48 protein-coding genes, 1 tRNA gene and 1 pseudogene (1 of these 50 running past the window's edge) are annotated in these 57671 nt (G+C 33.3%); 17 read left to right on the forward strand and 33 right to left on the reverse strand.

All coding sequences use genetic code 11. The annotated features are described in order from the left end of the window. Together F0000_RS28195 and F0000_RS03640 are read left to right on the forward strand one after the other, a co-directional pair. Positions 1–172 (forward strand): annotated as a pseudogene (locus tag F0000_RS28195) (IS630 family transposase); the annotation flags it as partial. Positions 173–319: 147 nt separating this feature from the next. Further along, entirely contained in the window at positions 320–508 is a 189-nt protein-coding gene (locus F0000_RS03640) for a hypothetical protein (RefSeq protein WP_149623346.1), read from the forward strand. A 105-nt stretch (positions 509–613) separates the two neighbouring features. On the opposite strand, the gene F0000_RS03645 is transcribed toward F0000_RS03640, so the two are convergent. Next, positions 614–687: transfer RNA gene (locus F0000_RS03645), tRNA-Ala, on the reverse strand. Between the two features lie 9 nt (positions 688–696). Then, positions 697–1497, reverse strand: a complete 801-nt coding sequence (locus F0000_RS03650) for a universal stress protein (protein WP_149623347.1) — start codon at positions 1495–1497, stop codon at positions 697–699. A gap of 191 nt (positions 1498–1688) precedes the next feature. Here F0000_RS03650 and F0000_RS03655 point away from each other — a divergent pair, with 191 nt between their 5' ends. From F0000_RS03655 to F0000_RS03685, 7 genes are all read left to right on the forward strand, one after another. Next, on the forward strand, positions 1689–2189 hold the full coding sequence (locus F0000_RS03655) for a GNAT family N-acetyltransferase (RefSeq protein ID WP_149623348.1): 501 nt from the start codon (positions 1689–1691) through the stop codon (positions 2187–2189). Then, entirely contained in the window at positions 2183–3514 is a 1332-nt protein-coding gene (locus F0000_RS03660; RefSeq protein ID WP_149623349.1) for an MATE family efflux transporter, read from the forward strand. The genes F0000_RS03655 and F0000_RS03660 overlap by 7 nt, the downstream gene beginning before the upstream one ends. Before the next feature lie 203 nt (positions 3515–3717). Further along, entirely contained in the window at positions 3718–4485 is a 768-nt protein-coding gene (locus tag F0000_RS03665) for an enoyl-CoA hydratase/isomerase family protein (protein ID WP_149623350.1), read from the forward strand. Positions 4486–4627: 142 nt separating this feature from the next. Continuing rightward, complete coding sequence (locus F0000_RS03670) at positions 4628–5080, forward strand: 6-carboxytetrahydropterin synthase (protein ID WP_149623351.1); 453 nt, start codon at positions 4628–4630, stop codon at positions 5078–5080. Positions 5081–5397: 317 nt separating this feature from the next. Next, positions 5398–8307 (forward strand): two-component regulator propeller domain-containing protein, encoded by a 2910-nt coding sequence (locus F0000_RS03675; protein ID WP_149623352.1) that lies wholly within the window; start codon positions 5398–5400, stop codon positions 8305–8307. A 73-nt stretch (positions 8308–8380) separates the two neighbouring features. Continuing rightward, positions 8381–8989 (forward strand): response regulator transcription factor, encoded by a 609-nt coding sequence (locus tag F0000_RS03680; protein WP_223148867.1) that lies wholly within the window; start codon positions 8381–8383, stop codon positions 8987–8989. An 82-nt stretch (positions 8990–9071) separates the two neighbouring features. Beyond that, entirely contained in the window at positions 9072–9827 is a 756-nt protein-coding gene (locus F0000_RS03685) for a UDP-2,3-diacylglucosamine diphosphatase (protein ID WP_149623462.1), read from the forward strand. A 96-nt stretch (positions 9828–9923) separates the two neighbouring features. Here F0000_RS03685 and F0000_RS03690 read toward each other — a convergent pair whose 3' ends face one another. From F0000_RS03690 to F0000_RS03705, 4 genes are all read right to left on the reverse strand, one after another. Beyond that, a complete protein-coding gene (locus tag F0000_RS03690) occupies positions 9924–11054 on the reverse strand; it encodes a T9SS type A sorting domain-containing protein (protein ID WP_149623354.1) in 1131 nt (376 codons plus the stop codon). A 490-nt stretch (positions 11055–11544) separates the two neighbouring features. Further along, on the reverse strand, positions 11545–11766 hold the full coding sequence (locus tag F0000_RS03695; protein ID WP_149623355.1) for a T9SS type A sorting domain-containing protein: 222 nt from the start codon (positions 11764–11766) through the stop codon (positions 11545–11547). Positions 11767–11788: 22 nt separating this feature from the next. Then, positions 11789–12664, reverse strand: coding sequence for a hypothetical protein (locus F0000_RS03700; protein WP_149623356.1), 876 nt, complete (start codon positions 12662–12664; stop codon positions 11789–11791). Positions 12665–13191: 527 nt separating this feature from the next. Next, positions 13192–14163: an ABC transporter ATP-binding protein gene (locus F0000_RS03705; protein WP_149623357.1), complete on the reverse strand. Its 972-nt coding sequence runs from the start codon at positions 14161–14163 to the stop codon at positions 13192–13194. 170 nt (positions 14164–14333) lie between these two features. Between F0000_RS03705 and F0000_RS03710 the strand changes: the two genes are divergently transcribed. Next, entirely contained in the window at positions 14334–14912 is a 579-nt protein-coding gene (locus tag F0000_RS03710; protein WP_149623358.1) for a hypothetical protein, read from the forward strand. Between the two features lie 359 nt (positions 14913–15271). Here F0000_RS03710 and F0000_RS03715 read toward each other — a convergent pair whose 3' ends face one another. The 6 genes from F0000_RS03715 to F0000_RS03740 all read right to left on the reverse strand — a co-directional run bounded on the left by F0000_RS03715 (position 15272) and on the right by F0000_RS03740 (position 21684). Continuing rightward, entirely contained in the window at positions 15272–17440 is a 2169-nt protein-coding gene (locus F0000_RS03715) for a prolyl oligopeptidase family protein (RefSeq protein ID WP_149623359.1), read from the reverse strand. Positions 17441–17665: 225 nt separating this feature from the next. Continuing rightward, on the reverse strand, positions 17666–18037 hold the full coding sequence (locus F0000_RS03720) for a DoxX family membrane protein (RefSeq protein WP_149623360.1): 372 nt from the start codon (positions 18035–18037) through the stop codon (positions 17666–17668). A gap of 147 nt (positions 18038–18184) precedes the next feature. After that, on the reverse strand, positions 18185–19177 hold the full coding sequence (locus F0000_RS03725; protein WP_149623361.1) for an aspartate-semialdehyde dehydrogenase: 993 nt from the start codon (positions 19175–19177) through the stop codon (positions 18185–18187). 232 nt (positions 19178–19409) lie between these two features. Beyond that, entirely contained in the window at positions 19410–19829 is a 420-nt protein-coding gene (gene mscL / locus F0000_RS03730) for a large conductance mechanosensitive channel protein MscL (RefSeq protein WP_149623362.1), read from the reverse strand. Between the two features lie 102 nt (positions 19830–19931). After that, positions 19932–21044 (reverse strand): alanine racemase, encoded by a 1113-nt coding sequence (gene alr, locus F0000_RS03735; RefSeq protein ID WP_149623363.1) that lies wholly within the window; start codon positions 21042–21044, stop codon positions 19932–19934. Further along, positions 21037–21684: a thymidine kinase gene (locus F0000_RS03740; RefSeq protein ID WP_149623364.1), complete on the reverse strand. Its 648-nt coding sequence runs from the start codon at positions 21682–21684 to the stop codon at positions 21037–21039. Before F0000_RS03740 ends, alr begins: the two co-directional genes overlap by 8 nt. Before the next feature lie 157 nt (positions 21685–21841). Between F0000_RS03740 and F0000_RS03745 the strand changes: the two genes are divergently transcribed. From F0000_RS03745 to rsmI, 3 genes are all read left to right on the forward strand, one after another. Further along, positions 21842–22630, forward strand: coding sequence for a hypothetical protein (locus tag F0000_RS03745; protein WP_149623365.1), 789 nt, complete (start codon positions 21842–21844; stop codon positions 22628–22630). An 81-nt stretch (positions 22631–22711) separates the two neighbouring features. Beyond that, on the forward strand, positions 22712–23059 hold the full coding sequence (locus F0000_RS03750) for a DoxX family protein (RefSeq protein WP_255452606.1): 348 nt from the start codon (positions 22712–22714) through the stop codon (positions 23057–23059). Positions 23060–23067: 8 nt separating this feature from the next. Then, positions 23068–23745 (forward strand): 16S rRNA (cytidine(1402)-2'-O)-methyltransferase, encoded by a 678-nt coding sequence (rsmI, locus tag F0000_RS03755; RefSeq protein WP_149623367.1) that lies wholly within the window; start codon positions 23068–23070, stop codon positions 23743–23745. 671 nt (positions 23746–24416) lie between these two features. Here rsmI and sufD read toward each other — a convergent pair. From sufD to F0000_RS03790, 7 genes are read right to left on the reverse strand one after another with little or no spacing between them, the layout of a single operon-like run. Next, positions 24417–25730, reverse strand: a complete 1314-nt coding sequence (gene sufD, locus F0000_RS03760; RefSeq protein ID WP_149623368.1) for a Fe-S cluster assembly protein SufD — start codon at positions 25728–25730, stop codon at positions 24417–24419. A gap of 31 nt (positions 25731–25761) precedes the next feature. Beyond that, positions 25762–26163, reverse strand: a complete 402-nt coding sequence (locus F0000_RS03765; protein ID WP_149623369.1) for a four helix bundle protein — start codon at positions 26161–26163, stop codon at positions 25762–25764. Between the two features lie 50 nt (positions 26164–26213). Continuing rightward, the gene (gene sufC, locus F0000_RS03770; RefSeq protein WP_149623370.1) at positions 26214–26966 is read right to left on the reverse strand and encodes a Fe-S cluster assembly ATPase SufC; all 753 of its coding nucleotides are present in this window, start codon (positions 26964–26966) and stop codon (positions 26214–26216) included. Positions 26967–26972: 6 nt separating this feature from the next. Beyond that, positions 26973–27875, reverse strand: coding sequence for an N-acyl homoserine lactonase family protein (locus tag F0000_RS03775; RefSeq protein ID WP_149623371.1), 903 nt, complete (start codon positions 27873–27875; stop codon positions 26973–26975). 22 nt (positions 27876–27897) lie between these two features. Continuing rightward, the gene (locus tag F0000_RS03780; RefSeq protein WP_149623372.1) at positions 27898–28311 is read right to left on the reverse strand and encodes a hypothetical protein; all 414 of its coding nucleotides are present in this window, start codon (positions 28309–28311) and stop codon (positions 27898–27900) included. Between the two features lie 28 nt (positions 28312–28339). Continuing rightward, positions 28340–29785, reverse strand: coding sequence for a Fe-S cluster assembly protein SufB (sufB, locus tag F0000_RS03785; protein WP_149623373.1), 1446 nt, complete (start codon positions 29783–29785; stop codon positions 28340–28342). 39 nt (positions 29786–29824) lie between these two features. Continuing rightward, positions 29825–30154, reverse strand: coding sequence for an iron-sulfur cluster assembly accessory protein (locus tag F0000_RS03790; RefSeq protein ID WP_149623374.1), 330 nt, complete (start codon positions 30152–30154; stop codon positions 29825–29827). Between the two features lie 290 nt (positions 30155–30444). On the opposite strand from F0000_RS03790, the gene F0000_RS03795 reads away from it, so the two are divergent. The 3 genes from F0000_RS03795 to F0000_RS03805 all read left to right on the forward strand — a co-directional run bounded on the left by F0000_RS03795 (position 30445) and on the right by F0000_RS03805 (position 33268). After that, the gene (locus F0000_RS03795; protein WP_149623375.1) at positions 30445–31149 is read left to right on the forward strand and encodes a LytTR family DNA-binding domain-containing protein; all 705 of its coding nucleotides are present in this window, start codon (positions 30445–30447) and stop codon (positions 31147–31149) included. Between the two features lie 11 nt (positions 31150–31160). After that, the gene (locus F0000_RS03800) at positions 31161–32465 is read left to right on the forward strand and encodes a sensor histidine kinase (RefSeq protein ID WP_188112014.1); all 1305 of its coding nucleotides are present in this window, start codon (positions 31161–31163) and stop codon (positions 32463–32465) included. A gap of 188 nt (positions 32466–32653) precedes the next feature. Continuing rightward, the gene (locus F0000_RS03805; protein ID WP_149623377.1) at positions 32654–33268 is read left to right on the forward strand and encodes a hypothetical protein; all 615 of its coding nucleotides are present in this window, start codon (positions 32654–32656) and stop codon (positions 33266–33268) included. Positions 33269–33603: 335 nt separating this feature from the next. On the opposite strand, the gene F0000_RS03810 is transcribed toward F0000_RS03805, so the two are convergent. The 14 genes from F0000_RS03810 to F0000_RS03875 all read right to left on the reverse strand — a co-directional run bounded on the left by F0000_RS03810 (position 33604) and on the right by F0000_RS03875 (position 56169). After that, positions 33604–34659, reverse strand: coding sequence for a cytochrome-c peroxidase (locus tag F0000_RS03810; protein ID WP_149623378.1), 1056 nt, complete (start codon positions 34657–34659; stop codon positions 33604–33606). A 27-nt stretch (positions 34660–34686) separates the two neighbouring features. Continuing rightward, a complete protein-coding gene (locus F0000_RS03815; RefSeq protein ID WP_149623379.1) occupies positions 34687–35460 on the reverse strand; it encodes an MbnP family protein in 774 nt (257 codons plus the stop codon). Between the two features lie 2 nt (positions 35461–35462). Beyond that, positions 35463–36845: a hypothetical protein gene (locus F0000_RS03820; protein WP_149623380.1), complete on the reverse strand. Its 1383-nt coding sequence runs from the start codon at positions 36843–36845 to the stop codon at positions 35463–35465. Positions 36846–36865: 20 nt separating this feature from the next. After that, positions 36866–39403: a choice-of-anchor B family protein gene (locus F0000_RS28555; protein ID WP_149623381.1), complete on the reverse strand. Its 2538-nt coding sequence runs from the start codon at positions 39401–39403 to the stop codon at positions 36866–36868. A 290-nt stretch (positions 39404–39693) separates the two neighbouring features. Beyond that, positions 39694–41118, reverse strand: a complete 1425-nt coding sequence (locus F0000_RS03830) for a choice-of-anchor B family protein (RefSeq protein WP_149623382.1) — start codon at positions 41116–41118, stop codon at positions 39694–39696. A 281-nt stretch (positions 41119–41399) separates the two neighbouring features. Further along, positions 41400–42839: a choice-of-anchor B family protein gene (locus F0000_RS03835; protein ID WP_149623383.1), complete on the reverse strand. Its 1440-nt coding sequence runs from the start codon at positions 42837–42839 to the stop codon at positions 41400–41402. 312 nt (positions 42840–43151) lie between these two features. After that, a complete protein-coding gene (locus F0000_RS03840; RefSeq protein ID WP_255452607.1) occupies positions 43152–44777 on the reverse strand; it encodes a S41 family peptidase in 1626 nt (541 codons plus the stop codon). 36 nt (positions 44778–44813) lie between these two features. Next, positions 44814–45191: a ribonuclease P protein component gene (gene rnpA / locus F0000_RS03845; RefSeq protein ID WP_149623385.1), complete on the reverse strand. Its 378-nt coding sequence runs from the start codon at positions 45189–45191 to the stop codon at positions 44814–44816. 276 nt (positions 45192–45467) lie between these two features. Further along, a complete protein-coding gene (locus F0000_RS03850; RefSeq protein ID WP_149623386.1) occupies positions 45468–48209 on the reverse strand; it encodes a T9SS type A sorting domain-containing protein in 2742 nt (913 codons plus the stop codon). 305 nt (positions 48210–48514) lie between these two features. Next, complete coding sequence (locus F0000_RS03855) at positions 48515–50344, reverse strand: M1 family metallopeptidase (protein WP_149623387.1); 1830 nt, start codon at positions 50342–50344, stop codon at positions 48515–48517. An 11-nt stretch (positions 50345–50355) separates the two neighbouring features. After that, positions 50356–52062 carry a S8 family peptidase gene (locus F0000_RS03860; RefSeq protein ID WP_255452608.1) on the reverse strand — a complete coding sequence of 569 codons (1707 nt, stop codon included), beginning with the start codon at positions 52060–52062 and terminating at the stop codon, positions 50356–50358. Further along, entirely contained in the window at positions 52043–52912 is an 870-nt protein-coding gene (locus F0000_RS03865; protein WP_149623388.1) for an MBL fold metallo-hydrolase, read from the reverse strand. Before F0000_RS03865 ends, F0000_RS03860 begins: the two co-directional genes overlap by 20 nt. Positions 52913–53088: 176 nt before the next feature. After that, the gene (locus F0000_RS03870; protein WP_149623389.1) at positions 53089–55347 is read right to left on the reverse strand and encodes a SulP family inorganic anion transporter; all 2259 of its coding nucleotides are present in this window, start codon (positions 55345–55347) and stop codon (positions 53089–53091) included. Beyond that, positions 55348–56169 (reverse strand): universal stress protein, encoded by an 822-nt coding sequence (locus tag F0000_RS03875; protein ID WP_255452609.1) that lies wholly within the window; start codon positions 56167–56169, stop codon positions 55348–55350. A 165-nt stretch (positions 56170–56334) separates the two neighbouring features. Between F0000_RS03875 and F0000_RS03880 the strand changes: the two genes are divergently transcribed. Then, on the forward strand, positions 56335–57671 hold the 5' portion of the coding sequence (locus F0000_RS03880; protein WP_149623390.1) for a sodium:proton antiporter. Its footprint extends 499 nt past the window's final position; only the first 1337 of its 1836 coding nucleotides appear in the window; it begins with the start codon at positions 56335–56337; the stop codon falls past the right edge of the window.

Raw genomic sequence — 57671 nt, forward strand, 5'->3', positions numbered from 1 at the left:
GTTAAATGGACAATGTTTAAACAGAAGAATTGATAAGATCCAGACAGTAAAACAAGAAGTTGAAGCTTGGCAAGAATATAGAAATAATCTTAATGCCAAAATAAATTGGCAATTCACAACGGAAAATTGCAGAATCAAACTCAAAAAACTTTATCCGTCAATTAATAATTGACTTGACACTAGTTATAAAGAGATTTCGTGCGATTTAGAATTTCATCCAGATTCAGGTACAAAAACAGAGCCTTATGATCCAAAACGTTTCAAGAGTTTTAAAAAAGTTGAGGTCACGCAGAGTTATGACTTTTTTATAAATAACAACATGAAGAAACCTAGAGTTTGGTATTACAAGAACAAAAAAGATGAAATTGAATATTTTACTTCGTCTGGAATACATCCGGTAAACGGAGAAACCTTAAAGAAGATTACACCATATATTATAGAAACGTACGTTCCCAAACATACTTTCAAACCAAATTCTTTTATTGATAGGGATTCAGGAAATAAATAATAATCCTTGAAATACTATGTGAAAATAAAGTTTTCCATATGCAAATTGTATGCAAATAGAAAGGGCTCTAAAAGATAAAACCCTTCAAAGCCCTATTATTAATAGTGGAGAAGATGGGACTCGAACCCACGACCTCTTGACTGCCAGTCAAGCGCTCTAGCCAACTGAGCTACATCCCCATACTAATGTTATTTAATAGATCCTTTGAGGATCAATAAAGGTATTCTACTTTCAAAATCTTTTTTTAAGACCGTATTTTGCTCCCATAATTTAGCAAAAAAACCTCTCCTTCGTCTAAAAACACATAATAAATCCGGTTTATTCTCATTCAGGTGCTCTAATACTCCCTGGAACAAGGTACCATTTTCTGAGGATTTATAGGATGTAATAACCTCAGCCAACTCTTTTTGAAACTCTGCATCTTCGGGTAAAAATTCTTTTGTCTTTACCTGAAGTAATTTTATTTCAGAATCAAAAGTATTTACAATTTCTTTGATAGGATTTAGTGCATTTTTCTTTTTAATAATTCCTGATTTAATAGCCATTAATACCTTTTTTATTGATTTAAAGGTATAATTTTCAGGAACAATTAATATTGGTATTTCAGTTTTTTTCACCAAACTTCCAGAGGTCTCTCCAAGAAAATAAGGATTCTTAATATCTTCATCTTCTGGTCTCAAAATGATTAAATCAATCGAATGTTTTAGATTAAAATCAGGAATTGCTTCTAACAAGTCTCCTTCTAGAGGAAGTGCTATCAGATCAACTCCCTTTTTATCTACTGTAGCAAACACTTCTTCGATAGAAGATACAGTAATTTCTTTAAGAGTTTTATTTACAAAAGGAAGGCTTCCTGATCTGGGAAGCTCCTTAAAAACCTGAACAACATAAACGGTTCCTCCCAGTTCTTTTGCAAAGTCTATGGCATATTGTAACTGGGTACTAATCGAATTTTTAGATAACTCCAACGGAACCAATATATTCTTCATCTATACATATGATTTGTAATTCAGGTCGCAAAATTACAATTTTTAGATGTACAAAAATACTTTTTATGCCATTGAACTACTACCAAATATTAATTTTCTTTTCTTAAAGTTTCTATAAAAAAGTAACAGAATATATTTTACAATAAGATCTACTGAAGAAAGTTAGTATTTTTGGTTTTTGTAAAAAGAATATGATTCGCAAAGCAATACCTACAGACTTAGATGCTATTTATCAAATAACACAATCTTGCGCCAAGGCTATGATTGCAAAGGGGATTTATCAATGGAACGAGCACTATCCTACTAGAGCACGTTTTGAGAAAGACATAAAATTACAAGAGTTATATGTGTTGGATGAAGGACAACAGATCAAAGGGATTGTAGTCCTTACTGAAATTATGGATGATGAGTATATCCCTATCCATTGGTTCACAGAAAATAAGCACAATATATATGTCCATCGACTGGCTATTCATCCGGATTATTGGGGTCAAGGTTATGCGCAACAACTAATGAATTGGGCAGAATCCTATGCCAGAGAACAACAATATATATCCATACGATTGGATACCTTTAGCCAAAACAAGAGAAATCATACTTTTTATGAGACTCGAGGATATAAAAGACTAGGGGATATTTTTTTTCCGAAACAAAGTGAACATCCTTTTCATTGTTATGAACTAGTATTGTGAGTATTATAAGTTTTAGAAATATAAATAAGCTCGCAGTTCCTGCAATTATATCAGGTATTGCAGAACCAATTCTATCTGCTACAGATACAGCGATTGTAGGTAATATTTCTATACATGGCACAGAATCTCTTGCTGCCGTTGGTATCGTAGGAACATTTTTATCTATGTTAATCTGGATATTAGCACAAACAAGAAGTGCAATTTCTGCAATTATATCTCAATATCTCGGAGCAGGAAAGTTAGAAGAAGTAAAAACACTCCCTGCTCAGGCAATCGTTTTTAATGTAGGACTAAGCATCGTTATTCTTCTTACTACAGTTCCTTTTATTCGGGAAATTTTTATAGTATTAAAGGCAAAAGGAGTCGTATTAGACTATTGTATATCCTATTATAGCATCCGTGTTTGGGGGTTTCCGTTAACACTTTTTACATTTGCTATTTTCGGAATTTTCAGAGGATTGCAGAATACATTTTGGCCGATGGTAGTTGCCTTGATTGGTGTGGCTTCTAATATTATACTGGATATCCTATTGGTATATGGTATCGAGGGGCTCATACATCCAATGAACTTGGAGGGAGCTGCTTGGGCAAGTCTTATTTCGCAAGCATTCATGGCTGTTATTTCTTTTATTTTACTACTGAAAAAAACAACGGTATCACTACGCCTGAAAAGACCCTGGCATCCAGAGATGAATCGCTTTTTGATCATGAGTGGAAATCTCTTTATTAGATCATTAGCCTTGAATGCCACACTAATCCTAGCTGTCAGAGAAGCCACTTCTCTAGGTACTAATTATGTAGCTGCCCATACAATTGCTATGCAGTTATGGTTATTTTTTGCATTTTTTATCGATGGTTATGGTAGTGCAGGTAATATTTTGGGTGGAAAATTGTTGGGAGCAAAAGACTACAAAAATCTGGTAGTAATGGCAAAAAAAGTCAATCTCTATGGAATCATTGTTGCTTGTATCCTGGGAGGATTCTCTTTAATGTTTCCTGAACAACTAGGTCTTATTTTTACCAAAGACCCGGATGTGTTATTAATTTTTAAAAGCTTCTTTTTTCTGGTAGTTATTGTTTTACCCATAAACGCATTAGCATTTGTAGGAGACGGGATTTTCAAAGGACTTGGAGAAACTGGATTCTTAAGAAATGTACTCGTTGGATCTACACTTTTTGGTTTTATTCCTGCATTATTTCTTTCTGTAGAATATGATTTGAAAATTCATGGCATTTGGATCGCTATCACGGTATGGATGCTCATAAGAGGATTAGCTTTGGTCGCTAAGTTCAGGAATAAGTATTTTAGATTAGCAAAGACCTAAAATATAAGTTTAAGGAATATGAGTCCGATAAAAAAGTATAAACAAATTAATAAAAAGGTAAGTCTGAATTTTTCGACATATTTTTTGTACATATATTTTATAATAATAAGTGAGTTTGGTTAGTTTAGTATCAAACGACAATAAATAAATATACGTATTAAAAATACGAATTAATATTACCTATTTTTGTACAAAATATTATAATGATCACCACGCGACCAAACGGAAGTTTATATAGCAATATCGAGAATAATATTGCCACAATAGAATTTGGACATCCAGCCAGTAATTCATTCCCTTTGGCATTGTTAGATCGATTAGCCAAAACCATTGATAAAGTATCTAATGATGAATCTGTACACATCGTTATTTTAAAATCGGAAGGAGAAAAAGCATTTTGTGCCGGAGCTTCTTTTGATGAATTAAAAGCCATTACAAATCTTGAAGAAGGCAAGAAATTCTTTTCGGGATTTGCCAATGTTATCAACGCTATGCGAAGCTGCAAGCAACCAATTATCGGAAGAATACAAGGCAAAGCAGTAGGAGGTGGTGTAGGATTAGCTGCTGCCTGTGATTATTGTATGGCCACAGAAACTGCCGCTATCAAATTAAGTGAACTTACTATCGGTATAGGTCCTTTTGTTATTGAACCTGCTGTATCTAGAAAAATCGGGCTAGCCGCTTTTGAGTCTCTAGCCTGGGAAGCATCACAATGGAAAAATGCATATTGGGCAAAAGAAAAAGGCTTGTATTCCAGAGTTTTTGATACTATTACTGAATTGGATAAAGAAGTTCAGTTACTTGCAGAAAAAATTGCTAAATACAACCCTCAAGCAATAAGAAAAATGAAAGTAACAACCTGGAGAAATACAGAGCACTGGGAAGAACTTTTAGTAGAAAGAGCTACTATCTCCGGAGAATTAGTACTCTCAGAATTTACAAAAGAGGCATTAACAAAATTTGAAAAATAATTGATCGATGGATATACTTAACTTTTTGGGAGGTAATGGGCTATTTCTGATTTTAGGAATCGTGTTAGTTATCGTTTACTTTTATAATAAACGAAAGAGAAGATAATGTTTGCTAACTTTGCAGAAAATTTACGAGCACGTAATGAGTAAAATCAGAATCACCAAACAATTTTCTTTTGAGACAGGTCATGCATTATATGGGTATGATGGAAAGTGTAAAAATGTTCATGGACATAGCTATAAATTGAGTGTAACAGTTATTGGTACGCCAATTACAGATACTTCTCATGTCAAGTTGGGTATGGTCATTGATTTTGGTGATCTAAAAAAGATTGTCAAAGAAGATATTGAAGATATTTTTGACCACGCCACCGTTTTTAATAAAAATACACCACATTTAGAGTTAGCCAAAGAACTCGAGCAAAGAGGTCACAACATCATTTTAGTAGATTATCAACCTACCAGTGAAAACATGGTAATCGATTTTTCTAATAAAATAAAAGCAAGACTTCCAGAAAATATTGCATTACATTCTTTAAAACTTCAGGAAACAGAAACTTCTTTTGCAGAGTGGTATGCCAGTGATAATACATAACAAAAAAGGCTATCTTAAAAAAAATAGCCTTTTCCTAACAATAATAATAACTAGTAGTTTTACCGATCAAGTATAACCATTTGTTTTCGATTGATATCTTTTGTAACTAATTTTAAACAATCAAATATACTTTATTTATCTTACCGTCTTCCCACCCGAAACGGGTAGTTTTTTATAGATATTAATGTTTATTTTTGTAAATACACTATCTCTTATACCATTTATTGTTTGAACCTTACTGTAAAAATAAATTCAAACAATAAATAGTAGTAGTATTAATCTAATCAATATTGGTTGCTCCTATTTAATATATTGTAATGATTCGATATTGTCTAATCATATTTTTTTGTACTTCATTTTTAGTACGCGCGCAGGTAAAATTCACGCATTATACGACTGACAATGGGTTGCCCCATGATTTTACATTTCAGCTATTTCAGGATGATGATGGTTATTTATGGATTGGAACAGATGATGGTTTAGCCAAGTTTAATGGCACTAATTTTAAAGTATTTAACCGTTCTAATGGTTTCAGGTCTAATTTTATTATTGATTTAAAAAAATATAATAAAGATACTACCGCTCTCGCTGTATGGAAAGGTGGACTTCACTTTATGAAAGACGAAACTGTCTTTACTCCCAAAATAACTAAGGATAGTATTGAATCGGAAAGTACTGAAATTAAAGAGACTATAAATACACTTTACGTTTTAGATAAAGATATATATGCATCTAGTTTTAATCGTCATATCCTATATGAACGACAAAAAAACGGTTTTGAATTCAAAAAAATTGAACTAGGTGTCCATATTGATCAAAATGGTTTGGCACAATTAGAAAAACATCGCAGGGACAAAAAATCAACCTATAATGTGAGCACTACAGTAGATGATCAATTATACTTTTACAGAGGAATATATTTTAAAAAAAGTGAAAAATTACTAAAAGGAATATATAAGTATATATCAAAGCATAAAATAACATTGGTTTTCCCATTTCTGAAGAATCTCTATATTAATGATTTTGGGAAATATGATGCTATAAATTATTATGCTACTGTAAAAGATCAGTTATACATATTCAATAAAGACAGTATTATTGAAAAAAGAAAGTATCATTTTAAAGAAAACATAATTCAACGGTATACAAGAACCTCGTATTGTGATGTTTTTGTAGTTAATGATAATAAGACAGGAAAAGATCGTATTCATATATATGACAAGCATACCGATACCTGGCAAAATATTGAGGGAAGGCACAAATACGAGGTAAATATTAGTGATGTTTTTGTGGATAAAGATGAAAATATATGGATTACTTCTAAGTCTGATGGCTTGTATAAGATATCCAGAGAAAGTAGTATCATATCAGAAGTTTTGATAGATGACAATGATATCGTAGATATTGCTTTGAATAATAAGGAAAAAGAAATTTTCTTTTTAGGGCTTAGAAGTATCTATGGATATGATAAAAACAATCAAATACTAGCTTCTGAAAGATTAGGTACTATGACATTCGGTTTTGCAAAAGAAAAACTTAAAAAAAAAGAAATCCTGATTCATATAAGTACGGATGAACTTTTAGAAAATAATCTTTTAGGAAATAAAATCATAAATAAACACACAACTATAAAAGAAAAAAACAAAACGTTATTTGAATTTGATGGAAGAAATATTAGTTTCTCTAAAGCTGACGATCTTACGATAAAAATTGATATAACAAAGGAGAACAAAAATGCAAGGCTTAATAACTTAGAACTAGTCAATGATGAAATATGGTTAGCCACCAGCATAGGTATTATGACATATGATTTTAATACCGGAGAATATATAAAAACGTTATCAGGGTCAGAAAATAATTCTGAACAAACTTTACTAGATGTTCAGGAAATTAATTATTGCAAAAAAAATGGGGTTTGGGCTTTTACCAGAGATGAATTACTGCTGATAAAAGAAGGAGGAGAAATTATCTCCTTTGATGAAACCTATGGATCAGAGAACGGTAAAATAAACGATATTACAGTAGACCACAAGGGAATTTTATGGATAGCTACTCAAAAAGGTTTCTCTATCTATAAAGATACCATGTTTTACAATTTTGGAAAAAAAGAAGGGTTACAATCCTCTTATATTTCTAAAATTGTAGAAGATGATGATAAACAGATTTGGATTGCTGGTAATGTAGGGGTAGAAAGAATCGATAATACAAAATCCTTTAAACCTTTTATACCGCCAAAGATGTTTATTCTTAAAACAAAAGATAAATTTATAATTAAAGATATAATTGATTACTCTGGCAAAAGAGTTACTGTACACTATAGAACAAATAAAACAGAACCCTGGAAATCTTATGAAAACAAAGTGCTGGATATAAAAAACTACGCTTTAGGTGATTACACTGTTCAGTTTAGGTCCAGAAATCCCAATAGCAATTGGGTATATTCTAAAGAATTCCCGTTTTCTATAGAACAGCTTTGGTATAAGAAATTATGGTTTATTATCTCTATATCGATCTTATCTACAATAATTATTTCTTCGTTAGTCTTTTTTCAGCTTCGATTGGTTAAGGAACGAAATAAACTATTGCAGGATACCATTGCACAATCAATAAAACTAGAGAAAGAACTAAGTACAGTTAGAGAAAATGTCGCACAAGATTTTCATGATGAATTAGGCAATAAACTGGCGGGGATTACTGTGATGTCTGAGTTAATGATGAAAGATGAAGAGCTAAAAAACTCTAAATCCATTGCTATGATATCTCAGGTTAGAAAAGATGCTAAAGATCTTTATTTTGGGATCAAAGATTTTGTCTGGTCTATCGATGCCAAAAGTGATGATCTGGAAGAATTAATGATCTATTTGACAGATTTTGGAGAAGAACTGTTTCAGAATAAGGGTATTATTTTCAAAGCCGAAAAGCAGCTAAATAAAGAAAATATAAATCTTCCGTATTATTGGAGCAGACAATTATTATTACTCTTTAAGGAAGCCATGACCAATAGTTTAAAACATGCCGAAGCTACCGAAGTAATTTTAGAATTTTGTGTTTACAAAAACACATTGAAAATTAGCTTCTCCGACAATGGTACAGGCTTTAAAATAAAGAAACTAAAGCGAAAAAATGGTCTGACAAATATGAAGGAAAGAGCTTTAAAAATTGGAGGAAAGCTCAAAGTAGATACCAAAAAAGGGACTACTATATTGTTTACAGGTACGTTTAGATAAAATACTACCCTTTTAGGGTGAGAGAAATTTAAAAATAATTATAGATCTTTACGTTATAGAAAACACAAAAGAATTGAGGAGCGTTGTTCTTATAGAAGATTATGAGATTGTATTACAATCGTATACTCAAATCATAAATGATTCTGAGGATTTTATAGTAATTGGCGCATTTACTAATTGCGAAGATGCTCTTAAGAATATTGAGAATCTATCTCCTGATTTTGTTCTTATAGATATTACCCTTCCAGGAATTAATGGCATAGAAGGAATAAAAAGAATCAAAGCAATATTTCCTAAAATCACAATTATTGTAGTCACAGTACACGAGAATTCTAAATATGTATTTGATGCATTGTGTGCTGGAGCCGTTGGTTATCTGACCAAAAGTAGCGGACATAAAAAATTAATCCAGGCATTATATCAAGCAAAAGATGGTGGAGCTCCTATGAGTATTAATATTGCGCGAATGGTGGTTGAATCTTTTCAGGAAAAAAAATTTGACGAATTAACTGATAGAGAGAATAGAGTTTTAACCTTATTATCAGAGGGTAAAAGTTATGCAGGTATAGGAGAAGTGCTTAATGTAAGTCTTAATACCATAAAGTACCACGTGCGAAATATCTATGAAAAACTGCACGTAAGAAATAAGGAAGAGGCAATAAAATTATTAAAAAAGAAATAGCAATCGTCCATTTTATTTCTGAGGTATCCTAAGAGAAACTACTATATTTGTTCCAGAAATGGAACACATAAAAGCTCACCACATAGAATTTACAGAAGGTAAAAAGATATATTTTGCATCTGATAATCATCTCGGAGCGCCAACTCAGGAAAAGAGTTTTCCCAGAGAACAAAAATTTGTACAATGGCTGGATGAGATTAAAAAAGATGCGGCAGCTATTTTTTTATTGGGAGACCTTTTTGATTTCTGGTTCGAATATAAAACAGTAGTTCCCAGAGGGTTTACCAGAACACTGGGTAAATTGGCAGAGATCACTGATGCAGGAATACCAGTATACTATTTTGTTGGTAATCACGATCTATGGATGAATGGTTATTTTGAAGAAGAATTAAATATCCCTGTATTTCATAAACCACAAGAATTTTTATTTAATAATACTTCTTTTTTTATAGGTCATGGAGATGGATTAGGTCCTGGAGATAAAGGATATAAACGAATGAAAAAAGTCTTTACCAATCCTATTGCCAAATGGTTTTTTAGATGGCTTCATCCGGACTTAGGTGTAAAACTAGCACAATATCTCTCTGTAAAGAATAAATTGATATCTGGTGATGATGATGTTACTTTCCTTGGTGAAGAAAATGAATGGCTTGTTCAGTATTGTAAGCGAAAACTACAAACTGCTCATAGAGATCATTTTATTTTTGGGCATAGACATCTTCCTATGGAAATTGATTTGTCAGAAAATGCGAGATATACCAATCTGGGGGATTGGATCATACACTATACCTATGGGGTTTTTGATGGAAACAAGATGATGTTACAGAAATATGAATGATACTTCACTCCATAAAAAACAAAAAAGAAAGTGTCTGAAAAGTCAGACACCCTCTTTTTATACTATAAATATTTAAAAAAATATTCGAAAATGGTATTATTTTACCGATATTCTTTTCACATTACTCTTGTTATCAAGATTGATTTTTACTAAATAAAGCCCACTGGTTATAGAATTTTTTATCTGATCCAATGAAACTGGAGTGACTCCACTATCTAAGGATCCCAGATCTTTGCTTAAAACTATTTTTCCAGAGATATCCAAAATTTGTATAGTTGCAGAATTAACTTTTTTAGAACTATTTATTGTTATATTAAATTGACCTTGTGGTGCAGGATTTGGATAAATGCTAATTCCTTCTTGAATTTTTGCAGTACCTTCTATTCCTGAAGATCTGTTAGTATTTAATCCATTAATAATAAATTTCTCCCAAACTCCAATGCTATTTCTTTTGCACGTAATTCCATTAGCGCCTCCATTTTCATGACTCACATATTTACCATTACTACCTTTAATAGCATATACATTACCTCCTTGTGATACCAACGTGAATTTTTCCCATGCACCTGCTCCATTTCTATCACATTTCATAGCTTTGGTCCCATTTTCATGGCTTACATATTTACCATTGCTTCCTTTTATACTTACCATTCCATTACCAGCACTCTGAACCGTAAATTTTTCCATAGCTCCTGCACTGTTCCTATTTCCTGTCATGGATCTTCCTCCATTTTCTGAACTGATAAATTTATTAATGGATTGCCCTTTAAAAGTGACAACTCCTCCGGTGTTGTTCCCTCCATTATTACCACCATTGTTACCTCCAAATCGAACTCTGGTTTTTAACCAATTCATATCCCAACGAGGTCCCTTTTGCTGACATCCTGATGAGCCGAGATCTGTACGACCCGGGCATCCTGCTTCATCAGGAGCGTCATTTGCCGGTCCATTTCCGCATTGAATATCATTATATGGAGCATCACCATTTCTATACGCCCTGTATTGAGGATGTTTTTTTAATTCATTACATATTTCTCTTACCCCATAGGCAGTTCCATTAATAGTCACTTTTTTACTAGCAAGATTGTGATCAAATGTGGTATCACACCAACAAAAGCCATTTGCTTTATAACTGTCAGTCCAACCTGGGTGTCTAGGGTTCCATTGTGCAGATAGGCTAGTACCACAAAAAAGTGCTACCATAATCATTAAAAGTAAATTTTTCATAATTGTTTTGAGTGTTTGTTAGTTTCCCAAAACTATTCATTAGTAATTGTTTTTTGTCGTAGCTATTTATTTTATTTTGTGAGAATTCATTTTCCAGTAATTACTCCCAAAAAAACTATATTACATATATTAAATTATTAAGAGTCTTTATTTTATCATGACATGAAAGAAAAAAGAAAGAAAAAGGAAAGCATGCTTTTACAAAAAAAAATGTATTTCATCTATTTTAAAAAAGTAAATAATCTCATTTTTATAGGGAAAATTGATAAAAAATTAAGGGAATATTCTATTCTCGAAAAGTATCTATTCATTCACATAATTCATCTATAAAAATCTGATTTTTAAATATATAAAAATAATTTTCAACAAAAAAGTTTATTTGTTGAGATCGTAAGTGTTTTCAACAAAAAAAGAATAAAAGAAAAGCCATATAAAACTCAATTTACACAAAATCGAGAAATACATGGCTTTATCTATACAAATAATTAACCTACATTACCAATAATTGTTTTACTATTGAACTCTTACCAAGATTCACTTTAATAAGATACAAGCCGGTATTTGTTAAAGCACTACTATATTTTACCAAAGATATATCGGTAGCACCAATATCTAAAACTCCCAAATTTTCTGCTGCGACAATTTTTCCGGAAATATCTATGATTTCCAGGTAAGATTGTACTTTTTCTGTTAATTGGATCGTTAGATTCACATCAGAAGGGGTAGTTACTGGATTAGGATATAAAACAGCAGAAAACTACCAATTCTTCTTGATCTTGATACTGTCTGGTCTGATTTGACAATCCATTAATAATAAATTTCTCCCAAACACCAATATCATTTCTATTGCAGGTAATTCCATTAGCGCCTCCATTTTCGTGGCTCACATATTTACCATTACTACCTCTAATAGCATACACATTACCTCCTTGTGATACTAAAGTGAATTTTTCCCATATACCAACTCCATTTCTATTGCAGTTCATTGCTTTGTTTCCATTTTCGGAGCTTACATATTTACCATGGCTTCCTTTTATACTTACCGTTCCGTTACCAGCATTCTGAACAGTAAATTTTTCCCAGATTCCAGATCCATTTCTAGTTGCTGTCATGGATCTTCCTCCATTTTCTGAACTGATAAATTTATTAATGGATTGCCCTTTAAAAGTGACAACTCCTCCGGTGTTGTTCCCTCCATTATTAGCTCCAAACCGAGCTCTGTTTTTTAACCAGTTCATATCCCATCCTGGTCCTTTTTCCTGACACCCAGATGAACCAAGATCAGTACGACCCGGACATCCCGCTTCATCAGGAGCATCATTTGCAGGCCCGTTTCCACATTGAATATCATTATATGGGGCATCACCATTTCTATACCTTCTATATTGAGGATGCTTTTTTAATTCATCACATATTTCCCTTACGCCATAGGCGGTTCCATTAATGGTTACTTTTTTACTATCAAGATTATGATCGAATGTGGTATCACACCAACAAAAGCCATTTGCTTTATAACTGTCTGTCCAGCTTGGATGTTGGGGATTCCATTGTGCAGATAGATTCGTACCATAAACGAATACTATCATCATTGTTAAGAATACGTTTTTCATAATTGTTTTGAGTATTTGTTATTTTACCTTAGGAAATAACATGTGTTTTTTTAGTTAAGAGATAAAGATTTTTCTTTTTCAAAAATTCGCTTTTCTAATATTATAGTACGTATTAAATCAAAGAAACAAATCTTTATAAGAATGCAAAAGTAAATAATAGATTCTGCTAAATAAATATTGATTGACAAAGAAGTGGAATATGTTATGTTTTAAAAATCGTAAAATTTTGATAAAAAGATAATTACAATATTCTACTATTGATTTATAGTGGATTGTATATAGATTTCTCTTGCGATTTTTTATAAAAAAATGTCACCTCCTGATTTTTATTTGAATAATTTTAAATCAGAAATGATATAGGAAAGCAAAAAATTACTCGATAATCGAGATTGAAATGCTCCGAGGCTTGCCTCGAAATCAAAAATGTTTTTTTTCAATAAATACCTCGTGGGATTACCCCGTAGTTTACTTTTATACAAATAGACGTATTTCATTCAGCATACAATACATATCTGCCGTGAAATTATTTATTTTTTCCTGGAAAATATGAGTTCTTCGGATACTTGAATACCTATTTCCTTATTCTCGCTCAGATAAGAATCATGTTCTAAAAAGACAATCTTTTTATTAAAAACAGCTTCAATCAGATAATGGTTTCCCTTAAAATAAGACTTTTTAACCTTTACTTTTATCTGAGAACTAGCATGTACTTTTAACTCGTGTGGATATACAAGAATAGTATCTTCGGACTCATTATTAGGTAGAAAATCTTTTATTCTTACTTCATTTACCTCTCCAAAAAGTGATGCTATATAGTAACTAGCTGGGTTTTGATATATCTCATACGTATCTCCTTTGATCAAAATCTCACCTTGATGGATAACAATCGTTTCATCCGCAAAAGACAGGATATCTGTTTTATCGTGGGTCGCAGTAATACTTGTAATTTTATTTCTTTTAAGGTAATTAAACAAATTTCTGCGTAAAGAACTACGTCTGAAATTATCAATATTCCCAAAAGGTTCATCCAATAGTAGCAATTCTGGTCTTTTTGCCAATACTTTTGCAAGTGCCACTCTTTGTTTCTGACCTCCACTAAGATACTCTACTTTGGTATTAGCAAACTGGGTCATCTCTACAATTTCTAATAATTCACGAATCCTACCTAATTTTAATACTGGTTCAAAATTAGATAAATATTGACCTATATTTTCTGAAACGGTTCTATAAGGCTGCAATTCGAAACCCTGAGAGAGATATTTCATATTTTCTTCTCCAGGAACTAAATTATAGGCAGGACCAAGGATTTTTTGATGATCCCAAAATAGTTCTCCCTGATCTACATCTAAAAGACCATAGATAATTTTGAGCAAAGTACTCTTACCACAACCACTAGCTCCGATAAGGGCAATGTGCTGTCCTTTTTCTATAGTGAAATTTATATTTTTTAATACCGGTGTGGTGTTATAAGCAAAAGAAATATTCTGGACTGTAAGCATATCCAACAAATATAAATAACTTCAATAAAAATCTACTTCTTTTCAGAAAACAGATTTTTCAAAATTTTTGAGCATCTTAATTTCATAAATGACAGCAGTAATTGCCTGATTCATAACAATATTTTATTAAAAAAAAGGTTGTCAATAGTAACCACTAAAATCAAAAACCAATGAAAAACCATTTACTTTTTGTTGTTATCAGTTTTTTTTATGTTTCTTCTTTTGGACAATCACATATCAAGGAATTTCCTGTAGAAAAAATATTAGATGAGATACAGTTAGGATTAGTTCAGATCCAAACACAATTGACCAGCGAAAATCTACCTCCGTTAGACTCTGTAGAACTTACGCTTGAGACATATCATAAGAAATCAAAAGGAGGAAAGATTAGATTATTGATTTTTTCTATCGGAAAACTTTGGGAAAAAGAAACTTCGCAGAAGTTGAAACTAACACTTAAACCTCCAGCTCCGGCAGGAATAGGTCAGGTTTCCCGAAAAGCTTCCTTAAGTGAGGGACTTGTGGATATGGTAGTAAGTGCTGCCAGAGGAGTTCAGAAAGCTAGGAATAATAAAGATTTCCCATTAGAAACAGTAGCATTAGAAGCGCAGCTAAAATTTGTAATCGTTACTGTGACCAAAACTGGTCTTGAATGGCAAATAGTACCTGTTTCCAGTGCTATTTCTGGTAAAAGAGATGTAAAAAGAACTGCCATCCACGAGATCAAAGTAATTTTTGCTAAGAGATAAATTGAAAATATCAGCTCCTTTTAACCTGAATTGGATTATTAATGTAGAAGATCAAAACAAACTATCGATGATAGTGCTTTGACGAAGGAAAAGTGTGCAGAGAATAAGTTTTTAAACCCAAAAAACTTGTTTGTAATACAAAATTCTTATCAGAATTTCACTCAAACTGATGTGTCTGAGGGTAATTGAAGCTCAATTTTTAAACTTCAATAATTAACTTATACAAGCAATGACACGTATTACATGATCTATTTACTTATGGCACATACCAAAGTTGTGTATTTAAGTCATAACTTCATCTTTTAGTAATTTGTCTTTTACCAAAAGCTACTGGACTTAAATACACAACTAATTAAATATTATCCTTTTACCTCCTCTTGTAGCTGTTCTGGCAATACCTCGAATCCCATATTGTAAAATGTAAAGCTAAAAATGTCTGCATATTGCTCTATTGTTTTAGCTACAGGCGTTCCCGCTCCATGACCTGCATTGGTTTCTATTCTAATCAATGTAGGGTTTGCTCCAGTTTGTTTTGCTTGTAATTCTGCTGCAAACTTAAATGAATGAGCTGGCACTACACGATCATCATGATCACCTGTAGTTACAAGAGTAGCGGGATATTGTATCCCTTCTTTTACATTATGTACAGGAGAATATGTTTTTAGATATTCAAACATTTGTTGATTATCCTCTGCTGTACCATAATCGTATGCCCAGCCTGCTCCTGCAGTAAATGTATGGTAACGTAGCATATCTAATACTCCCACAGCTGGCAGGGCTACCTTCATCAAATCCGGACGTTGGGTCATTGTAGCTCCAACGAGTAACCCTCCATTAGAACCTCCTCGAATCGCAAGATAGTCACTGGATGTATATTTATTTTGTATTAGATATTCTGCCGCTGCAATAAAATCATCAAATACATTCTGTTTTTGCATTTTGGTTCCTGCATCGTGCCATTTTTTACCATATTCGCCACCACCTCTCAGGTTGGGTACTGCATAAATTCCTCCTTGCTCCATCCATACTGCATTCGCAATATTAAATGATGGAGTAAGACTAATATTAAATCCTCCATAAGCATATAATATGGTTGGGTTTTTACCTGTTAATTCCAGTCCTTTTTTATGGGTAATAATCATCGGTATTTTTGTTCCATCAGCAGAACTATAAAATACTTGATTACTCACATAGTCATCTGAATTAAAATCAATGTTAGGTTTACGGTATAATTCTGATGCACCCGAAGCAATAGTATACTTATAAATACTCCCTGGGGTTTTATAATTAGCAAATGAATAATAGAGTTCTGTTTCTTCTTTTTTGGAACCGAAACCATTGGTACTTCCTACACCAGGCAGTGCTACTTCTCTAATTAATTTGCCATCATAATCATATTGTAGTACTTTAGAAACGGCATCCACCATATATTCTGCAAAGAAGTAACCGCCTCCAGTATTTGGACTCAGTACATGCTCAGTTTCCGGAATAAAATCTTTCCAGTTTTCTGGAGTTGGATTTTTGGCATCAACAGTGACAATCTTTTGATTAGGAGCATTAAGATTCGTTACAAGATATAATGTAGACCCTACATTATCAATAATATACGTATCACTGTCAGTCGTATCTAATATAGTAACCAGTTTGCTATCAGGCACTGTGAGATCCTTAATAAACAGTTTATTCCCTGAGGTAGATATACTTGCAGAGATAATTAAATAGGTGTCATCTTCTGTTACACTGCCACCAATGTATCTGTGTTTTTCTTCTGGAATTCCACCAAAAATAAGGGCATCTTCTTTTTGAGAAGTTCCTAATTTATGATAATAAACCTTGTGTTGATCGGTTTTTGCTGAAAGCTCACTACCTTTTGGCTTATCATAACTTGAATAATAAAAACCTTCATTACCTTTCCAGGACATTCCAGAAAACTTAATATCAACTAATGTATCTTCAATAATTTCTTTTGTCTCTGCATTCTTTATAATAACCTTGCGCCAGTCACTGCCTCCTTCAGAAATCGAATATGCCAATAGTTTCCCGTTTTTAGAAAAACTTATTCCCCCAAGAGAAGTGGTACCATCTTTACTAAAAGTATTTGGATCTAAGAAGACTTCAGGTTTATCTCCTTCTTTTTTGAACCTATAGATTACATATTGATTTTGTAAACCATCATTTTTATAGAAATATGTATAGTCACCTTCTTTAAAAGGGGAACCTACCTTTTCATAATTCCATAAACCAGACAATCGTTTTTTTAACTGATCTCGATAAGGAATGCTATCCAGATATCCAAAAGTTACCTTATTTTGTGCAGTAACCCAACCTTCGGTTTCTTTGCTTCTGTCATCTTCGAGCCATCTGTATGGATCTCTTACTTCGGTTCCAAAATATGTATTAATGGTATCTACCTTTTTGGTTTCTGGATAGTTCAATGGAATAATAGTTTTAGCAGTTTCTATTTTTGTTTCGTTTTTACATCCTAGTAAAGACGTAATCAAAAATAGTGTAAAAAAGATTTTTTTCATGATGAATTAGTTTGATGTAACTCACAAATCTATTAAAAGTCCTACGGCAAAATGCTAAAGAAAGTATAAAAAAAGACTGCTCTATCAATAAAATAGCTATAAATTACACATTTACCATGATGCTTTGGGGTTTAGCAACATATTGCTATCTCATTGTCATAAGAGCAGTCAAAATATTTTATATTCGAAAAAACGAAAAAAGTCAAAATTTTATTGCAATCTATACTAAAACAGTGGCTTATATACATTCCAGTTGACGTATATCAAAAAAGAATTTACTAAGAATACAAATGCTCCTGGTCCAATATTTGCTGGATCCAGTGTGGCATGAAACAAAATTATATTTACAGAAATAGGGGCCATTAATATCAGTGCAAATGGTACGGCTTTATTGCTTACTAATAGAAGCCCGACAATCACTTCAATCAGTCCTACAGTTTTGAGAATATAACTAGTAGCCAATGCGCCAAAAAGAGTTCCAGCATCTGGATTGGCAAACTCAAAATCAGGCAAAAACCCAATAAATTTATTACTGCCAAAAATGATTAATAGTATTCCCAATAATATTCTTACTATCAAAATTATCTTAGTGCTCATTGCTTTGTCATTTTTAATTATTCTATAAAACATTAGAAGACAGAATCTTAAAAACCTTACACTCCTAAATAAAAAAACAAAACAGTCTAAAAATTATGATCCCTTGCTATTGACATAGCAAGGGATCATAAAATATTGTAAAAATTCTTACCCAATGAGCTTATTTTCAATCAGATACTCTCCTATCTGAACTGCATTGGTTGCTGCTCCTTTACGTAAATTATCTGCCACAATCCACATATTCAAAGCATTTTCTCTAGAATGATCTCTTCGAATTCTTCCGACAAAGACATCGTTTTTTCCTTCTGCATAAATTGGCATCGGATAGGTATTCGTTTCTGGGTTATCCTGTACAGTCACTCCAGAAGTTTCATTAAGAATTTTACGGATATCATTTTCATCAAAATCATTCTCAAACTCCAGATTTACACTTTCACTATGCCCTCCAACTACCGGGATTCTTATGGCCGTTGCTGTTACAGCAATGGTGCGATCATCAAGGATTTTCTGAGTTTCATTCACCAATTTCATTTCTTCCTTGGTATATCCATTTTCCTGAAATACATCACAGTGTGGTATTGCATTACGGTGGATAGGATAAGGATATGCCATTTCTCCTTTTTCTCCGGCATACTCATTCTCTAACTGCTGTACAGCTTTTACACCGGTTCCTGTTATAGATTGGTAGGTAGAGATTATAGCACGCTTAATTTTAAAAGAAGTATGCAGTGGTCCCAGCGCCATCACTAATTGTATTGTCGAACAATTGGGATTAGCGATAATCTTGTCATCTTTTGTTAGCTCTTTAGCATTAATCTCGGGTACTACTAATTTTTTTGTAGGATCCATTCTCCAGGCAGAAGAATTATCAATAACAGTAATTCCTGCCTCAGCAAATTTTGGAGCCCACTCCAGAGAAATATCACCTCCAGCAGAAAATAATGCAACATCTGGTTTCATTTCTATGGCAGTAGCCAATCCTACAACAGAAAACTCCTGATCCTTATAAGATATTTTTTTGCCTACAGATCTTTCTGAAGCTACAGGAATTAACTCTGTTACGGGAAAATTACGTTCTTCTAATACTTTTAACATTACGGTTCCTACCAATCCAGTGGCACCTACGACAGCTACTTTCATCTGCTTTATATAATTATTTATTAGCAACTTTTATATAAATACAAAAGTCGATCTTTTTTTAAAATCAAGCAAATGTGAGAATTTTTTATAATAGTTGGGTTGTTTATTTTGAAATTGTATCAATTTAAACTTTTTGTTAAATATATAACATTTAACAAAAAGAACCGCCTTACATAAGGCGGTTTAGTTAGAATATGTAGTATAGCGGTAACTATATATAATTTGACATTTTTTATTTTTTAAGTAGATCTCTGATTTCTGTCAGCAATTCTTCCTGGCTTGGACCAGCAGGTGGCGGCGGAGCAGCAGCTTCTTCTTTTTTCTTAGATTTTTCATAGGCTTTAAGCACCATAAAAATAAACAAGCCAACAATAATAAAATTAATAATTGCCTGAATTAAATTACCATATGTCATAACCGCAGCTTTTGCTTCTTTTGCAGCTGCAAGGCTTTCATAAGTACCTCCATCAAGTGCAATAAACTTTTGTGTAAAGTCTGTTCCTCCTGTAATTACTCCAATAATTGGCATAATAATATCTGCTACTGCAGAACCGACAATTTTGTTAAATGCACCACCTATAACAACAGCCGTAGCTAAGGCAATAATATCTCCTTTCAACAAGAAAGACTTAAAATCTTTAAAAAATCCCATACTTTATTAAATTTTAGATGATTAGTATTTTACTAATTTAACAAAAAAGGAGTATTTATTAACAATTTATTTGTTTTTAAGTAATTGTTTTTTCGATAAAGATCATTCATTATCGATAATCACTCGTTTTATTCGTGGTGAGATTGCTGTAAGTAATTCATAAGAAATTGTTCCCGCACTTTCGGCGATAACACTTGCTGATGAGTTATCATCAAAAAGAACAACCTCATCTCCTTCTTTGCATTCAATATCAGTGATATCTACCATGATCATATCCATACAGACATTACCTATAATATAGGCTCTTTTATTGTGAATAGTTACAAATCCCTTTTTATTGCCATATTGCCTGCTAATACCATCTGCATGACCTATAGGTACTGTAGCGGTCTTAGTAAAATGCGATGCAGTAAAAGCTCTATTATACCCTAATGTTTCTCCCGGTTCCAGTGTATGAATCTGAGAAATAATAGATTTTAAAAATGCTACCGGTTTCAACTCACTATCATATTTAGCCTCATTACCATATCCATACAAACCGATTCCTGCACGTACCATATCCAAATGAGCTTCAGGATAGTTTAATATTCCAGAAGTGTTACATTGATGTAGTATGGGTACATATCCTAACCTATCAATCATTTCTAAAGTTATTTTTTTAAAAGAATTAATCTGCCCAAGGGTAAAGTCTTTCTCGTTGTGATCTTCACTGGCAGCCAAATGAGAAAAGATAGAAGTCACTCTAATTGCATTAGTTTCTTGTATCCTATTAATAATATAGTCTATGTCATTTTCCCAAAAGCCTAATCTATTTAGCCCAGTATTAAATTTAATATGCAAAGGGTATTCTTTTTGATTTTTTTCTTCTGCTATCGTTATAAATTCTCTTAAAATCCGTGTGCTATATATACTGGGCTCCAAATGGTATTTGATCAAGGTAGAAAAATTAACAACTTGCGGATGCAATACTAGTATTGGGGTTTTTATGCCAGCTTCTCTAAGTGCAATACCTTCTGAAACATATGCTACAGCAAAATAATCTACACCGATTTTTTGAAGATGGGTTGCCATGGCTATAGCATCGCTGCCATATCCTCTGGCTTTTACTACAGCTAACAATTTAACATCTGGATGAAGCTTACTTTTTAGATATATATAATTATGAGTAAGATGAGCCAGATTGATCTCCAGGATCGTTTCTTTTGTGTCACTCATCAGACGTATCAGGTTTTTCAGATAGTTCTTCGGGATCTTGAACTTCTATTTTCTTTAGCTTTTCTTTTAATGTTGCCTTATAATAAGCTGCGCGACTTAATGGTTCGTATTCATCGGTTTCTCCTAATAATACCAAATCATCTTTTTTGGATTTCCTAAAACTATACTGTGCCAGATTTCCTGTTCTGGTGCAGACTGCATGTACCTTGGTCACATATTCTGCTGTAGCCATAAGCGCTGGCATAGGTCCAAAAGGGTTTCCCTTAAAATCCATATCCAACCCAGCAACAATGACCCTAATACCCTGGTTAGCGAGATCATTACATACACTGACAATCTCATCATCAAAAAATTGTGCTTCATCAATCCCAATAACATCACAGGTATTTGCAAGAATTCTGATATTTGCAGCTGCGGGAACAGGCGTGGAACGAATCTCATTTGCATCGTGAGAAACTACCATTTCGTCATCGTAGCGCACATCTACTGCAGGTTTAAAAATTTCTACTTTTTGTTTGGCAAATTGTGCTCGTTTCAGTCTGCGAATCAGTTCTTCCGTCTTACCAGAAAACATAGAACCACAAATAACTTCTATCCAACCAAATTGCTCTTTATGATTTACTGTATTTTCGAGAAACATTTTGTATTTTTCAGCATCAATTAAAAGAAACCCCTAGGTATTCGCATACCAAATAGATCTGAGAATATTACTAATCGTTTATTTATTTGGTATAACTCTAAAGATGAGGTAAATTTATTAAAAAACAAAAAGCACAGCCCAAAGGTATAAGAAAGTTATGAAGAAGAAAGCGGAAGCAGAACTTATTAGTATTGCACATAGGATTTTACAACTCAAAGATGGAGCCACACTTTCTAAATTACAGGAAGAGGCAAGGCAACTATATGAAAAACTGACCATTCTTAATTTTGCTGAGTCTCATTTTTCTGATCCACAACCTACTATTGGTCAAATAAGAAGTATTCTGGAAGCACCAATTGCAGCGGAAAAAAAAGTGATAAAACCAACACCAGTTGTACGCCTAGATCCTGCTCCAGAAGTTGAAAAAGAACCTGAACCATTACAAGAAACTAAAAAATCAGAATATGCTGTTTCTGAAATAGTTAAAGAACCTTCTAAACCAGAAATTATCATCGAGAAAATCAATGAGAAGGTTAGTGAAGATCTTTTTGTACCAGCAACTAAAGTTACCGAAGAAGACATTATAATTTCTGAATCTGTTTATGAAAAAAATGATAGAGAAGAAACTACCGGATCGGTTCCACAAAGTATGCCGATTCTCGATAAGATTAATACGATAGAAGAAAAACCTAAATCACTAAATGATCAGTTAAAAAAAGGAATTAATATCGGGCTTAATGATCGCCTGGCGTTTATAAAACATCTTTTTGATGGAAGTTCTACGGATTATAATCGTGTACTCTCGCAATTAAATACCCTAAATAGTAAAAGTGGAGCACGACAATTTGTGAAAAATATGGTGAAACCTGACTACAATAACTGGGAAGGCAAAGAAGAATATGAAGAACGTTTTATGCAAATTGTGAGTAGTAAGTATGAATTTTAATTCTTCGCAGAGGATTAAAATCTTCTTGGGATGCCCTAAGGGTATTGATTTTTTTTCGACAAAAGTGATAAAATAAAGAATATGAAGATTGTATACTGGATTGCTACTGTTGCAATGTGTGGAATTATGTTATTTTCTGCACAGATGTATTTTAGGAACACAGAAATGGTAAAAGGTTTTTTTGAAAACCTGGATTATCCAACTTATATTGTAATTCCTCTTGCTATCGCAAAAATTTTAGGAATTATTGCGATTCTTTCTAACAAGGTGAATTGGATCAAAGAATGGGCCTATGCCGGGTTCTTTTTTGATATGGCATTAGCCTTTACAGCACATCAGGTAAAAGATGATGGACAGGGACTATTTGCAACACTGGGATTAATCTTTTTGATCATATCCTATGCTTCAGGAAAAAAAATAAGACCTTAAAATACTACATGTCTAAATTATACCTTGTTCCCACACCTATTGGTAATCTGGAAGATATGACTTTTCGTGCTATCAAAGTACTTAAAAAAGTTGATCTGATTCTGGCAGAAGATACACGCACCAGTGGAAAATTATTAAAACACTATGAAATTACAACGCATATGCACAGCCACCATATGCATAATGAACACAAAACAACCGATGCTATCATTGGGAGGCTGAAGAGTGGAGAAACTATTGCCTTAATCAGTGATGCCGGAACTCCTGCTATTAGTGATCCTGGGTTTTTATTAACCAGAGCTTGTATAGAAAATAAAATCGATGTAGAGTGCCTTCCCGGAGCTACTGCATTTGTGCCAGCACTTGTAAATAGCGGATTGCCAAATGATAAATTTATTTTTGAAGGTTTTCTCCCTATAAAGAAAGGAAGGCAAACTCGATTAAAATTATTGGCAGAAGAAACCAGAACTATCATCTTTTATGAATCACCTCACAAATTACTAAAAACACTTGGGAATTTTGGGGAAAATTTTGGGAAAAATCGATTAATTTCTGTTTCCAGAGAACTAAGTAAACTCCATGAAGAAACTATCAGAGGTACCGTAGCAGAAGTGCAATCACATTTTGAGAATAAACCCCCAAAAGGAGAAATTGTTATTATAGTAAGTGGTAAAACAAAAAAATAATATGCTGTTATAATTCAGAAAATCAAAAAGAAAAAATTAGACGACAGTTGTTGAAAAAACATGAATTCCTGTCCACACCAAAATGATGATAAGAGCTTGTTTAAAAACCTTACTTCTTGAAAACAAATATTTTAAGAACCGTGAGGTTACTTCAAATTAATGTAAATATCTCGATATACTCATCATTTGAAGTATATTCAGAACCTCAAACTATTGATTTTCAATTTGTATTCTTTTTAAACATACTCTAAAAAGCATCAGTAGCGACTTATAATTCATTTTGTTAGACTTTGTTTAGTCTGTGATACCACATTTGCCATCTAAAATTACTTATTCTCAAATAGGAAGAAGTATACCTTGTGATTCACCTACTACTCTATTATACTATAAAATAATGTAACTACTCTTTTGGCATACCCTATAGTACAACATTTCAAGTAATCTTTAAGACCATCAAAGAATAAAATTCTTATCCTTATAGCTTTATATATCGCCTTTCTAAGCAAAATAGTTTATATAGTAAACTACCTCGGAGCAAGCCAATGAGGCATTTATTGAAAAAAAAATCAATTTCAAGACAAGCCTCAGCGTATTTAAATCTCGATTATCGGGTAACAATCAATAAAAGAACATGCATATATACTTAGGTAAATACTACCTGCTCTTATTTATTATAAGTCAAATCCAATATTAACTCCAAGTTTATTAGCAATCAGTTTATTGATTCGGTTTTTTAATTGCGGTATTTTTACACTTTCTAGTACATTATTGGCAAAAGCGTACATTAATAACGCTCTGGCTTCTTTTTCTCCAATCCCTCTGGATCTCATATAGAATAGTGCCTGCTCATCTAATTGACCAATAGTACAACCGTGCGAGCATTTTACATCATCAGCAAAAATCTCTAATTGTGGTTTAGAATTGATAGAAGCTTTATCGCTTAGCAAAATATTATTATTAGATTGAAAGGCGTTGGTTTTCTGAGCTTTTTTATTTACTATTATTTTACCATTAAATACACCTGTTGATTTTTCATCAAAAATACCTTTGTAATCCTGATGACTTTCACAATTTGGTTCTGTATGATGCACTAATGTATTATGATCTACATGCTGTTTGCCTTCCAGAATTGTAACGCCGTTTAGTATAGAATCAATTCCTTCTCCTTTTTGGTAAAAATTAAGGTTATTCCTCGTAATATTACCACCAAATGCAAAAGTATGTACTGAGGCTACACTTTGTGCGTGTTGCTCAATAAATGTATTATCTATTAGAGAGGCATTCTCATGATCATTCTGGATTTTATAATAATCTACAATAGCTCTCTTGTCTACAAAAATTTCTGTAACAGAATTTGTCAATACCGCATTATCGGTTAGATTCTGATGACGTTCTATAATCTGTACATGTGAGTTTTCTTCTACTACAATAAGATTACGAGGTTGTAGCAGCTGTGCGGATTCACTACCAGTAGATAAATGTATAATCTGTATGGGTTTGTCTGCTAATTTATTTTTAGGAATGTATATATACGCGCCCTCATTAGAAAAAGCTGTATTCAAAGATGTAATTCCATCTTCTGGAGCAATTTTATTAAAATAATTATCTATAATAGGTTTATACTTATCCTGCGCTAATGCAGAAGACATTAAACATACATCAATCTTATCATGGGTAGTTTCGGATAAATGAGAAGAATACTTACCATCGATAAATACTATTTTATATGTATCAAGATCATACAGAAAGTATTTTTTTACATCTTTAAACTCTAGCGCATTTTCTTCTTTGGGAAAAATACTATAATCATGTTTCAATACTGTATTTAATGATGTATATTTCCAGGCTTCCTCTTTTTTGGTAGGAAATCCCTTTTCTTCAAAAACCTTAATGGCATTACTTCTAATGTCATGAACAGCTGTATCAACATCAACAGTATTCTCAAAAGCTAAAAAAGAGGATACTAATTTTTCTTTCAATTCCATTTTCTTATTTCAAGTTTTTTTGTTTCAAGATTTAAGTTTTCGATTCTCTATGTTTACTATCCTTAAAATCTTTTTTATCTAAATAATTAATAAATGATGAAATTCTTTTGCTTAAGGTTTCATAATCATTAATCAATATTTTTAATGTTTTTTCATCGATATATTTTGCATCAAAAACTCTATACAATTGAGATCTGGTTGCGCCTGCCGATTCTTTGGCAAGAGAAAGAAACTGTCTGAATTCATTACTTACGTCTCTTTCAAAACCCTGAGCTATATAATCCATAACAGAACCAGATGATCCTTTTATCTGATCGCTAAGCTTATAATCGCTTCTCAGCTCTGTTGTGCTAGAAATTACAATAATCTCTGTAGCTAGTCTTCTGGATTCCTGCCAGATTTCGAGGTCTTCAAATCTTTTTATTGTTGCCATTATATAGTATATATATTATGAAACCCTAAGAATAGAAAACTTTTGATCAATTAAGCATTTATTTCTTCTTTGATCCAGTCGTATCCCTTTTCTTCTAATTCTAATGCCAATTCTTTAGTTCCGGATTTTACAATTTTACCATCGTATAATACGTGTACATAATCCGGAATGATATAATCCAATAAGCGCTGATAATGCGTAATTACTATAACTGCGTTATCTTTACTTTTCAGTTTATTAACTCCATTAGCAACAATTCTAAGCGCATCAATGTCTAATCCGGAGTCTGTCTCATCTAATATGGCCAGCTTAGGTTCCATCATAGCCATCTGAAATATTTCGTTACGCTTTTTTTCTCCACCAGAGAAACCTTGATTAAGAGAACGTGATAAAAACTTACGATCGATATCCAGCAATTCTGATTTTTCGCGAATTTTCTTTAGCATATCTTTCGCAGGCATTTCTTCCAAACCTTGTGCTTTTCTGGTTTCATTGATTGCCGTTTTCATAAAATTGGTAACCGTTACTCCTGGTATTTCTACCGGATATTGAAACGAAAGAAAAATACCTTTATGTGCACGCTCTTCTGCTGCTAATTCTTCTATATCTTCTTCTTCAAGTAAAATAGTACCTTTTGTTACTTCATATTCTTCTTTTCCTGCAACAATACCTGCCAGGGTACTTTTACCGGCACCATTGGGACCCATAATTGCATGGACTTCTCCGGCTTTTACATTTAGGCTAAGACCTTTTAGAATTTCTTTGTCTTCAATACTTGCATGTAAATTTTTTATTTTCAGCATCATCTCTTAATTTAAATATTTAGGTGCTTTCGGCAGTTTATTAAAATCTTCTTTTTGGTGTTGCAAGTAAACTTTTGCATTCTTTGCTTTTGCAAATTCTTCAAATGTATCCATGCTTTTTAGGGTTTGAGCTACATCAAAATTGAATATCGGTACCCTTTTGTGTATTCTATTTTCGTATAAATGATATAAGTCTCCTGACAATAATAGTGGTCCGTGCTCTATTAAGTCAAGATATAATACCTGATGACCAGGAGTATGCCCCGGCATAGATTTAACCACTACTGATCCATCACCAAATACATCAAAATCACCAGTAAGCTTTTTAATCTTCGTTAATTCTTTTATTGCGTTATAGTTGTCAGTATTTGTTTTTTGACTCGTTGGACTGGTAATAGAATCATATTCTACTTCTTGTACCAGCCATGTGGCATCCCTAAAAGTATTGGCATGCCCGGTATGATCAAAATGAGAGTGAGATAATGCGATATATTGGATATCTTTTATACTCATCCCGATTGATTGTAATTGATTTACTACGGAGTCTTTTCTAGATACTGTAAAAGATCCTGTAGGATCTGTAAAAGGTTCTGGTAAACCTATTAAATTTTCTGGAAGACCTGCATCCCACATTAAATTACCTTTTGGGTGACTTATTACATAAAAAGCATCCGAAAATTCTTTTGATTGACCTTGATATGTAGTGTCTTGTGAAAAAAGTTCTAATTTATTTGCTATCACTTTACCTCCGTCAAAGGTGTAAAGTTTTATGTTAGGTTTCTCAATTTCTACAGGAGCAATCGTCGTGGTATCCGGATTTTCTTTTTTCGTCTCATTGCACCCTATAATAATCAGAAAAAGAACTAATAAAGAAATATACTTTTTTACTTTTATTTTATAAGTCACCATATGAAACGTTCGGGTCTTTTTACTAATTTTCTTTTTGTTCGGTAGCCGCAGTATCACTTTCTACTGATCCTGATTCGGACGAGTTTATTTTAGTCGGTAATTCTGAGGTTGGAGCACTTACACCTACGATTTCTTTTATCTCTACTACTTCTGGCCAGCCGTCTTTAGGGTTTGGTTTTATGATCCCGTTAATTACGACAGGTACCATATCATATTCTTCTCTTTGTAAAGGTTTTATTTTTTTATTTAATTCTTTGGCCATATCATCCAGAACTACTCCATAAATAAAGTCTTTTCCTTTTATCACACCAGCATCATCTATTAATATAAATTCTCCACGAATTATGGAAGGCTCTACATCTGAAGATTGGTTTTTCTCGTTTTTACAGGAAAAAACTAAAAAGCTTAATACGATTAGAAGGGTCAATTTTTTCATTAATATGATTATTAGTTAGTTATAAAGTTTACCCTACAGAACCTTCCAGAGAGATCTCTAAAAGTTTTTGAGCCTCTACCGCAAATTCCATAGGAAGTTTGTTTAATACTTCTTTGCTAAAACCATTCACAATCAGAGCGATTGCTTTTTCTGTATCAATACCTCTTTGATTACAATAAAAGATCTGATCTTCTCCGATCTTACTGGTTGTCGCTTCGTGCTCTATTTGAGCTGTTTTATTCTTTGCTTCAATATAGGGAAACGTATGAGCACCACATTCATTGCCCATCAATAAAGAATCACACTGAGAAAAGTTACGTGCATTGGTCGCTCTACTATTGATTTGTACCAGTCCTCGATAACTATTTTGAGATTTTCCTGCAGAAATACCTTTAGAAATAATTGTACTTTTGGTATTCTTACCCAGATGAATCATTTTAGTTCCTGTATCTGCTTGTTGGTAATTATTTGTAACGGCTATAGAATAAAATTCACCTACAGAATTATCTCCTTTTAGAATGCAGGAAGGGTATTTCCAGGTCACTGCAGATCCTGTTTCTACCTGAGTCCAGGAAATCTTGGCATTGTTCTCACAAATTCCTCTTTTGGTAACAAAATTATACACGCCTCCTTTTCCTGCTGCATTACCGGGATACCAGTTCTGAACTGTAGAATATTTTATTTCTGCATCATCTAGTGCAATAAGTTCTACTACAGCTGCGTGTAGTTGGTTTTCATCACGTGATGGCGCTGTACAACCTTCCAGATAACTAACATAGCTCCCTTCATCTGCAATAACCAAGGTGCGCTCGAATTGACCAGTACCTGCCTGATTAATTCTAAAATACGTTGACAACTCCATCGGGCATCTAACACCTTTGGGAATGTAACAAAATGAACCATCACTAAATACTGCAGAGTTTAAAGCTGCATAAAAATTATCTTTTTGTGGCACTACAGAACCAAGGTATTTTTTAACTAGTTCCGGATGTTCCTGAATAGCTTCAGAGATTGGGCAAAATATAATTCCTTTTTCTCCTAATGTTTCTTTGAATGTAGTTGCTACCGAAACAGAATCCATAACAATATCAACAGCGACGCCTGTTAGCTTTTTCTGTTCATCAATAGATATCCCTAATTTCTTAAAGGTATCCAGTAACTCAGGATCTACCTCATCAAGGCTATCATATTTTGGTTTATTACTAGGAGCAGAATAATATGAAATGTCCTGAAAACTAGGCTTTTCATAGTTTACATTAGCCCATGCTGGTTCTTCCATCTCTTTCCACACCCTAAATGCTTCTAATCTCCATTGTGTCATCCACTCTGGTTCTTCCTTTTTCTTAGAAATTGCACGAACAATATCTTCATTAAGACCAACAGGAAATGTATCAGATTCTATATCTGTATAAAACCCATACTCGTATTCTTTAGTTTCTAATTCTTTCTTTAAGTCGTCTTCAGTATATGCCATCTTACAGTTACTTGGGTATTCCAGAATATTTATTAATTTTTAAAGGGAAAAGCTTTCTCCGCAACCGCAAGTTCTGTTAGCGTTTGGGTTATTAAATACAAAGCCGGTTCCATTAAGTCCCCCGGAATATTCTAAAGTGGTACCGATTAGATATAGAAAACTTTTCTTGTCTACAATAATTTTTACACCATTGTCTTCAAATACTTTATCCCCGTCTTCCTGGTTTTTATCAAATTTTAAATCGTAAGATAAACCTGAACAACCTCCACTTTTAACTCCTACACGTACATAATCTAAAGAAGCGTCATAACCATCATCGGTCATGAGCTCTACGACTTTCTTTCTAGCTGTATCTGATACTTTAATCATATTATTTTATTTCTAAAATAGATTAATTCTAAATTGAATGCAAATATACTACATATGTAGGTTTTATTTGCATAACCTAACATTTATCTAACATATACTAAAATAGTAAAAAGCTATCGGTATTTTATAAAACTAAGTTATATAGTTCTCAACAATTAAAAACTTCACAAAATCATAATATTATTATAACATTTTATTAGGTAAATTATCAGAAGTTTTGCGTTAAGCATACAGACAAAGAGGAAAGGACAAGATAAATTGGTTTTTTGGATGTAAAAGATCATTTAAAAATGAGTTTAATTAAGTCAATTTTGATAGATGATGAGGAAGATGCAATTCAATCACTGGAATGGAAAATTTGCAGATATTGCCCAGGTATTGAGATTGTTGCTTCTGTTTCGGATCCTCTGCATGCCATAGAGACTATCGAAAATATAAATCCGGATTGTATTTTTATAGATATAAAGATGCCTTTACTCTCGGGATTTGATATTTTAGAGTCTTTACATCAAAAAAAGATTACTGTTATTATTACTTCAGCCTTTGAAGATTATGCCTTAAAAGCTATAAAATTTTCTGTGTTTGAATACTTGCTTAAACCCATCGATAAAGATGATCTGGTAAGGGTTTATAATAAGCTTTGTAAACGTATTAAATTAGCAACCAATAATAAACAATCAAGAATTCAACTTTGTGTAAATGGAGTAATCTATTTTTTTAAAAAGAATGAGATTGTTCTGCTAAAGGCCGAGGGAAATTATACTACCATATTTTTAACTGATAATCGTAAACTTTTTTTATCCAAAACATTGAAAGAAGTTATAAAGCCACTTCCAACATCCTGTTTTTTTAGAATTCATAAATCTTATTGTATTAATCTGGAACACGTACAGGAATATAAAAAAAGCCAGGGAGGGGTCATACGAATGAGTAATGGAGAATATGTAAGTATTAGTAGAGACCGCAAAATTACATTTCTTGCTAAAATGGATTAATTTTTTCTTTTTTGAAATTTATATACTTTAATATTTGGATACAGGGAGTGTTATTTGTTATTTCTCTTTACCCCCTATTATTGTATTTCCTGAGCAGGAATAAAATTTTTCTTTTTTATAGCTTGTATGTAATTTGCCTTCTTATTTATTTTTCTTACTATGGCTCTATTATTTTTTATGATGAATTCTTTTCTAATCGAACCCCTGTCATTTTTTATGGCATCCAGTTTTTAGCGTATTCATTTTATATATCTTTTATCAGAGAATTATTGGAAACAAAAAAGTGTATACCTTATTGGGATAGCGTTTTTTGGGTAACCAGATGGGTTTTTATCAGTTTTATTTTTTTAGTAGGTATCCTTAATTTTATGATATCTCCAAAAGAACTTTTTACAATCGTAACAATTTTATTGATTGTAATGACTTTTTTTGCTTTTATAAGCTATTTTATAGTGTACAAGATAGAAGCTTCGCAAGTCAAATTACTGATTTTGGGATCACTTATTTATGTCATTTTGGCTAATATCAGTCTTTATTTTTCTTTTTTCAGGAATGGATTACCGTATGATCCTATACTATTTATGGAAATAGGAGCTATTATAGAAATTCTAATTTTTGCTTTGGCAATTGGCAATAAAATCAAATTGATTTCAGAAGAAAAGAAAGAAGCTCAATTGAAATTAATGAGAAGCTATACAGAAGTTTCAGAACTTAAGATTATTGCTCTTAAATCACAAATGAACCCTCATTTTATCTTTAATGTACTTAATTCTATAAATAATTATATTCTCAAAAACGATATTGAGAAAGCTTCAGATTACTTGACGAAGTTTTCTAAATTAATTCGAAAAGTTCTGAAAAACTCGACAGAAAAAATGATCCCATTATCCGAAGAAGTAGCTATGATAGAAAGCTATATTAACTTAGAAAGGCTAAGAATTAAGGGAGGCTTCTTTTTTGCCTGTGATATAACAACAAATCTCATGACAATTGAGATACCTCCTCTTTGTCTTCAACCTTTTATAGAAAATGCAATTTGGCATGGGCTTTATCACAAAAAAGGAACAAAACGACTACTAATTGCGATTAAAAGACTGAATAGAAAAATGGTAAAAATAGAAATAATAGATAATGGTATTGGTAGGAAAAATGCGTCTAAGTTACAATACAGTAATGAAAACTCCTCGTTTGGATCAAAAGCAACTCGAGAAAGAATTCTTTCTACTCACCCAGAAAACAGATTATTTATTGAAAATTTTGATGTGGATAATACTCTTGAACCAGGTACCAGAGTTACCATCTATATACACCAATAACTTGTATCAATAAACATCAGGTCATCACCTTTTTCTTACCGTTCAATAAATATTTTAAACTACCTGCGAATAAGTAGTATATACCGGAGCAATACTTTTATAACTTTAACAAGGTGTTTTTCTTGAGAATAAGCATATAAAATTGATTTGCGCAAATCATAATTATTTAAACATAAATCTATACTATTATGAAAAAATTTAAATCAATTATTGTTTTTAGTTTATTAGCTTTTTCCTTCTCTTGCAGTGAGGATATTACAGAAGACGCAGTAGAAAACACATCAGAAGTAACTATTGAAAAAAGGTTTATGGAGATGCAAGCTGATCCTGAATTTTTGAAATTTGAAAAGCTGCAAGACGAGCTAATACAAGAAATGTTTGCTATTTTAGAAGAGAACAATATTGCCCCGAATGCGCTATATGATTTCTATAAAAGTGGTAATTCTAAAAAGATTAATGAGCTTTTTAAAGATCAAAAAATTATCAGGATCAAGGATGAATTAGCACTCGTTACTTCGTATATGCAACGCAATTACAATGATATCATAGAAGTTCCTACTCAGGAATTTACTGATAGAACTATCGAGATCGGGCTTCAGAATCTAAAAGACATTGAGAATTATGCTTACATCAAAAGAAGAGGTTGTAGTTGGAGATATACTCTTTGTGCAGCAGCAGCTACCACAGCATATACGGCTTGTATGGCTACGGTAGGAACGGCAACCGGCGGACTGGCTGCTCTTGCATGTACCGCTGCATATGCTTATACAATGACGGAGTGTCATCGTAAACACTGTGATTAATACGATTTATAACTAAAAATTTCGCATATTCATCGTTTCTTTTTCCTTTCTACTTCGTTTAAAAAATAAACCGTAGCTATAGCTATGCTTGATTTTTTTGCCTTGCATAAAGAAAAAATAATTCAATGAATTTATACGAATTTTTTAATCACAAATCGTATAAGACCGTTTTTACCTTAAAATTCTCTAACATAAAAGCTATTAGACAAATTCTAATAGCTTTTTAATGTGTCTATTATTCAATACGGTATAATACCTAAAAATAAATATACTGGAGTGGTTCTCAAGGAGTGAAGCAGTAAGTATTTTATATACAATAACTTATGAGGAGCTACTTAAAACTCAGAAAAACGACTGTCGTTTACGAAGTTATCATCGGTAAGTGTTTTTAAAAATGTAATGATATATTGTTTCTCTTCTTCTGTCAAAGGGATTCCAGAAATAGTGTTATCATCATTCCTGAAAAGAGGATCTAGTGTTTCAGAATCTGTAACTCCATCACTATAATGATCCAGAACATCTTTTAATGTTTTTAGTCTGCCATCGTGCATATATGGAAAACTAAGTTCTATATTTCTCAGTGTAGGAACTTTAAACTTATAGATATCAGAGGCTAATCCTGTAACTCTTTTTCTTCCGATATCATTATATAAGGTATCAACGGGTAATCCATTATTACGATAAGATTGATCTGTAAATAGCGTACCAGAATGGCAGGAAGCACATTTTGATTTAAAAAGTTCGAAGCCTGCTGTTTCATCAGCTGTAAAAACAGAACCTTCATTTCTTTCAATCTTGTCATATTTAGAATTAGATGAAATCATCATAATCATAAATTGTGATAAAGATTTGAGTATATTATCAGAGTTTATTTTTTTATCTTCAAATGCTTCTGCGAACATTTCTACATATTCTGGTCGTTCTTCCAGTTTTTTAATAATGCTTCCAAACGTTTCATTCATCTCTACCTCTGCAGTAATCGGTATTATCGGCTGAAGATCCAGGTGAATAGCAGCTCCGTCCCAGGTAAACTCTTTCATAAATGCTAAATTATGAAGTGGTTGTGCATTTCTGGTTCCCAAAGCACCATCTACTCCATGGCTTACGATATGGGTATGGTGTGTAAAGGCAAAATCCTGTATATGGCAGAATCCACAAGACACCACACCATCAGATGCTAGCCTGCCATCATAAAAAAGTTTTTTACCCAACTCAAAGCCCTTTTCTGTTGGGGGATTCATTTTTACATTATATGTAGGTTCCGGAAAATTGGAAGGAACTATAAATTCTAATTCTTTATTCTCAGAAATTGGCACATATGCTTCTTTATCAGAACTGCAACTACACGCAACACCAACAACAATAAGAAGTATATATGCCAAATATTTCATTCGAATAAATTTATTTCTTTATACTCTTTAATTAGATACAGTAGCAACACTAAACATGGTGCTTACATTTTCTGCCAATTTTGGAGCATTCTCTGGATCTACCTGAATATCACTTTTAACTTCTAATGAATGTGTGTTTGTACTATCAAATATTTTTGCAACATCTGCGGTGATAGCAACGTTGGAAGTGGTTCCGTCTCCTATGGTTAGCTCACCGGGTAAATCTAATAAAACTTCTTTATAATTATCCAAGGTAGTTCCATGACTTCCTATATGTAATATAAAATCAGCCATTGTACCTCCTGATGGGGTAAAGGCGCCCTCAAATTTAATAAATTTATATCCTGCGGACCAAGACCATAACATTTCGCTCTCTTCTGCCGTAGGTATAAAATTATTTACACCATTAAGAGGATACTTGGATTGATCAACTCCAATCCCGAATTTAATCTTGGTAAATGTCCCAGATGGAATGTCAACAAGATTCACTTTTTTGCTTTCGGCAACTTCCTCATTAATCAAAAAATAACTATCAGCAACGGGATATGTAAATTCATCCCCATTATCTTTGATCAAAACAATATTACTGACTATATATTTTAGTTCTGAGATAGTATACGTTTCGTTACTTTGATTGGTATATGAGCCTGTATTTAAGTCGATAAGATCATTACCTACATTGTTTTTAAATTCAAAATTCACTGTTCCTATAGTATCTGTGTCTGTTCCTACGGTGTTATCATCATCTTTACAAGAAATGATTGTTAAAAATATTAGGATGAGTGTGCTTAATTTTTTCATTTTTAGTTATATTTTACAATTATTGCGTCTTTAGATCCTTTATTATTTTGGACATCTAAGTCACTACTTTCAGAACTACCAACTACTACAATTTTTTTATCAGCTGTTTCTATACAGCCTGTAGCAAATTCTGCTTCTGTTCCTCCGGTAGTAGATCTCCATAAAACATCTCCATTGGATTTTATCAAAATATTAAGTATATCGCTTTGACCTTTATTTTGATCAATATCTCCATCATTACTTCTGGAGTTTCCTGTTATGATAAAATTACCATTTTGGGTTTTATTAATGTCTCTTCCTGTATCAAATTGGGTACCTCCCAGCGATTTTTCCCAGATCAGGTTTCCATTGGTATCGATTTGTATTATCCATAAATCTGCATTTCCATTCGCATTAGAAATGTCCCCGTCATTGCTTCTGGAGTCACCTACAATTATATATTTACCATTTCCTGCGGCAGCAATACCATAACTTACATCAATTTCTGAACCTCCGAAAGATTTTTCCCAGATTTTGTCACCAGCAGCATTTACTTTTACGACCCAGAAGTCGTAACTTCCTTTACTGGCTGTTATATCAAAATCAACACTTTCTGAGGAGCCTATCATTAAAAAATTATTGTCTTCTGTCTCGATAACATCATAACTACGATCATTATCGGTACCTCCAAAATAACGTCTCCATTCTTTATTGCCGGCAGCATCGAGTTTAATACCCCAGAATTCTCCAACACCGTGTTTTTGTGGAGTATTTTTTCTGTCATTATCATCATTGCCATCACCTCCACTTGCAGTTACGTCCAGAAATCCAGTAATAAAATACCCTCCATCATTTGTTTGGATTACCGAAAAAGCGCGATCAATTCCTGAGAAACCAAAACTTTTTTCCCATTGTATATCGCCAGTAGCATTTAATTTAACGATCCAGTAATCTTGTAATCCTTCATTCTCACTCACATCATTATCATTGCTTCTGCTATACCCTACTAATGCATATCCGCCATCTGTAGTCTTAATAATTTTTTCGGCTCTGTCGTCTCCGGTTCCACCATAGGTTTTGCTCCATACAATTTCTCCTTTCTGGGTGAGTTTTAATACCCAATAATCGCTATCAGTAGTAGTTTTGCTTGTGATATCTCCATCATTACTCTGAGTATATCCTGCAAGGATATATTCTCCACTATCAGTCTCCACCAGTGATAAGGCATTATCTTCGTTACTACCTCCAAATGTTTTTATCCATTCTACAGTTCCGGTAAAGTCGATATCAGGATCTGTAACAGTAACTGGGTTTGTTCTCGGGGTATCGTCACTACTGCAAGAAATCACGCTACAGCTACCAATCAAAAAAATGAGTTTGTATGCGAAGAGTTTAGAAATATTCATAATCCTCTCTATTTTTTTAATTAGTTTCTTATAAAAGGCTTATTATAAAGCTGATTACCTAAAGTAATCTGTAAAAAGTAAGCTCCCTTTGTTAAGTTTGAAACATCTATATTATCTCTAACGATTCCTTTTCGTACTAATTGTCCTAAAGCGTTTCTAATTTCGAAATTAGAGATTCGTATTATATTTCTTTTTTCCTTTGTTATTAATACATTAAGGGTCGATCCGCCGACAGGATTCGGAAAAACAGAAACAATCATATCATTTCTTTTATCTAAAGAATCGTTTCTTGACGTATCATCTGTGAGTGAGATATTATCTATAGCTATATCTGCCCGCCAGGTGCCACCGGTGACTCTATTGAATCTCAGTTGGGCACTTTGTCCTGAAAATGCAGAAAGATCGATATTGATAGTATTCCACGAGTTTCCCTGGTTTCCTGTTTGATTCCATAAATTCGCCCATGTAATGCCATTGTCTACACTTATTTCGAGATCAATACTACCCATATCAGCAGCGCCAAACATGTGATAGTCAAACGAGAAAACAGGGTTTGATATTCCATTTAGATTAAAACATGGAGAATTTATGATCGCTCTTTTATTAGGAAATCCAGTACCATTCCCGGATGCTTCTACATATATATATGATGTCCCTTGAGCTGCACCTGATGGTCCTGTGTTTTGTGATGGGGTTCCATTTGCATCTATTGTCCAGTTAAGATCATCCGATGTAGATTGTGACCAGCTTCCTAGTGTATTTTCAAAACCTTGGCTATAAGGAAAAGAGGTAATTCCCGAGATGCAACCACCAGGACCGGGATCAGAACCTCCATTCTGTATGCTCACTGCATCGATAGCGATATCACTTTGCCACCCACTATTCCCTGCACCAGTGACTACATTGAATCGTAATTGTACACTTATTTCTCCAGCATAGGCAGCGAGGTCTACATCTGCTTCGTTCCAATTTGCTCCCTGAGATCCTGTCCTGCTAAACACACTTGTCCAATTCCCAGTATTATTTGTTCTGGCTTCTACCGTTAAAGACGCTACGGCACTCCCTAACATATGGTATTGGAATGTTAGTTTGGGAGCAGATACTCCATCAAAATTAAGGCAAGGAGAATTAAGTATTGCTCTTTTATTAGGAAACCCAGTACCATTTCCGGATGCTTCTACGTAAATATAAGTACTGCCATCCGAAGCAGCACTAGGACCTGTTCCATTAGAAGGAGTGTTTCCTGAGTTTCTAGTCCAGTTTAGGTCATCTCCTGTGGTCTCATCTTTCCATTCTCCAAGATTGGTTTCAAAACTTTCTGTAAACGGAAAAGAGGATACTGTGCTAGAACAATCATTTGATGGTGGATTACTACTTTTACGCACCAGAAAAAATCCACCTTCTATATCACTGATAACAATATTACCACTATTAAAATAAGGGTATACATTCCAAACGCCATTAAAAGACGCGCTATTACTTGATGTAAAAGTATCAAAAAAACCTATTTCAGTCATCGTATTATTTCCAATATTAGAAATATCAATGACTCTAATTCCTGCTCGATAATTAGCTAGATAAAAAAGATCCCCTTTTACATACCCATTATGATCACTAGCTGGTGTTGGTCCATTATAAATCATCTGCTGTTGAGGGTTGTCTAAATCCTGAAAATCAAAAACAACCGTTCTTGTATTAAAACCAACTCTCTGTTCATCAGTTTCGTCTCCTAATATAAAATATCTTTGATTTTCTGTAAACCATCCCTGATGCGTATATCCTATATCACTATATCGTATAGTTGCTATAGTAGTAGGATTGGATTTATCAGTAATATCAGCAATTACTACCTCGATCTCATTGCTACCGATAAGGATTTCTCTACCAGTGTAATCTGTATCAGGCCCGCTATAGGTAACTACTTGGGCATCATGTGTATAAGCACGTTGTCCTCCTGATAAAAATCCACCTGCATTTCTAGGATTTTTAGGATCCTGAATATCAATAAAAAGAGGCCCTCCTCTATAGATGCCAGAATTTCTCTGAGCTCCTACTACATAGGCATATCCAGAATCTTCATTAATGACTATATTATGTGCATTACCAAACTCGGTATATCGGGCATCCGCAGTAAAATTTTGCGGAGGATTTGCTACGTTTCTCAGCCTTGTAAGATCAAAAACCTGCATTCCATGACCAGATGCCTCACTCACAATAAACGCGTGATTTTTATATACTTTGACATCTCTCCACGAACTATTGCTAGTTGCTGTCGGTAATTTCCCCAAATATACTGGGTTTGTAGGATTAGAAATGTCTATAAAGGCTGTACCATTATTAAGGCCAATAATGGCATATTCATCTCCATTCTGTGGATCTGTCCATCCCCAGCTATCGTTTCCTGCACCCGCATTCATGGTAGAAAGCGAAATTCTGGACATAAGATCATAATCTTTGCAGGGATAAGAACCAGCAAATCCATTTACACATGGCGAAATCTGGCTATAAGAAAATAATGTTGTAAATGTAGATAAGAGTGTAATGACTAGTTTTTTCATTAGTTAATAAGATTTAAAGAGTTAGTTTTAATTTTACTTCGTACGTATTTTTTACACAACTCTCTAATATACGAGGTAAGTTCATAAAACTGATTACAGAATTATTTTATCATACCTTGTTTAACACTTTTTAACAAAATATCACAACAAAACAGCCTCTTTTATCTTCTTAAACCTTCACTATGTATTGATTTAATAGAAAAAATGAAATTGCACTACATCTTTATTTTGATCTTATCATTTTCTGAAGATTATAACCAGTAAAGACTAATTATAAACTCAATAAAAAGCTATTCTATAACCAGCTTTTTTGTGGCAGTATCATTTACTCTTACCATATAGATCCCTGTTGCATAACCAAGATTAATACTCGTACTACCAGGAGTATCAAAATTGATAACCTCTTCTACTTTTTCTCCCAGAATGCTATATATTTCTATTTTTTTTAATTGAAAATTATTTCCTCCATCAATAACAAGTTTTGATTGGGCGGGATTGGGATACATAACAAAATCTGGCTTAGTACCAAAATCACTTAATGTATTACTTTGTCTAACTAGTAAAAAGCCTGATGATTGATCACTGATCACAATATTGCCGCTATCAAAAAATGGATATACGTTCCATGCACCACCAAAAGAAGCACTGTCATTTGAAGGAAAACTATCAAAAAAACCTATTTCTGAGATATTCTTATTGGCTATATCCGAAATATCTACCACGCGTAATCCAGCTTGATAATTGGCTAAGTAGAATTTATCTCCTTTTACATATCCATTGTGATCAGTAGCTGACGTAAGACCTGTGTAGTTCATATGAAATTTAGGGTTGTCCAGATCTTCAAAATCAAAAATAATTGTTCTAGTATTAAAACCAATTGCTAGTTCATCAAGTTCATCACCCAAAAGAAAATAACGATGATCTTCTGTAAACCATCCCTGGTGTGTATATCCTACATCTCGATACCTCATCGTTGATAAGGTAACAGGATTATTTTTATCACTAACATCTGCAATCACAATTTCTATCTGATTACTACCGATCAGGATTTCTTTTCCTATATGTTCTGTATCAGGACCACTATACGTAATTACCTGTGCATCGTGAGAATAAGAATCTCCTCTATCAGAAACAAAACCGCCAGCTTCAACAGGGTTTTTAGGATCTTGTATATTTATAAAATGAGCACCTCCATTAAAGGTTGTTGTTCCTACTGCATAAGCAAACCCTGAATCTTCATTAATCACAATGTTATGTGCTCCGTCAAAACCAGTATACTTGGCATCTGATCTAAAGGTTACTGGAGGGTTTGTTACATTTCTTAGTTTAGTTAGATCAAAAACTTGCATCCCATGATCTCCAGCGAAATCTGCAACAACAAAAGCATGATCCTTATATACCTTTATATCTCTCCAATCGTTTTCCTTATCAGCTGTAGGCAATTTCCCTAAGTAAACAGGATTAATAGCATCAGAAATATCAATAAAAGCTGTTCCGTTATTGAGTCCCACAATGGCATATTCTTTTCCTGTAGTAGCATCCGTCCATCCCCAACTATCGTTTGCTAAAGAAGCGTCCATTGTTGCTAAACTAATTTGAGACATCAGATTATAATCATTACAGGGAAAAGATCCTGCTGTTCCATTTTTGCATAACGTTTGTGAATTAACCTGCAATACTGACACTATTACAATTAAAAAAAGTAATTTTTTCATGAGTTGGTGAGGTTTTAAAATTTATATTTTCCCTGAAAAACATTCGTCTTATCACCCAGGAGTTATATATATAACAGATTAAAGCCTAAATACCCTCATATTGATCTTAATTTAATCATACTCCAAAAACAGCTATTTTTTAGTCTATGCTATTTTGAGGTTTTCTATAATATAAAAAAAACTGTTTTTAAAGAATATTCTGAATTCTAAAAAACAGATACTATTTAAAAACAGTTCTATATACTGCGTATACTACCGAAAAAAGGTATTCTATACTGTACTTACTTTACAACGAGTTTTTTTGTGGTAGCATTATTGACTCTTACCATATATATTCCTGAGGCATAGTTGAGATTGATACTTGTATTATTAGGAGTATCAAAGTTCTCAATTTCTACCATTTTTTCTCCAAGGATACTATATATTTCTACTTTTTTTAATTGAAAACTATTTCCTCCATCAATAACAAGGTTTGATTGGGCAGGATTAGGATACATAGCAAAATCTGAATTAGTAGTAATATCAATATCGTCTACACTTAATGTATTACTTTGTCTAACCAGTAAAAAACCAGATTGGATATCACTGATCACAATATTGCCACTATCAAAAAATGGATACACATTCCAGGCACCATCAAAAGAAGCACTATTGCTTCCTGAGAAGCTATCAAAAAATCCTATTTCTGAGATATTTTTATTTGCGATATCAGAAATATCTATCACGCGCATTCCCGCTCTGTAATTAGCCAGATAGAATTTATTCCCTTTTATATATCCATTATGATCAATAGAAGGTGTCGGCCCTGTATAATTCATATGAAATTTAGGATTGTCCAGATCTTCAAAATCAAAAATAACCGTTCTGGTATCAAACCCTATTTTTTGTTCATCTAATTCGTCACCCAAAAGAAAATAGCGTTGATCTTCTGTAAACCATCCCTGATGCGTATATTCTACATCGCTATAACCGATCGTTGATATAGTAACAGGATTATCTTTATCACTAATATCTGCAATTACAATTTCTAACTGATTACTGCCGATCAGGATTTCTTTTCCTCTATAATCGGCATCTGGTCCGCTATACGTAATTACTTGTGCATCGTGTGTGTATGGATCACCACCATCAGACAAAAAACCGCCTGCTCCTATTGGGTTTTTAGGATCTCGTATATCCACAAATAAAGGCCCTCCCGCATAAGGCCCTCCTCGTTGCGCTCCAACTGCAAAAGCAAATCCAGAGTCTTCATTGATCACAATATTATGTGCATTCCCAAAACCAGTGTATCTGGCATCAGCAGTAAAGGTCTGTGGGCTGTTTACAGCACGCAATCTGGTTAGGTCAAATACCTGCATCCCGTGTCCTCGAGCCTCACTTACTATAAATGCATGATCTTCATAAACTTTGATATCTCGCCAGGAACTATTAGTTGTTGCTGTGGGGAGTTTTCCTAAGTAAACAGGATTTAAAGCCTCAGAGATGTCAATAAAAGCTGTTCCATTATTGAGTCCCACAATGGCATATTCTTTTCCTGTAGAAGGATCCGTCCACCCCCAACTATCATTCGCCATAGAAGCGTTCATTGTTGCTAAGGATACGCGAGACATCAGATCATAATCATTACAGGGAAAAGACCCTGCTGTTCCATTTTCACATAACGTTTGGGAGTTAAGTTGTAATACAGATAGTATTACTATTGATAAAAATAGTTTTTTCATGATTGGTACGTTTTAGTGTATATGTTGAGTTTAAATAATACCAATTAAAATTTATCAAATAAACTAGATTTTCCACCTAAGGGAAAATAGTTTATTCTCTTTTGAAAAAATTAAAATTAGTATGAAATTTGTGTTTTTTTTGATAAATGAATATCAATTATATAGAGAAAGTTTTTACTATACTTTAAAATCTACATTATTCTAAAGGCAGAAAAATCCTACGCTATACTAAGTTAATGATAATCAAATAATTATTTTATAACGAATTAATACAAGAAAAATTTCATCCAGCTACAAAAACTCTCCTATGTCTTATTTTAAAATACCTTCGTACTTACTTTTATTACCTAGTATTTCCTGACTTTTAGTAATTTCGGGATTATGGGTTACATAGTATTCATATAAGCCCTCTCTGTATACATAGCGTTTTATGATCTCGTCTGTAAGTAAGTTTTTTATTTCTTTTTTGTGGGTTTCTAGTCCTTTTTCTTTAGAAGTTTTTATAGAAGAAAGCAATGCAGTGTATGCATCAAAAATATCCTCGTCTAATTTATCTCTTTTTGCAATTTCTAAGGATTTTTTAAAGGATTTTTCAGTAGCTGTTTGATAGTTAAAATCACTTTGTTTTACGAAGTTTTTGAAATCTTCATAATCTTTTTCGGTAAGCTTAAAATTATCAATATTAGTCTCTTGTTGATGTGTATAATAATACTTAGTAGCATAGTCAAATATAGCATCAGAAGCTAAAAGAGATGTAGTAATTGTACTAAATTTAGAGGTTTCTATTTCTATATCAGGCTGAATTCCACCACCATCATATACGGTTCTTCCGTTTTTTGTTTTGAAAGCTTTAAAGTCTTTTTTGTCAATTCTAACGGCTTTATTATTTTTATCTCTATTCCAATAATCCAACGCCTGGATACATCTTCCGCTAGGGGTATAATATCTCGAAATTGTAATTTTTACTTGTGTTCCATAAGTTAATTTTTTAGGTCGCTGTACGAGTCCTTTTCCAAAACTTCTGGCACCAATGACTATGCCTCTATCAAGATCCTGAATACTTCCAGAAACTATTTCGCTGGCAGAAGCACTTCTACCATTTACCAAAACAACCAGAGGAATTTCTGTATCTATTGGTGTTTTTTTTGTAAAGTACTCTTTATTATATTTCTTAATGGCAGACTTGGTCGTAGTAATAAGTTCTCCTTTTGGAACAAAAATATTAGTAACATTGATTGCCTCACTTAGTAAACCTCCAGGGTTCCCTCTTAAATCTAAAATAATTTTATCTGCTCCTTTGGCTTTTAGATCTTTTAATGCTCCAACAGTTTCTGAAGAAGCTTTATTATTAAATTTGGACAATACAATATAGCCCGTATTATCTTTTAATAGTGTATAAAATGGAACTGCTTTTACTTCTATTTCTTCACGTGTAAGTACTGTTTTTTTCGCTTCTCCTTGCCTTCTATATGTGATATTAACTGCGGTTCCACTAGCTCCTTTAAGAAGTTCTCCTGCATCTTCTTCAAAATCAGAAACAACAATATCACCAATCTGTATAATTTCATCGCCCGCTTTAAGACCTGCTTTGTCAGCAGGGTAATCTTTATAAGGTTCTATGATGATAATTTTATCCTTAACCGTTTTGACAGTAGCACCAATACCTGTATATTCTCCGGCATTTCTAATTTTAGAAGCCTCTACATCCTGCTCGTTCCAATATTTTGTGTATGGATCCAAGTCATCTAACATTGCTTTAATAGCTGTATCCATAAGTTCTGCAGGATTGGTTTCATCTACATAGTTCATGTTTACTTCTTTAAACATAGTAGTAAAGATTTCAATCTGTTTAGCAATTTCAAAAAAATCAGATTTGAAACTTACTGTAGATACTAGAATGATGATTGCTACTACTGGATAAAGGGTTTTCTTTTTCATCTTTTTCATTTTTATCAACTAACAAGGTACTTAAAACTATGATATTTTAATTTCCTGTTTAACAAACTTTTGTAATATTCTTTTCATTTTTGATGCTACTAATATATAATCAGGTATTTCTTTACCTGTATACAAAAACATAAAAGAGAATTGATGGGTAGTGTGCGGGACAATATACTTATTTTTTCTATAACTCTCTCTTAGCAATCGCTTTATATGATTACGATCAACCGCTTTCTTAAAATTTCGTTTGCTGACAGATACTGCTGTCTTAATATCAACTTCTGTATCTGATGTAATTTTTCTATAGATAAGTCGTATAGGGTATTGAGCAATCGTTTTTCCTTCAGAAAAAAGAAGGTCTATTTCTTTTTTTGATTTGAGCTTTTCTTTTTTTGTAAATGTTGTTATCATATTTCTTGTAAAAATACAAATAATACGATTTATAACTAAAAATTTCGCATATTCATCGTTTCTTTTTCCTTTCTACTTCGTTTAAAAAATCAAGCATAGCTATAGCTACGGTTTATTTTTTAAACGAAGTAGAAAGGAAAAATAATTCAATGAATTTATACGAATTTTTTAATCACAAATCGTATAAGATTTCGTATCGCTTTTTGGTAAATATAAAAACCCTGTATTGATAACCAATCAACACAGGGTTTTAGTATTATAAACGTATTCTTATTTCTAGTTTTTAGTAAATATGATCGCTTTATTTTTATTTGCAGAACTCAATTGTAAAATATAAGAACCTTTTGCTAAGTCATTAACTGCAATTTGTTTTTGATCGTTTAATACTTCACTCTTTATTTGTCGTCCATTGATACCAAAAATAGTATACTCCAGATCTCCAGAGGTAAAAGAATCTTCTAAAACAATATTGATTACATCTGAAGTAGGAATCGGGTAAGCTACAAATCCTGTGTCCGTACTATTAGATTCATCCACAGAAAGAGTAGTAGGGGTAATAGTAGCTTCATACATTCCGTTACCGTGGGTTCCTACCAGAAGCTTATCATTAGAAGGTTTATAAGCTAATGCACTAACTAAAGCAAAACCAACCTGATTAGGAGCTTCTATAACCCAATCTTCATTTACCGGATCTATACTACTATATAAACCTCTGGCAGTACCTACAAAATATCTTGTTTCTCCATCTACTTCTGTAATAGCAGCAGATCGTATAGAGAATGTATCAAGATTTCTCTCTGCTACTGTCCAACTAGGTGTAGCCGCAGTAGCATTTGTTGTAACATAAATATTGGTAATTCCATAATTAGAATAGGTAACCATGGCAATATCATTATTGGTAGGATGAACGGCTATCCCACTAACAGTTCCCGTGGCTCCGGGAGGTGTTATATTTGTCGCAAAAAAGAAACGAATAGCATTTTGAGGATCGTTCAATCGTAATAATGACCCTTGATTACCACCAATTAAAAGATAACTGGAGGATGCATCATAAGTACCCCAGGTTGCTGCCATTTGTCGGATCGTTTCTCCTGCATTTCCACTGATACCTCCAAAATCTCCAAGATTAGTCCAGGTAGTTGTAGTAACAGTGCTCGATTCTGTAGTGCGGTATAAATCTGCCTGACCTGCATAATACAGTGCGTTATTATTACTAGGATCCAGATAAAAATAAGTTACAAATTGACTACTTGATCCATCAGGAGTAATCTCAGCTCCAACAGGACAATCTCTAAAAATTACTCCATTTTGAACTCCTAAAAAGAATGGAACACAGGCATCATCTCTGGAGACAGCCACTGCTACTCCATCACCACCAGCTACAGTACCCATGGTTGTAAGATCTGGACTATCAGGAAATCCTCCAGCAGTGGTACCATTATCTTGTGCGCCACCTATGACAATATTAGAACTAGCATCTGGATCTGTCGCTACATGATAATATTGATACGTCTGATAATTATTATTAAGATTTGTCCAACTTACCGTAGTAGCTCCTATATCATTTGTTCTATGAATACCTCCATCAGTACCGCTAATAAGAATGTCGGTATTATCTGAATCAAATACCAATGCATGAATATCAGGATGATGTGTATCTCCACCTCCTAGATTATATAGTCCATAGCTTTGGTTATTAATATACCCCCCGATTCTTACAAAAGTTGGATCTGTTGTTATATCTTCAATTTTATATGCATTTGTACCACCAATTACCACAAAATTTTCATCATCAGGTTTTACACTTACAACAAGATCATATCCTCCTTGAACTGCAATAGGATCATTTCCTGGTAAATCTGCTACAGCGTCGGGGTTGCTTGGGTCTGGATTAGGCTCATCAGGCATTTTAGCAGTATAATCTGTCCAAACATCTGTACTATCATTCCATTGCCATATACCCGCCTGAACAGCTAATTGATCATTAGAACTAACATATAATGCATATACAATATCTTCATTTGAGGGTGCTACTGCTAATACAATTCTTCCTATAGCACTAAATCCAGGTGTAGTACTGGATCCAATTCTTGTAAAAGGAGCAACTCCTGTAGATGATTGCCATACACCACCAAAATCAGCTGAAGAGCCAGAGAATGCAGCATAAACAGTTCCATTACTTGTTATTATCATATCAGAAAATAAATTAGCCCCGGCATCTAATTCTACAGTCCAATCAGTACCGTCAAATCTTCTTATAACACCCAGCGTTGCCGCATATAGGTCTCCTGTTATGGGATGTACAGCTATTTTGGAAACTATATCAAATGGAGAGTCAAATTCTTCCTGTGTAGAAGCAGTACTGGGAACCTGTGTCCAGCTCAATCCGCTATCTGTAGATTGCCATATTCCTTGACCAAGAAAGAAAGCACCAGTAGCGGAGGCAGAATTACCCTGAGCCTCACCTGTTCCATAGTACCAAATATTTTCTGAACCTGCTCTCTGATCTTGTGCAATTGTTGTTACGTTGTGAATTTGATTATTAGGAGAAACTTTTGCCCAGCTTGAACCTCCATCAGTAGTTCTAAAAACTCCACTACTAACACCACCAGAAATCATTGTATTGCCAGTTGCGTCAGATCTATCAATTACTAAAGAACGTGTTCTACCTCCCAGATTAGAAGGACCTCTAGAAATGTAAGAAGTATTACTCACATTTTTAGCAAATGTTTTTAACATAATATTTTTAGAAGAAATAATTTCCTGTTGTTTTTCTTCTAAAGGAATTTTTCCGGTACTTGGATTTCTCTGTAGATTTAGCTCATGTAAAAGACGCTCTTCTGTGAAACGTCTGCGCTCTTCTGGAGTCTTTTTTTTCTTTTTACCTTCTAATTTAATAGGAATAAGTTCTTTCTTAGCTTGATCAATATTGTTTTCGGTTTTACTAAAATAAGTAACCAAAACAATAAGAGAGACCAATGCAATCGAAAGAGGTAGTAGTAATTTTACCTTTTTCATAATGTACAATCTTAACTGAGTTTACAATTTTTGTCTTTAAAAACAATGATTTATTACATTCCCCATGTAAAAAATTTAACGGATATCAAAAATGCTTTTCTAATCTATTGATAGAAATACACTTTTTGCATTAAAAACTTTAAATTATTCGTAATAAAGCATTTTGGGGGCAAAAATAAAGATTTTTTTATCAAAAAAGCAAAGGTCTTGTTGTTTAATATTGAGTGCGTTAGGGTAGTTATAATGAAAATTCCCATATTTAGGATGTGCTCTAAATAGGGGTAAAAAGGTAAGTTTGCCTGATTTTATTGAGAAAATCTATTATTAGCACTATTAATATCTGCCATTTTGTAATGAGGATCAATAGTAATAGATTTTATTTTGGATTTTGGATTGATTATATCCATTGTATACGTTGGACTTGTCCAGGTCCAATCAGATAGAATGGTTCTTTTAATAGAGGGAAATGGATTATTCTTTTCTGCGCGCATTATTCTAAGTGGAATATAGAATGATTCTTGTGTACCATCTGTATATTCGATATACACATCAATAGGCATTGGCATTATTCCTATTCGTTCTAAAGTTACAGTAGTTTTATCACCATTTTCTAAAACCTCCTTTATGCTATAATCTATAGTATTTGTTGTTTGTGTCCAATCAGTCAAATACCAATCTAACTGCATACCGGATATTTTTTCTGCTATGCGCTTAAAATCATTAGGAGTTGGGTGCTTAAATTTCCAGCTATCAAAATATTGTTTAATTGTTTTGGATAAATTCTCTTCTCCAATAATATAACCTAGTTGCGCCATAAATACAGCTCCTTTTGCATATGCAGAAGCGCCATAAATGCCATTTCTTGTGTACCGATCAGCATGAGTAGACTGAGGTTGTTCTAATCCAGAATTTGCTAATTGAAAATAGCCTTGATACATTCCATCCAGAGGATTTTTTTTATTTTCTTGCATGATCTCATTCATCGCGAGAGTAGAAATATAACTGGTAAACCCTTCATCCATCCACTCATGTTTTGATTCATTTGTCGCTAATATATGCTGAAACCAGGCGTGTGCCATCTCATGAGCAGTAACTCCAACCAGACTTCCATAACTTCGTTCTCCTGTAATTAAAGTACACATTGCATATTCCATACCACCATCTCCACCTTGAATAATAGAATATTGATCGTATGGATATTTGCCTATATTTTGGCTAAAATAATTCATTAAATCTACAGACTTGGGTTGAAGTTTCTTCCAGTTTTCTATATTTTCCTTTTTATTTTTATACAAAAAGTGTAGCGTAGGTCCATCCGTCATTTTTACAACATCATGAATATATTCCGGATCCGCAGCCCAGGTAAAATCATGAACATTAGGAGCTATAAAATGCCAGGAAAGCTTTTTTCCTTTACGTTTTATTTCTGTTCCTGGTTTTTCATACCCATATCCAATTTCCTGAGGGTTTTGCAAATATCCTGAACCACCAATAATATAGTCTTTTTCAATAGTTATGGTGACATCAAAATTTCCCCAAACACCATGAAACTCTCTTGCGATATATGGATCTGCATGCCAGCCCTCAAAATCATATTCTGCCATTTTGGGATACCATTGTGTCATTGATAGTGCGACACCTTCTTTATTATTTCTCCCTGAACGTCTGATTTGATTAGGCACCTGTCCATCAAATTCCATTGAGAACGTTACCTTTTCTCCAGGAGCAATGGGTGTATGTAGATTTACTTCTAAAATAGTTCCCGCAACTTGATAGGTAACTTCTTGCTTATTTTGTTTTAAAGAAGAAACACGTAAATATCCTATCTCTTTTGGAGAAAGCTGATTGATTCTATCTAATACTCTGGGATCAGGATCCACTATATTCCTGGAGCGAACATCCATCTCGCTACCCGGTTGGAATGCATTAAAGTATAGATGATAAAAAACCTGAGATAAAGAATCTGGAGAATTGTTTGTATATATGAGCTCCTGTTTTCCTTTATATTTAAAGTTTTTGACATTCATATCTACACTCATAGTATAATCGACATGCTGTTGCCAATATCCAGTATTATTTTGAGCTGAAATGTTTAATGTACTTAAAAAGAAACCAATCAAAATTATTCTAAACATAGTATGTTTTATTATTTGGACATTTTATCTGCCAAAATTAATGCATTATAAAGGTTAATCATTTTACCGGATTTTGATAATTCGGTAAACGTATTAGTATCTGTTGGAGTTCCTCCTATAATTACAGAAGTACTGGTACTCACTCCACTATCCATTAATAATTGCTTTACCTGAGAAGCTTTTAGTTTAGGATAGTAAGATCGTATTAAAGCAGCAACTCCAGAAGCTGCAGGAGCTGCCATAGAGGTACCTCCAAGATATTCATAAGAATTAGATGGAGTTGTAGCCCAAATTTTTACTCCGGGAGCAAATGCATCTACGTTGTTCTTTCCATAATTAGAAAAATCTGCCACTAGATTAGAACCATATTCATAGTTTAATGCTCCAATGGTTATAAAGTTATTAGAGACTTCATTTGTTCCGTTATAGTCCTGATCGTTTGGGAATACAGCTTTTTGATCTATATCTATACCTTCATTACCCGCGGCATTTACAATTAATACATCTTTTTCTCCAGCGTATTTTATAGCTTCTCTAACCCATTCTGGATGCGTAGCATAATATTTCCCAAAACTGGTATTTATTATTTTTGCTCCATTATCTACTGCATAACGTATTGCTAATGCAATATCTTTATCATATTCGTCACCATTGGGTACGGCTCTAATGGCCATTATTTGTACATTTTTTGCAATGCCGTTCACTCCTTTTCCATTATTTCTTTCTGCTGCAATAATTCCAGAAACATGAGTTCCATGTTTAATTCCTTTTTTCTTAGGATCTGGACCCATTACATTATTGTTTCCATAGTTTTTATCAGTAATATCATCTATATTATCTCCAACAACCGCCCTGCCGTCAAACTCTAAATTCAGATTATAATTTAGCTGATCTGTAAAATGCTCAATACCTTCTTCTAGATTGCTTAATAAATCAGGTATTTTCTCATCATTCTCTAAAAACCCAAACATTTGCGAAAGAAATGCAATATGTTGTTGCATTTCGGGAGTATCAGCTTTTACAGTAAGTAATTCTTTTTTAGTATAGTCTTCTTTCCCAAGTGCTTTTACAATCTTATCATGTGATATTTTTGCTTGTTGTTGTATTTGTTCATATTGGCTTTTGTTGCCAATAGCTTTTTGATATTCTTCTTCATATTCTGCTTTAGCCTGGATATATATTTGGTATTCATCTCTATCTGATTCTGGAATGGAACCAATGGTTTTTCCCGAATATTTAGGCTTTAATTTTCTTATGATTCTGGTATATTCCAGGTTTTCATGTTCTGCATCTCCAAGAAAATTCCACCCATAGATATCATCAATATATCCATTGTTATCATCATCCTTACCATTTCCCTTAATTTCTTTAGTATTTGTCCAGATCACTCCATCAAGATCTTCGTGCTCAATATCTACACCACTATCAATAACACCAACAATTACAGTCTGACCTTTTTTGTTTTTGATTAATTCTTTGTATGCTCTATCGACGCTCATTCCTGGTATTGTATCAATAGTTAAATCTGACGAATTCCAATTTTTTAATTGAGTCTCGGTTAAAGAAATATTTTTTAAAGGAATCGTATCAATATTTTCTATTGGAGTCGATATTATCGTAGGCGAACCACACCCTAATAGTAACAATGAAGATGTTATGGTAGTAAGTAAAATTTGTTTTGATCTAACGGGCATAGTATTATTTATTAAATATTTCATTACAAGTAAAAGTTTCTTTATAGCGTACACCTTTTTCGGTTTGTTGTACAGTTATGATTTCATTATGTGCATCATGCTCCATAAACAGATACCAATTATTTTTTGCAGCATTTTCCAGAAATAATTTTTTTTCTGGAAGCGTTAACAAAGGTCGGGTATCATAGCCCATTACATAAGGCAATGGTACATGACCTGCCGTAGGGAGTAAATCTGCCATAAAAACGATTGTTTTTCCATCATACTCAATATGTGGAATCATTTGCTTTTCTGTATGACCATCAGCAAATAATACGCCAAACCCCAGTTCAGTGTTTTTCTGGAATGTGTTGCTTGCATCTATTTTAGTAATAAAATGAAGATGACCACTTTCTTCTATAGGCAGGATATTTTCTTTTAAAAAAGAAGCTTTTTCTCTGGGATTGGGTTCTGTTGCCCATTCCCAATGATTTTTAGTACTCCATATTTTTGCATTTCTGAAAGCAAGTTCATATCCTGTTTTTTGCTGGTTCCACTGAATCGTTCCACCACAATGATCAAAATGAAGATGCGTCATAAAAACATCAGTAATATCATCTTTGTGAAATCCTTTTTCTTTAAGAGATTTATCCAAACTATCATCTCCCCATAACGAATAATAGCCAAAAAACTTAGAAGATTGTTTATCGCCCATCCCGGTATCGATAAGTATGAGTCTATCACCATCTTCTATAAGGAGACATCTTGCAGCAATATCGATAAGGTTATTAGCATCTGCCGGGTTCGTTTTGTTCCAAATCACTTTGGGAACGACACCAAACATAGCTCCACCATCTAGCTTAAAGTTTCCTGCTTTTATAGGGTATAGGTTCATCTATATAATACTATTTTTGTAAAGATTAGATGTAATTATTCTTTTCTTATTTATTATTTATGAAGTAGTTTAAACTTTTTTGATTGAGCAAAAAATAACTATTTTTCGCCAGAATCAAAAAAGTTTAAATTACTTCTATGTAAAAAATCTTCGCAAAATAGAAAAAATGAAAAGGATCAAGATTTAATTTGTGGACTTTTTAACAATATTTCATCATAATTAATGGTTGATATGATTTTTTCTAATCGAATGCCATAATCTAATAGTGCTTTAATCTCTTTAACACTAGCAATTCGTTCTTTTCCCATTAATAATAAAGTACGACCGTTTGATTCTATATGATAGTATGGATTACTTTCAAAAAACAATACTAATTCATTAGTAAAAAACGATTGGATATTCTCAGTATGTTCCCCGAGAAGATAAAAACGTTTCGAAAAATCTGGATGTCCCTGAATAGAGATATCTTTAAATCCAGCAATTTTATAAACAAATTCTAAAAGTCCTTCCCGATCCAAAGTAAATTTAGGGATCTCTTTGTGTACATTAATTGTGAGTATAGTAGTCCTAATAACTTTTCTGGCAATAAATTCACCTTCAGAAAACTCTACATCCGAAATTTTAAAAGAACGATCAGTACTGGTTATTTTATTGAAGTGATATTTTATTTTTTTAGTTTTAAAAAAAACAAAATCATTTAAATGAATTGTGTTTCCATCTTTTCTAGGATCATAATTCGATCCAAAATCTCGAGATACTTTTTTTAGGTCTTCTTGTCTTTTAGTAAGATTAGCAACAATTTTTATTTTTCTGGAGAATGAGATAAGACTTCTTACTGCCAATGGGTGTTGTGATGAGGTTGCGTGTTTATCCAGTCCTGTAATCTCAAAAGACCCTCCTTTTCTGGTAAAAGCTTCCTGATACCCAAAAAGACTTTCCTGAACCGTATAGTCTACAAAATCACATAGAGAAAAATCGATCACAGCATCTTTATTTTCTGGTATAGAATCCAGAGTTCTTTTTAATCGATAGTAATTAAGAAAACTCGAAAAATTTTTAACACTAACAAAATAGGTGTCGTTTAATTCTTCTTTAAACATCAATACATTGGGTTTAAAAAGATTTCTTGCGAATAATCGTATACTTTTGTTAAGGATAAAATGGATGAATAAGGTAGTTAGTATACCTATTAAGATTCCACTAATTAGGTTTGTAGTAATTGTAGCGATAACTGTGGCAGAAAAAATTAATAATTGCTCCTTCCCAATTTTCGCAACATCTCTCAGGTTTCGTGGTGCAGCTAATTTATAACCGGTAAATACTAAAATAGCTGCTAGTGCTGTTAAAGGAATTCTACTAAGTTGATCCTGAAATAATACGATGAATAGAATAAGAAAGGTTGCGTGAAAAAAATTGGCAGATCGATTACTACCTCCATTATTTACATTTACAGAACTTCTGGCAATTACCGTTACTACATTAAGCCCTCCTAAAAAACCACTAATTATAGAAGCTATTCCTAATGCAGTCAGATCCTTGTTAGCATTAGACCTTCTTTTTTCTGGATCTAATTTGTCAACCGCCTTAATACTTAGTAAAGATTCTATACTAGAAATTAACGTAATTGCCATCACCACCCCAATAAATTTTGGTTTCCATACTGATGAGAAATCTGGAGAAGGGAAATTAGAAAATACTTTATCAGGTATCTGAACAAGAAGCTTATCTGTTATTGGATACGTAGCCGCTGAAAAAAATTCGTAATAATAGCTTAATCCAATGACCAAAAGAACGATCCACATAGGCGCTGGAATGAGCTGTAGGTATTTATTCCTGATTTTACCATAAAAAATCATAATTAGAAAACTGAGTATTCCTACAACTGCAGCAACTACAAGATGTTCATATTCTGTTGAGAATAGGTTGGTAATACTATTTGGGATAGTAACCAAAAGAGACATAGTATCTCCTTTTTGACCTGTATTTGCCATCATTACATGAAATTGTTTCGCAAAAATACTAATGCCTATAGCCGCTAACATTCCTTGTATCGCAGAAGATGGAAAAAAATCACTAAGTATTCCCAGGCGTAATAATCCAATTAGAATCATTAATCCTCCAGAACATATAATTGCAGCGAGTGTAAAAAGATATCCCTGAAACAGGTCTCCATCTGCTAATGTTGTGATTGCTCCTAATAGTACCACAACCAAGCCATTACCTGGCCCTGTGATAGTAACATTAGAACCTCCTATAACCGAAACCACAATTCCTCCAACTACTGCGGCAATAATTCCTGATATTGGTGGGGCTTCTGACGCTAATGCGAGACCTAGTCCCAGCGGCAAAGCAATTAAAGAAACGACAAAACCTGAAAAAATATTCTTGGGTAGTTTTGATACAAAACCAGATACATTATTTTTAAAATCTTCCATTTATCGGATAATTAATACATCTGTTGGTAATTCTGCCAAGATGTGTTCCAAATCCTGAGGGAAAATACGGCTCCAAAAGGTTGTTTTCCCCGGAGCATTCATGACCAGGAGATCCGCACCAATAACTCTGGCATAATGCCCAATGGAATATCCTCTTTTTCCAAAAATCGGTTGTGTTTTTATCCTGATACCATTCTTAAAATTTTCCGGCACTTCTTTTAGAATATCCTGAACTCTCAGATTTTCTTTTTCTGTTAATTGTTCTTTTCTTTTGGTAGCTTTCAAGAGAGATTTATCATCTTCTACGACCACTTGTACTTCTTGTTGCGAGATTTCTTCTACAATAGTTAGTTGTTGCGCACCAAGATTTTGCGCGACCTCAAAAGAAGATACAATCGTTTGCTTTGTTTTTTCATCTTTTAAACCATTTACTACAATGTGATGGCAGGGTCTGAGGTCTTCTGAGGGTTTTATCAGTAATAAGACCGAGCAATGAGCATTTCTTGTAATTTTTCTGGCAATAGATCCGATATAAAATTTTAAAAAATCTTCTCTTGGCGTTGCTCCAAGCATAATTAGATCTGCCTTATGCTCTGTAGCAGTATTGATAATTACTTGTACCGGATCTCCTTCTCTCCATACAATCTTTACCTTTTCATTATCTTCAGAAAATCCAGAAATCAATTTTTTAATAGTCGCCTCTTTTTCGTTTGTTTTTTTACCGACATGAACGATAACCATTTTAGAATCAAAGAAATCTACCATTCGCATCGCTTCATATACATTATTCTTTAGGTTAGGGGAGAATGCTACTCCAATCAAAATTGTTTTAAATTTGTTTTCTAAAAACACGATCAGGTTGTGAGTGTTAAATTTATAAGGGCAGAATATACTCTTAATTTTTCTAAGTAGAAAATAGATAAAAACCTAATCCATTAATAATTTTTTTTTCGATATTTTGAACTCAGGATTTATAAACACAAAATTATGTTAGAACTAGCGGGAATAATCATACTTGGTATTTTAGCACAATGGGTTGCTTGGAAATTTAAAATTCCGGCAATTTTACCGTTAATTTTAATAGGGCTTTTAGTAGGTCCGATAGCCACTTTATATACTGCAGATGGAACTAAACTGATACAACCTATTTGGAATGGAGAAGAAGGTTTGTTCCCGGGAGAAAGCTTGTTTTATTTTGTTTCTCTGGCGATTAGTATCATATTATTCGAAGGAGGATTGACATTGAGAAAGAATGAAATATTAAATGTTGGCCCTGTAATTCTTAAACTAATTACGGTTGCTGTTATAATAACTTTTTTGGGAGCAGGATTAGCAGCACATTTTATTTTTAATCTAAGTTGGCCCATATCATTTTTGTTTTCTTCTTTAATCATTGTTACGGGTCCCACTGTGATCACACCAATCTTAAGAAACGTCCCTTTAAAGAAAGATATTTCTGCAATTTTGAAATGGGAAGGCATTTTGATTGATCCAATTGGAGCTTTGGTAGCCGTTCTTGTTTTTGAATTTATTAGTGTGGGAGAAGAGCAGGCATTTACAAAAACCGCTTTACTAGAGTTTGGTAAGATTATTTTATTTGGTTTTACTTTTGGTTTCACCTTTGCGCATGGGCTTACCTTCGCTATCAAGAAAAAAATAATCCCACATTATCTATTAAATGTCTTTACCCTGGCATCTGTCTTAGGGGTTTTTGTATTATCAGACACCTTTGCTCATGAATCCGGATTATTATCAGTAGTTGTTATGGGGATGGTTCTGGGTAATATAAATTTACCTAATATTGATGAAATATTATATTTTAAAGAGTCTTTAAGTGTTCTGCTAATCTCTATTTTATTTATTCTTTTGGCGGCAAATATTAATATAGAAGACCTGCAATTAATCTTTAATTGGGAAGCGGTTCTTCTTTTTGCTGTGGTGGTTTTTATTGTCAGGCCATTAGGTGTATTTCTGAGTTCCAGAAAGTCCGGGTTAAAAATAACCGAGAAATTATTCATTAGTTGGGTGGGACCAAGAGGAATTGTTGCAGCTGGAATTGCTTCACTTTTTGGTTTGAAACTCGCTAAGCTTGGAGAACCCGGAGCAGAATATATTACACCTTTGGTATTTATGATTGTTTTGGGAACGGTATTGCTAAACGCTACAACTGCAAGGTTATTTGCCAAAATGGTTGGAGTATTCCTGACAAAATCTGAAGGAATACTTATCATTGGCGCCTCAAAGGTAACCAGATTGATAGCAGCGTATCTAAAAAAGAATAATCGTCACGTAGTTCTGGTAGATAGCAATCGGGAGAATATAAA

This window comes from Aquimarina sp. RZ0 (assembly GCF_008370685.1).
Taxonomy (GTDB): Bacteria; Bacteroidota; Bacteroidia; order Flavobacteriales; family Flavobacteriaceae; genus Aquimarina.

What these genes read in the sequence shown, in the direction of transcription:
- rsmI (WP_149623367.1), top strand. Translation starts at nt 23,068, where the DNA reads ATGTCTAAATTATACCTTGTTCCCACACCTATTGGTAATCTGGAAGAT.
- F0000_RS03720 (WP_149623360.1), bottom strand. Translation starts at nt 18,037, where the DNA reads ATGAGCACTAAGATAATTTTGATAGTAAGAATATTATTGGGAATACTA.
- F0000_RS03775 (WP_149623371.1), bottom strand. Translation starts at nt 27,875, where the DNA reads ATGGTGACTTATAAAATAAAAGTAAAAAAGTATATTTCTTTATTAGTT.
- F0000_RS03850 (WP_149623386.1), bottom strand. Translation starts at nt 48,209, where the DNA reads ATGAAAAAGGTAAAATTACTACTACCTCTTTCGATTGCATTGGTCTCT.
- F0000_RS03865 (WP_149623388.1), bottom strand. Translation starts at nt 52,912, where the DNA reads ATGAACCTATACCCTATAAAAGCAGGAAACTTTAAGCTAGATGGTGGA.
- F0000_RS03750 (WP_255452606.1), top strand. Translation starts at nt 22,712, where the DNA reads ATGAAGATTGTATACTGGATTGCTACTGTTGCAATGTGTGGAATTATG.
- F0000_RS03830 (WP_149623382.1), bottom strand. Translation starts at nt 41,118, where the DNA reads ATGAAAAAATTACTTTTTTTAATTGTAATAGTGTCAGTATTGCAGGTT.
- F0000_RS03715 (WP_149623359.1), bottom strand. Translation starts at nt 17,440, where the DNA reads ATGAAAAAAATCTTTTTTACACTATTTTTGATTACGTCTTTACTAGGA.
- F0000_RS03815 (WP_149623379.1), bottom strand. Translation starts at nt 35,460, where the DNA reads ATGAAAAAATTAAGCACACTCATCCTAATATTTTTAACAATCATTTCT.
- F0000_RS03710 (WP_149623358.1), top strand. Translation starts at nt 14,334, where the DNA reads ATGAAAAACCATTTACTTTTTGTTGTTATCAGTTTTTTTTATGTTTCT.
- F0000_RS03855 (WP_149623387.1), bottom strand. Translation starts at nt 50,344, where the DNA reads ATGTTTAGAATAATTTTGATTGGTTTCTTTTTAAGTACATTAAACATT.
- F0000_RS03745 (WP_149623365.1), top strand. Translation starts at nt 21,842, where the DNA reads ATGAAGAAGAAAGCGGAAGCAGAACTTATTAGTATTGCACATAGGATT.
- alr (WP_149623363.1), bottom strand. Translation starts at nt 21,044, where the DNA reads ATGAGTGACACAAAAGAAACGATCCTGGAGATCAATCTGGCTCATCTT.
- F0000_RS03690 (WP_149623354.1), bottom strand. Translation starts at nt 11,054, where the DNA reads ATGAAAAATTTACTTTTAATGATTATGGTAGCACTTTTTTGTGGTACT.
- F0000_RS03795 (WP_149623375.1), top strand. Translation starts at nt 30,445, where the DNA reads ATGAGTTTAATTAAGTCAATTTTGATAGATGATGAGGAAGATGCAATT.
- F0000_RS03810 (WP_149623378.1), bottom strand. Translation starts at nt 34,659, where the DNA reads ATGAAATATTTGGCATATATACTTCTTATTGTTGTTGGTGTTGCGTGT.
- F0000_RS03840 (WP_255452607.1), bottom strand. Translation starts at nt 44,777, where the DNA reads ATGAAAAAGAAAACCCTTTATCCAGTAGTAGCAATCATCATTCTAGTA.
- F0000_RS03860 (WP_255452608.1), bottom strand. Translation starts at nt 52,062, where the DNA reads ATGAAATATTTAATAAATAATACTATGCCCGTTAGATCAAAACAAATT.
- F0000_RS28555 (WP_149623381.1), bottom strand. Translation starts at nt 39,403, where the DNA reads ATGAAAAAACTAGTCATTACACTCTTATCTACATTTACAACATTATTT.
- F0000_RS03820 (WP_149623380.1), bottom strand. Translation starts at nt 36,845, where the DNA reads ATGAATATTTCTAAACTCTTCGCATACAAACTCATTTTTTTGATTGGT.
- F0000_RS03765 (WP_149623369.1), bottom strand. Translation starts at nt 26,163, where the DNA reads ATGGCAACAATAAAAAGATTTGAAGACCTCGAAATCTGGCAGGAATCC.
- F0000_RS03640 (WP_149623346.1), top strand. Translation starts at nt 320, where the DNA reads ATGAAGAAACCTAGAGTTTGGTATTACAAGAACAAAAAAGATGAAATT.
- F0000_RS03705 (WP_149623357.1), bottom strand. Translation starts at nt 14,163, where the DNA reads ATGCTTACAGTCCAGAATATTTCTTTTGCTTATAACACCACACCGGTA.
- sufB (WP_149623373.1), bottom strand. Translation starts at nt 29,785, where the DNA reads ATGGCATATACTGAAGACGACTTAAAGAAAGAATTAGAAACTAAAGAA.
- F0000_RS03740 (WP_149623364.1), bottom strand. Translation starts at nt 21,684, where the DNA reads ATGTTTCTCGAAAATACAGTAAATCATAAAGAGCAATTTGGTTGGATA.
- F0000_RS03835 (WP_149623383.1), bottom strand. Translation starts at nt 42,839, where the DNA reads ATGAAAAAACTATTTTTATCAATAGTAATACTATCTGTATTACAACTT.
- F0000_RS03700 (WP_149623356.1), bottom strand. Translation starts at nt 12,664, where the DNA reads ATGAAAAACGTATTCTTAACAATGATGATAGTATTCGTTTATGGTACG.
- F0000_RS03790 (WP_149623374.1), bottom strand. Translation starts at nt 30,154, where the DNA reads ATGATTAAAGTATCAGATACAGCTAGAAAGAAAGTCGTAGAGCTCATG.
- F0000_RS03650 (WP_149623347.1), bottom strand. Translation starts at nt 1,497, where the DNA reads ATGAAGAATATATTGGTTCCGTTGGAGTTATCTAAAAATTCGATTAGT.
- F0000_RS03780 (WP_149623372.1), bottom strand. Translation starts at nt 28,311, where the DNA reads ATGAAAAAATTGACCCTTCTAATCGTATTAAGCTTTTTAGTTTTTTCC.
- F0000_RS03805 (WP_149623377.1), top strand. Translation starts at nt 32,654, where the DNA reads ATGAAAAAATTTAAATCAATTATTGTTTTTAGTTTATTAGCTTTTTCC.
- sufD (WP_149623368.1), bottom strand. Translation starts at nt 25,730, where the DNA reads ATGGAATTGAAAGAAAAATTAGTATCCTCTTTTTTAGCTTTTGAGAAT.
- F0000_RS03870 (WP_149623389.1), bottom strand. Translation starts at nt 55,347, where the DNA reads ATGGAAGATTTTAAAAATAATGTATCTGGTTTTGTATCAAAACTACCC.
- F0000_RS03725 (WP_149623361.1), bottom strand. Translation starts at nt 19,177, where the DNA reads ATGAAAGTAGCTGTCGTAGGTGCCACTGGATTGGTAGGAACCGTAATG.
- rnpA (WP_149623385.1), bottom strand. Translation starts at nt 45,191, where the DNA reads ATGATAACAACATTTACAAAAAAAGAAAAGCTCAAATCAAAAAAAGAA.
- F0000_RS03665 (WP_149623350.1), top strand. Translation starts at nt 3,718, where the DNA reads ATGATCACCACGCGACCAAACGGAAGTTTATATAGCAATATCGAGAAT.
- F0000_RS03670 (WP_149623351.1), top strand. Translation starts at nt 4,628, where the DNA reads ATGAGTAAAATCAGAATCACCAAACAATTTTCTTTTGAGACAGGTCAT.
- F0000_RS03655 (WP_149623348.1), top strand. Translation starts at nt 1,689, where the DNA reads ATGATTCGCAAAGCAATACCTACAGACTTAGATGCTATTTATCAAATA.
- sufC (WP_149623370.1), bottom strand. Translation starts at nt 26,966, where the DNA reads ATGCTGAAAATAAAAAATTTACATGCAAGTATTGAAGACAAAGAAATT.
- mscL (WP_149623362.1), bottom strand. Translation starts at nt 19,829, where the DNA reads ATGGGATTTTTTAAAGATTTTAAGTCTTTCTTGTTGAAAGGAGATATT.
- F0000_RS03675 (WP_149623352.1), top strand. Translation starts at nt 5,398, where the DNA reads ATGATTCGATATTGTCTAATCATATTTTTTTGTACTTCATTTTTAGTA.